The organism is Pseudomonas sp. CDFA 610 (assembly GCF_021147865.1).
GTDB classification, from domain to species: Bacteria; Pseudomonadota; Gammaproteobacteria; order Pseudomonadales; family Pseudomonadaceae; genus Aquipseudomonas; species Aquipseudomonas alliivorans.
Window position 1 is genome coordinate 403,699 of record NZ_JAGTPM010000002.1, and the last position, 57,671, is coordinate 461,369.

Consider the following 57,671-nt stretch of genomic DNA (forward strand, 5'->3'; position numbering starts at 1 on the left):
ACCGGAATCCGCCAGCGGCTTCGCAGGGCTGGGCGACACGGCGAATGCGTATACCCAAGTCACGCCGGGGCGCACCTTTTCGTTCCCGCAGGATCATGGGCAGCATCCCGGTTTCCGTATCGAGTGGTGGTACATCACCGCCACCCTCAAGGACGATAAAGGCGAGCAGTTCGGCGTGCAGTGGACGCTGTTTCGCAATGCCATACGACCAGGCACTCAGACCGGCAGCGGCTGGAACGATGGCACGATGTGGCTGGGACACGCCGCAGCCACATCAGCGACAGGGCATTACGTTGCAGAACGCTACGCCCGTGGCGGCGTCGGTCAGGCAAACGTCACGACAGCCCCGTTTTCTGCCTGGATCGACGACTGGTCAATGAGCAGCGACTCGCCTACCGACGACCCGCTGGCGAGCATTCAATTGAAGGCCGGCGGCAAGGATTTCCGCTATCACTTGAATCTCACGACTGCCCAGCCGGTGGTGCTGCAAGGTAATGAAGGCTACAGCCGAAAATCCAGTGCAGGACAAGCGTCGTATTACTACAGCCAACCGTTTTTCGATGCCAAAGGCAGCGTCGAGATGAACGGCAAAACTTACCAGGTTACCGGCCATGCCTGGCTGGACCGGGAATGGAGCAGCCAACTGCTCACTGCCGATCAAACCGGCTGGGACTGGTTCTCCCTGCAACTGGCAGATGGCGACCGGTTGATGCTCTACAGAATTCGCCACAAAAATGCTGCGCCCTATGTGACAGGCAACTGGATAAGCGTCGATGGCACTACCCGGCTACTGGGCGCTGACGAACTCAGCCTTGTCCCCCTCAAGACCACAACCATCGGCGACCGTCAGGTACCCACCGTCTGGTCGGTCAAGGTTCCCGGCAAGCATCTGGACATCACCACCGAAGCGCTCAACCCCAATGCCTGGATGGGCATGAGCATTCCCTACTGGGAGGGGCCGGTGAGGTTCAACGGCAGCCAGAACGGTGTGGGGTATCTGGAGATGACGGGGTATTGATCCCCGTCATCTGCATCGAAATCTATCGATCAGACAGTCGGGTAAATGCCTGATACCGAACGGCCTTTATCCTCACCCTGAGGCAGTAGAACTTCGATGGTTTTCAGTGCAGTACCCGACTCGTCGGCGCTGACCACGAACGACAGCTTTTCCAGCGTCTGCGTGGGGTCCGAACACGTCAGGTGAAGTTGCGTACCCACCGGTTCGCAAATAAAAGCACAGGGTTGTAACGGATAAAACGTTTGCTCTCCCTCACCGGCACTGCGGGGTATCGAGCGCATGCCAGCGCTATTGCTATTGCCATCCTCACCAAAATAGCTTCCGATCGTGACGTTTCCGTAGCCCCACACATGGTAATCGGGCCAAGGCGCTCTTGGAGCCACTAACGTTGCCACATCGGAAAGAGCCTCTGCTGGCGAGATCGTGTAAAGATAATGACCTTGCTCGCCATGTGCATGATTGATCCAAAGCGAAAACACCATCAGCGTCACGCTATCGTGCGAGCCGTTCACGTTGATGTCGGACCATGCACCGCTGCAGGCTTTAACCTCAAGCGTCACGCTTGGACGCAGGAAGTAACTTCCAAATTCGTAGACCAGCCCGTCGTGATAGACCTTGCGGACATCCGATACGTTGAAAGCTTGCCCCGCAGGCACAATGTGCTCCTCGCCATCAGCCTTGACGTAGCTGACAGGACCTTTCGCAATGCACTGATTGACACTGGTGAGGACCGAATGTGTCGCTGAAGGGCTATCGATCCGTGTTCCGATGCAAACGACGCGATCATCAAACGTCATGACTGTCTTACAGGCGTGGGTTACATTTCTTCGGGACAACACCATGGACAGCAGACTTACTGTCCCATCGCTCACACCTCCTGCGAAGGCATGACTGCCCCACATGTTGGCCCCCCAAGTGATGTCAGGCCATTTGAAATTCGGCACCTGTTCAACTGTGGTTCCGGGCAAACGCTGCCAGTCCCAGACGGGTTGAATGCCCTCGTACTCACCTCCATGACGGGTCAGAAAATAACTACCGGCCCCCATGTAATAGCCTTTGGGGTTTTCACCGTTGCCACTTTCCCCGCCCACTGTGCGAGTCGAAACGGCCTTGGCCCACAAACAGAAATCTCTGCCGATGTGAGCCAGGTAGTCATTGACCCAAAAGAGGCGGCCTCCTTGATAGTGCTCGTTACGCACCTCATCGCCATTGACACGACGGATCAGCTCGACGAGCGCCTTCCTGTCAGAATCGCCCACCAGGGGAATCAGAGCTTCTGCCCAGCCGGCAAAGCGCACGTTAGACGCAACACCTCGACTGATGGCGCGTCCGTTGATGTGAAAATCCAGACGCTGGGAATACCCCATCCATCCCAGACCATCGATCACAACACGCGCCAGATGGCCAAGCGCTGTGGATGCCAGCGCAAACGCTCCATTCAGAACGGCAAGATTGTCGAAAATACGACCCAGTAACTCGCCACCATAAGAACCGGAGTAGAGCTGAGAGTAGTAAGTGTCGCCCCGTTGAGGATTATGCTGACTGATGGAGTAATCCACCCTCACACCTTCCCCATATTCCTTGCCGTCGCGCTGAACCGGATAACACAGTTCTGAAAGCACATCTGCAGAAGCACGCAAGTACAAAAGGTACTCATCCTTCCCTGAATTTTTCCACGCGCAGACACTCCAGATAATCTGAACGGAGGCGAAATCAGCCAGGTTGGCACCCGTCTCAGTGTACGCATAGGTATTGGTGGTTTTCATCGCGTAGGGAATGAAGTGCTCCATCAGCTTCCCGGTGCGCAAGTGCCTGGCCAGTAATACAGCTGCGCGGCCAGCCTGCTTCGCCAGACCGATCTGCTCGCTCCACCAACTGGCGATGTTGTAATTCTGCGTCACATAGAAATTCAGCGCCTCCAGGGCACTGGCCAAATACGTAGCCGAAGGTTGAGCGGTCTGCGTAAAGGTGTAACTGGCAATCAGCCAAATGCGATCCAGATGCAATGTGAGCCCGCTCACGTCATTGACGGTTGACCCTGCCAACGGATAAGTAATGTCCAGAAACTTGCCATCGGAAAAACCAGTCAGCCAGCCATCTATCTCTTCCGGCTCAGGTATCGGCTTCAGTACCTGAGCACACAGGCGCTCAAATACCTCAGCGGCACTTGCCAGTGCATCTGCGCAAACACTCACCTGTAAATCGGCGATCAGGGGCATTCCCATCGGAGCCCAGAGGTGATTACGGTAGCTGCTGCCCAGAGGAGTAAAGACCTGTCGGGCTTCATCTTTCTCTCCGGCACGCAATAGCCCCCCTGCACCGTTGACCGCATGACTGACATAAGCAGGCCACGAATACCGACCTGTCTGTTCCTTGGGCGGCTCGCACCGGACAGTTTCATAAACACTATCAGGTGTCTTGCTGGCGAGACGGCATGTGATGGACGATCCTTCGGGCAGGGACCCTACTGCATTGATCGCATACAGATCCGACCAGTCGTTGAAATAACAGGCAGTGGTGAGCACAACCCGCCCCTTGACTGACGTTACCCACAGTTTGTTCAAATAACTGCTGTACTCAGTCTTGAACGTTCCATCGGTTTGTCTGATACCCGCCCGAAGCGAGACGGCATTGGCATTGATGTGGTCAGCGAAGAACTTGGGCCAGGTATATCGCCCCAGGCGTTCAGGAAGCGGCGCAAACGCTATGCGCTCCAACACCTCTCCGGTGACGGTATCAAGGAGTACGACGTTCGGCTTTTCTCCTTCGATCAGGTCTCGCTCTGAGTTGATTTCCCCGTGCTGGGTCCAGTCCGACGTGCCGTCCATGGCATTAATCCTTATCTGTGTGTATCAAGTGTGTCCTGCTGACTATGCAAAAGATTGAAGGTTAAAAGCACTATCAGTTCTGATAGCAATGGACGCACGATAGAAGCCCTTAGACCGTAAAAGCCCGGATCACTTATAACTTTTTGATCTAAAACTACCGCGATTCCCTCGGGTCAGTTTCTGGGTGGCTGGACTTTCTCAGCCCCCTCCCCAACGGAAACCCGGTAAGGACTTATGTGCGGATTAGCAGGTGAACTACGTTTCGACCATCAACCAGCGGACCTTGCCGCTGTTGAACGCATTACCCATGAGCTGGCGCCTCGCGGCCCGGATGCGTGGGGTTTTCACAGCCAGGGGCCGATTGCCCTTGGTCATCGCCGACTGAAAATCATGGACCTGTCCGATGGGTCGGCGCAGCCGATGATCGACAGCACCCTGGGCCTGTCCATGGCCTTCAACGGCGCGATTTACAACTTTCCGGAACTGCGTGCCGAGCTGGAAGCGCTGGGCTATCAGTTCCATTCCGGTGGCGACACCGAAGTGCTGCTCAAGGGCTACCACGCATGGGGCGCAGACATGCTGCCCAAGCTCAACGGGATGTTCGCATTCGCCATTTGGGAGCGGGACAGCAAGCGCCTGTTCATCGCCCGTGACCGTCTGGGCGTCAAGCCGCTGTACCTGTCGAAAACCGACAAGCGTCTGCGCTTCGCCTCGTCGCTGCCTGCGCTGCTCAAGGGCGGCGATATCAGCCCGATGCTCGACCCTGTAGCGCTCAACCATTACCTGAACTTCCACGCCGTGGTCCCTGCACCGCGCACCTTGCTCGCAGGCGTTGAAAAACTGCCGCCAGCCAGCTGGATGCGCGTCGATGCCAGCGGTCAGGTCGAGCAGAAAGTCTGGTGGACGCTGCCGTACGGTCCTCATGAGGATGAGAAAAACCTCACCCTGGAAGACTGGCGCGACCGCGTACTCGACAGTACCCGCGAAGCCGTGGCGATTCGTCAACGCGCTGCGGTGGATGTCGGTGTGCTGCTGTCGGGCGGTGTCGACTCCAGCATGCTGGTCGGTCTGTTGCGTGAAGTGGGCGTTGAAGACCTGTCGACCTTCTCGATCGGTTTCCAGGATGCGGGCGGCGAGCGCGGCGACGAGTTCCAGTATTCGGACCTGATCGCCAAGCATTACGGCACGCGCCACCACCAGTTGCGTATTCAGGAAAGCGAGATCATCGAGCAACTGCCCGCTGCCTTCCGGGCGATGAGCGAGCCGATGGTCAGCCATGACTGCATTGCCTTCTACCTGCTGTCCCGTGAAGTGGCCAAGCACTGCAAGGTTGTTCAGAGCGGCCAGGGTGCTGACGAGCTGTTCGCTGGTTACCACTGGTATCCGCAGGTCGATGGTACGAGCGACCCGGTCGCTGCCTATCGCGACGCCTTTGTCGACCGCAGCTACGCCGAATATGCTGAAACCGTGCAGCCAAAATGGCTGACTGCCAACGACGCAGCCGGTGATTTCGTCCGCGACCACTTCGCCCAGCCTGGCGCGAGTGCCGCTGTTGACAAAGCCCTGCGTCTGGACAGCACCGTGATGCTGGTCGATGACCCGGTCAAACGTGTCGATAACATGACCATGGCCTGGGGCCTGGAAGCGCGTACACCGTTTCTGGACTACCGTCTGGTCGAACTGTCTGCCCGTATCCCCGGCAAATTCAAGCTGCCGGACGGTGGCAAGCACGTGCTGAAAGAAGCCGCGCGCATGGTCATTCCATCTGAAGTGATTGATCGCAAGAAAGGCTATTTCCCGGTGCCCGGTCTCAAGCACTTGCAAGGCGATACCTTGAACTGGGTGCGCGAGTTGCTGACTGATTCCAGCCAGGACCGTGGTCTGTTCAATCCGGCCATGATCGACAAGTTGCTGACCAACCCGGAAAGTCAACTCACTCCGCTGCGTGGCTCGAAGCTGTGGCAGTTGGCAGCGCTGAACCTGTGGCTCAGCGAACAAGGACTGTGATCCCATGAAACAGAATGCGACGACTTACAGCCAACGCCTGTTGCGCCGACAGTCGCCCTCGTACGAACGTCTGCAGGCACGTTTTGCAGAAGACGGCAGTCTGCTGGAGGCCGAGCCTCTGGCGCTGCACTGCGGTTGGGGCCGTCTGCTGATCGGCCACACCTACCCTGATCCGGCCGCGCTGGCTCAGGACTTGTTGCACGAGAAGCCCGGCGAACGGGACATTGCGTTGTACGTGGCCGCACCTCAGCAGGTGCTGGCCCAGGCCCCGCAGCAATTGTTCCTCGACCCGTCGGACACCCTGCGTCTGTGGTTCAGTGACTATCGCCCGGCGCACCGGGTATTCCGTGGCTATCGTATTCGTCGCGCACAGAGCGAGTCGGACTGGCAGGCGATCAACAACCTGTATCTGGCACGCGGCATGTTGCCGATCGATCATTCGCTGCTGACGCCGCGTCATCAAGGCGGTCCTGTGTACTGGATCGCTGAAGATGAAAGCACCAATACCGTGATAGGCAGCGTGATGGGACTCAACCATCAGAAGGCCTTCAACGACCCGGAAAAAGGCAGCAGCCTGTGGTGTCTTGCGGTCGATCCACAGTGCACGCGTCCCGGGGTGGGTGAAGTGCTGGTCCGTCATTTGGTCGAGCACTTCATGAGCCGTGGCCTGAGCTACCTCGATCTGTCGGTTCTGCATGACAACGAACAAGCCAAGGCGCTGTATGCCAAGCTGAATTTTCGCAACCTGCAGACCTTTGCAATCAAGCGCAAGAATGGCATCAACGAGTCGCTGTTCCTCGGTCCCGGCCCGCAGGCGGAGTTCAATCCTTACGCACGCATCATTGTCGAAGAAGCCCACCGGCGAGGTATCGATGTTCAGGTGGATGATGCGGACACAGGACTGTTCACGCTGAGTTACGGCGGGCGTCGCATTCGCTGCCGCGAGTCACTGAGCGATCTGACCAGCGCCGTCAGCATGACCCTGTGCCAGGATAAAAGTCTGACGCACCGAGTCCTGAAAGCGGCGGGTCTGCGCCTTCCTGCCCAGCAGCGCGCTGGCAGCGAAGAACAGAACCGCGCCTTTCTCGAAGAGCACGGCCAGGTCGTGGTCAAGCCGCTGGACGGCGAGCAGGGTCAAGGCGTTGCCGTTGATCTGCGCACGCCGGAAGATATACAGAACGCCATCGAGCGTGCCAGGCAGTTCGATACCCGCGTGATTCTGGAAAGCTTCCACGAGGGCCTGGATCTGCGCATCGTGGTGATCGGTTTCGACGTGGTTGCCGCAGCGATACGCCGCCCGGCCGAGATCATTGGCGACGGTCGCCATACCATCAAGCAACTGATCGAAGCCCAGAGTCGGCGCCGTGAAGCGGCGACCGATGGCGAGAGCCGCATCCCCATGGATGGAGAGACAGAGCGCACTGTGCGTGAAGCTGGCCATGATTACTCCACAGTCCTGCCGATGGACGAGCGTCTGGCCGTGCGCCGCACCGCCAACCTGCACACCGGTGGCTGCCTGGAAGACGTCACGGCCATTCTGCACCCGGTCTTGGTCGATGCCGCCGTACGGGCTGCCCGCGCGCTGGACATTCCAGTGGTCGGACTGGACCTGATGGTCCCGGCTGCCGATCAGCCCGAGTATGTGTTCATCGAAGCCAACGAGCGTGTCGGGCTGGCCAATCACGAACCTCAACCGACTGCCGAACGTTTCGTCGACCTGCTGTTTCCGCACAGCCTGCCTGCGCATAACTAGACAGCTAAAAGCGCTGACCGGAGCGGCGATTCCATTGCCGCTTCGGCCCGTTGCTTTCCGATTTACCCAAGAGGAGCCTTCCATGACCCCTGCAAACATCCCCGATCCGGATCTGAAGTACCTGCAGAAAGTGCTGTTGGAAATGCTCGCGATCCCAAGCCCGACCGGCTTCACCGACACCATCGTGCGCTACGTCGCCGAACGTCTCGAAGAAATAGGCATCCCGTTCGAACTGACGCGCCGCGGCACTATTCGCGCGACGCTCAAGGGCAAACAGAATTCACCCGACCGCGCCGTCTCCGCGCACCTGGACACCATCGGTGCCAGTGTTCGCGAGGTCAAGGACAACGGCCGTCTGGCCCTTGCCGCTGTCGGCTGCTGGTCGAGCCGCTTTGCCGAAGGCAGCCGGGTAAGTGTCTTCACCGACACCGGCATCATTCGTGGCAGCGTGTTGCCGCTGATGGCCTCGGGACACGCGTTCAATACGGCGGTCGATGAAATGCCGATCAGTTGGGACCACGTCGAGCTGCGCCTTGACGCCTACTGCACCACCCGCGCCGACTGTGAGTCGCTGGGGATCGGCATCGGCGACTTCGTGGCTTTCGATCCGCTGCCGGAGTTCACCGAAAGCGGTCACATCAGTGCCCGTCACCTTGACGACAAGGCTGGTGTGGCTGCCTTGCTGGCGGCATTGAAATCCATCGTCGACAGTGGTGCAGAGCCGCTGATCGACTGTCATCCGCTGTTCACCATCACCGAAGAAACCGGCACAGGTGCGGCAGGCGTGTTGCCGTGGGACGTGAGTGAATTTGTCGGCATCGACATCGCGCCGGTGGCGCCGGGCCAGCACTCGAGCGAGCACGCGGTCAGCGTGGCGATGCAGGATTCGGGCGGGCCGTACGATTACCATCTGTCGCGCCACCTGCTGCGTCTGGGCGTGGACAACGAATTGCCGGTGCGTCGCGACCTGTTCCGTTACTACTACAGTGATGCGCATTCGGCCGTAACTTCGGGTCACGACATCCGCACTGCCCTGCTGGCGTTCGGCTGTGACGCGACCCACGGCTATGAGCGTACGCATATCGACAGCCTGGCGGCGCTGAGTAAACTGCTCGGTGCCTACATGCTCAGCCCGCCCGTGTTTGCCAGCGATGCCAAACCGGCGCAGGCTTCGCTGGATCAGTTCAGCCATCAGATCGAGCACGACGCGCAGATGGAGTCCGACACCCGAGTGCCGCCGGTGGACAGCTTGATCGGGCAGAATCGCGAGGAATAAAAGCCCTCAGGACCTGGCCAGGGTTTTCGCTGCACCCTGATCGCGATACACAAGCCATCTGGCTATCAGGTAAGGCGACCGTGCTGCCGTGCTTCTCGACGCGGCAGTGCGGACACCGCCGGTTGCGACGGCTGAAGGCTGAGCCCTGGTGCTGATTCGGATGCCAGCCGGCAGGGATGCCCACGCGGTGCGATGGGCACGATGAGTGTCGAAGCAGACCGCGCTGACAGCCTTATAATTGCGACACTCGCCATCACCGCACTATCATCGTCGGCCATCGACCCGAGAAGCGCCATGCTCATTCCTTACGACCAGCTTGAACCCGACACCCTCACCCGCCTGATCGAGGACTTCGTCACTCGCGAAGGCACTGACAATGGCGACGAAACGCCATTGCAGACCCGAGTGCTGCGGGTGCGACATGCGTTGACCAAGGGACAGGCGGTGATTTTCTTCGACCTGGAAAGCCAGCAGTGCCAACTGATGCTCAAGCACGACGTGCCCAAGGAATTTTTTGACTGAGTGTCAGGCAGCGGGAGAGCCTCGCTGCTGCTCTGCCAATTTATTGGCAATGCGCCGGAACACCTCGGCGCGGTGGATCTTGATGTCTTTGGGTGCGTCGATTCCCAGCCGGACCTGGTTGCCGTTCACACCCAGAATCTGCACGGTGATGTTGTCACCGATCGAAAAGGTCTCGCCTATTTCCCGCGTCAGTACCAGCATTTTTCGACTCTCTTGTTGTTACAAAAGAGTCAGGGTGCAGGGCAGAATGAAGGGCTTCAATACGGTGATGGCAAATCAGTAACGTCCTGCAAGCACGCCGGAGCTCGCTGACGGAAACGTCCTACCCGAAGACCAAAAAAGCTGAAAACTGCACGCTGAATCGACTGACACGATCAGTTTGTCTGCCGTGCCTTGGCGCGCATCTTGCCACACATGACCGTCATTTCCTCATACATGGCCTCGGGGTGTTTGCGCTTGAGATCCCACGCCAGGCGACCCTCATCGTGAGGCAGGATCATGAACTCGCCTTTGCCGACCTGTTCGAAAATATGATTGGCGATGTCGCTGGCGGTGATCGGGGATTTTTCCAGCAGCCTGCCGATCTGTGCCTTCATGGCCGGTGTAGGCCCGCGAAAGGAATCCAGCAGATTGGTCTGGAAGAACGACGGGCAGACGACATGCACACCGACTTCCTGATCACGCAGCTCGACCAGCAGACTTTCAGACAGGGCAACCACGCCCGCCTTGGCCACGTTGTAGTTGCTCATGGCCGGAGCCTGCATCAGCGCAGCCATCGAGGCGATGTTAATGATCTTGCCCTTGCTCGCCTGCAGCATCGGCAGGAACGCCTTGCATCCCTTGACCACACCCATGAGATTGATCGCTATCTGCCAGTCCCAGTCTTCCAGCGACAGCTCGTTGAAGAACCCACCGGAGGCGACACCTGCGTTATTGACGATGATGTCGATGCCACCGAAACGCTCTTCGCATGCCTGGGCGAAAGCGGTCAGTTGGCTGTAGTCGCGCACATCGCAGCGCTGAGCGAAACCGTCCCCGCCTACGTCGCGTACCAGACTCAGGGTTTCCTGCAAACCGGCGTCATTGACGTCCGACAGCGCCAGACGCCAGCCCTCGCGCGCCCAGCGCAGCGCAATTTCACGGCCCAGACCCGAACCGGCGCCAGTAATCATGATGCGGTTTTGCATAGCGGAATGCCTTGTGATGTGCAGGAATAGACGGAGTGTAATCACAGCCGGAGCAGGAAAACCCCAACATCAGAACGCTGAATACCCGGAGCAAACCTGCATGTTATCCGCGCCTGGGTGATCTATGCCTGAACCTGCGCACGCATCGGGCAAGCAAGATTCCGTAAACCGACGCATTGACCAATAGAACGAGGCCACCCAGCCAGAACTGAATCTGCGGCGTCAGCGCTGCGGGGTAAATCAGCGCAATGAGGTAATGCTCGATGAATCCGCCGTCGTAGCCCTGCTCGCCCGCCCTGCTGCGCAAGGCGTTTTCCAGCGGGGTCAATGGGCAGTACAAATGCAGAAACTCGACTGCCGCCCCCCAGGTCATGGCGGGAAGATGCGCCAGCGCTGCCCAGGGCCAGCGCAGGACCAGCAGGCCTCCCAGCAACACGAATATGATGAACAGCAGATGAAATATGACAACCGCGTCTGCAGCCAGCCGGAAGATCATCAGTACACCCTTGAAGTAGCCCATCCATCTGGCGGAGTTTTAAACCGCCCGTTAGTTCAATCCTTTAGCGCCCTTTATTGATCTATTAACAACGCGAAAAATAATTGACCTTCAACATAAATCATTGATATTAAACACATTTAAAAATTGTAAGATTTTATTCAATCTTCATAGAACCTTTCCTGAACGGCCAGAGTCGGATGATTCAAGCAGGTGAAACTCAAGGCCTTGGTGCCGACAGACTTTAACTGCAGGAACTCTAACCGGAATTACAAGAAGGAACTCTTATCATGGGCATCGGCACTATTCTTATCATCGTTCTGATTCTGCTGCTGATCGGCGGTCTGCCGGTCTTCCCGCACTCGCGCAGCTGGGGCTACGGTCCATCGGGCGTGATCGGTACGATCCTGATCATTCTGCTGATTCTGGTATTGCTTGGCAGAATATAACGTTCCCGCCAAAAGCCCCGCTCTCATCAGCGGGGCTTTTTATTGCGCAAAAAAAAGCAGCCCGAGGGCTGCTTTTCATGAGGCATACCGCTTAGTGTGACACCGCACCGCTGGCGCCCAGGCCAGTCTGCGAACGTACGAACTGCGGGAAGAACAAGGCGCGCTCGCCCTCTGCCGCTTTCGACTTGTCGGTGATGGAGAAGAACCAGATGCCCACGAATGCGATGGCGATGGAGAACAGCGCCGGGTATTCGTAAGGGAAAATGGCTTTCGGGTTGTGCAGGATCTGCACCCAGATGGTAGGACCCAGCACCATCAGCACGACCGCACTGACCAGCCCCATCCAGCCGCCGATCATGGCGCCGCGGGTGGTCAGATTTTTCCAATACATGGAAAGCAGCAGGATCGGGAAGTTGCAGCTCGCCGCTACCGAGAACGCCAGGCCAACCATGAACGCGATGTTCTGGCTTTCGAAGGCGATACCCAACAGGATGGCCACGACCGCCAAAGCGATGGTGGTGATCTTCGAGATGCGAATCTCGTCCTTCTCGTTGGCCTTGCCTGCCTTGATCACGCTGGCATACAAGTCATGAGACACCGCCGAGGCACCGGCAAGGGTCAGACCGGCAACCACTGCCAGAATGGTGGCAAACGCAACCGCCGAGATGAAGCCCAGGAACAGACTGCCGCCCACTGCGTCGGCGAGGTGAACCGCCGCCATGTTATTACCGCCCAACAACGCACCCGCCGCGTCCTTGAACATCGGGTTGGTGCTGACCAGCAGAATCGCGCCGAAACCGATGATGAAGGTCAGGATGTAGAAGTAGCCGATGAAACCGGTCGCGTAGAGCACTGACTTGCGGGCTTCCTTGGCATCGCTCACGGTGAAGAAGCGCATCAGGATGTGAGGCAGACCTGCGGTACCGAACATCAGGGCCAGACCCAGCGAGAACGCAGAGATCGGATCCTTCACCAGACCGCCAGGGCTCATGATTGCTTCACCTTTGGGGTGAACCTTGATGGCCTCGGAGAACAGCACGTTGAAGTCGAAATTGACGTGCTTCATCACCATCAGTGCCATGAACGAGGCACCGGACAGCAGCATCACCGCCTTGATGATCTGTACCCAAGTGGTGGCCAGCATGCCACCAAACAGTACGTAGAGGCACATCAGGATACCGACCAGCACCACGGCCACGGTGTAATCCAGACCGAACAGCAACTGGATCAGCTTGCCGGCACCGACCATCTGGGCAATCAGGTAGAACGCAACCACGACCAGCGAACCGCAGGCCGACAGGGTACGAATCTCTTTCTGCTTGAGGCGGTAGGAAGCAACGTCGGCAAAGGTGTATTTGCCCAGGTTACGCAGGCGCTCGGCGATCAGGAACAGAATGATCGGCCAGCCCACCAGGAACCCGATCGAGTAGATCAGGCCGTCGTAACCGGAGGTGTACACCAGTGCGGAAATACCCAGGAAGGACGCCGCCGACATGTAGTCGCCCGCGATGGCCAGACCGTTCTGAAAACCGGTGATCTTGCCGCCTGCCGAGTAGTAGTCCGACGCTGTCTTGTTTTTCTTCGAGGCCCAGTAGGTGATGTAGAGCGTAAAGCCCACGAACGCCAGAAACATCACGATCGCCGAGACGTTCAGGGGTTGTTTCTGTACCGCGCCGGTGAGGGCATCTGCCGCCATGAGGGCCGGCGCACAGATGGACAGGCCGATGGCCAGGGATAGACGACGAATCATTGCTGAGCCTCCTTGAGAATCGCATTGTTCAGGTCGTCGAACTCACCGTTGGCACGGCGCACGTAGATGGCTGTCAGGACGAATGCCGAGACAATCAGGCCAACCCCGATCGGCATTCCCCAGGTAATAGAAGAGGTCGCGCTCAGTTTGGCACCCAGGATATGTGGCCCGTACGCAATCATCAGGATGAATGCGGCATAGAGCCCAAGCATGATCGCCGAGAGAATCCAGGCGAAACGCTCCCTCTTGGAAACCAGCTCCTTGAATCGCGGGCTGTTTTGAATCGAGAGGTAAATGCTGTCGTTCATTGTTTTTGTCCTCGCAGCACAGATGAGATGTCACGTATTCCACTTTAGTCAGGTCCGGCGCGCACTCCAGACGACCTTAGTATTAGAACGACATTAGTCGTAGATTCGTGACGCTGCACCCAATCTGCAGGCAAACACGCTCAACTCGCTTGAAAACGTTATGGCGGGTAAACAAAAGGCCGTCTGACGAGAACGTCAGACGGCCTTGAAAGCATTGAAACAGAGGCTTTGCGGTTACTTGCCGGTCCAGGCAGCGACACGATCCGGGTGTTTGGCGACCCAATCCTTGGCAGCCGCTTCAGGCTTGGCGCCATCCTGAATGGCCAACATCACTTCGCCAATTTCGTCCTTGGACGCCCACTGGAATTTTTTCAGGAAAGCCACAACGTCCGGCGCTTTTTTCTCAAGGCCCAGGCTCGCCACGTTGTCGACGGTTTCAGCCGCACCGTAAACGCCCTTCGGGTCTTCGAGGAATCGCAGTTTCCACTTGGCGAACATCCAGTGTGGCACCCAGCCGGTCACGGCAATCGACTCCTTGCGCTCTTCGGCCCGAGTCAACGCGGAAATCATGCCCGCGCCGGAACTGGCCTGCAGCTTGTAACCGTCAAGCCCATAGTCCTTGATAGCCTGATCAGTCTTGATCATCACGCCCGAGCCCGCATCAATGCCGGTGATCTTCTTCTTGAAAGACTCATCGGTCTTGAGGTCTTCAATGCTCTTGGCCTTCACGTATTCCGGCACGATCAGACCGATCTTGGCGTCCTTGAAGTTGGGGCCGTAGTTGACGACCTGATCCTTGTACTTGGCGTAATACTCACCATGGGTGCTAGGCAGCCAGGCGGACAGGATCATGTCGAGCTTGTCGGTGGCCACCGCCTGCCACATGATCCCGGCCGCAACAGATTGCAGTTTCACATCATAACCGAGCTTCTGTTTGAGCACTTCGGATGCCACGAAGGTCGTGGCTACGCTATCGGACCAGCCCTCTACATAGCCAATGGTCAGCGTTTTGGTTTCAGCAAGGGCCAGCGTGGAGCTGACAGCAAGTACCAGTGCGGCACCCGCCCCCAGGATTTTTCGCATCTTCATCGTCACTTCCCCGGAAGTCCTGCACCGACGGTTGTCGAGCAGGGTTAACGTTGTTTTTCATGACCGCATGCCCACCCGAATTCGGAGCGAACTGCGACCTGCACGTCTTGACCGCTCCTGCGCGCAACGACACGCACCGTAACGCCCACTGATCATCGGCTTGCATCGCAATCCGGCATGCTCTGCCTGCGACACCGGGACAACGGGAAACGACATCACACAGCCATCAGCGACAACACGTTCCGAAAAACGCCCTGATGGGGCTCGCACCGGGGTAGAAACAAGATGTGTTACCGGAGACTCCTTTCTGGAACCCTTTTCGGGTAACACGGAAACATTACCGCAAAAAGACACTGACTCGATTTGAGGCGATTTTAGGCAAGTCATTGTTTTTAATACACTTTAAAAAGTTGGCACGGCACCTGCTATCTCTCTCGCACAACAAAAACAAAAAATGTGCAGCACACCAATAAAAACAAGACGTAACGGCTCTGACATAACAAGAACAACACGGACAGAGACGCAGCTAACAGATTTTTTTGGAGTGGATCAGCTTTACAGGGACTTCGCCTGGCGAGGCCCCGCAATCGGACAGAGAACAATAAAACTACCCTCAGGTAGCGCCAGAACCGGTTGGACCCCGATGTTGTGCAGACAGAAGGTTAAAGTGAGTCAGCGCTCAAAAAAATACGTTTGCTCTTGACCCCGGATGGGGGTCGCACTGAAACGCGGTAAAGGTCAGGTCACCAAAAACAACAACAGACCGCCTATAACAATAAGAAGAGCACGTGAAACACGTTAGAAGGAGAGCCCCGGCTCTCCTTTGTGCTTTCTGGTAGTCGGGATTTATTTTCCGGGTCGTCGAATCTTTGTCCGCCAAGGCCCTCAAACCCCTTCTGACAGGTCAGTCTGCCTCCTGAAACAGGGCGTCGGCACGCCGGACATGAATCAAATTCGACTTGATCGAAAAAAAAGCACAGATCTGCATTGCAAAATCCACAGACCGTGTATTGTTCCGTCAGGTTTACAAGGTTCGCACCCGCAATGCGGCACTTTGGCATTACGCCAGTTGTCATAGCCTGCGTACCTCATCAGCACTTCTTTCCCAAGGGATTTAGTCATGCTCCGTTTTCTGCGCTTCGCTACCGTTATTGGTGGCCTGTGTTTAAGTGCGTCCGCTCTGGCGACGAATGTCGACCCCGCCACTTATGGCTACCCGCTGACTAATCCGTTCGAAGCGACCATTGCTACAACACCGCCTGACTTGCGTCCCGACCTGCCCGATGACGAAGACATCGATCAGGATGTGTACACGCTCAATCTGCACCCTGAACGCGAGTTCACCCTGCCCGACAACTTCTGGGCCGTCAAAAAGCTTCACTATCGACTGGCCAAACAGGACCACGCTGCACCGCTGATCTTCCTGATCGCCGGCACTGGCGCGCCTTACAACAGTACGATCAATGAATTCCTGAAGAAACTGTATTACGGCGCGGGCTATCACGTCGTTCAGCTGTCGTCGCCCACGAGCTACGACTTCATGAGTTCGGCTTCACGTTTCGCAACGCCTGGTATCTCCAAGGATGACGCCGAGGACCTGTATCGCGTGATGCAGGCCATTCGAGCGCAACAGGCGCAACTTCCAGTGACAGACTATTACCTGACCGGCTACAGCCTCGGGGCGCTGAACGCCGCGTTCGTCAGCCAGCTGGATGAAACCCGTCGCAGCTTCAACTTCAAGAAAGTGCTGCTGCTCAATCCGCCGGTCAACCTGTACACCTCGATCAGCAACCTCGACAAACTGGTACAGACCAACGTCAAGGGCATCAATAACACCACCACGTTCTACGAACTGGTACTGGCCAAGTTGACGCGCTACTTCCGTCAGAAAGGTTACATCGACCTGAACGACGCGCTGCTGTTCGACTTCCAGCAATCCAAACAGCACCTGACCAACGAACAGATGGCAATGCTGATCGGCACCTCGTTCCGCTTCTCGTCGGCCGACATCGCGTTCACATCCGACCTGATCAACCGCCGCGGTCTGATCACGCCACCCAAATTCCCGATCACTGAAGGCACCAGCCTGACGCCGTTTCTCAAGCGCGCCCTGCAGTGCGATTTTGACTGCTACCTGACGGAACAGGTCATCCCGATGTGGCGTGCCCGCACCGATGGCGGCAGCCTGCTGCAACTGGTCGACCAGGTCAGCCTTTATGCGCTGAAGGATTACCTGCACGGCAGCAGCAAGATTTCGGTCATGCACAACGCGGACGACGTGATCCTGGGTTCAGGTGATCTGGGCTTCCTGCGCAAGACTTTTGGCGATCGCCTGACCGTTTATCCGTACGGCGGCCATTGCGGCAACATCAATTACCGCGTCAACAGCGACGCCATGCTGGAGTTCTTCCGTGGCTAAACGTCTTTTACTCCTTGCCGCCCTGCTCTGCGCCGGTACGGTTCAGGCCGCTGACGCGGTCACCAGCAACAAGGCCGAACACCCGGCCACCGTTCTTCGCCAGGTCGATGCGGATGGCTTCACTCAGCCGCTCAAGTCCCTGCAGTTCAACCCGGGCCTTGATCAGCGCGAGTTCGAGCGCGCTTCCATCAACGCACTGGAAGTCTACGACCCGCTGGAGTCCTGGAACCGCCGGGTCTATCACTTCAACTATCGTTTCGACGAGTGGGTGTTTCTGCCGGTCGTGAACGGCTATCGCTATATCACGCCTGGTTTCGTGCGCAGTGGTGTGAGCAACTTCTTCAGCAACCTGGGCGACGTGCCCAACCTGCTGAACAGCCTGTTCCAGTTCAAGGGCCAGCGTTCGCTGGAAACCACCGGACGCCTGCTGCTCAACACCACCATCGGTATCGCCGGCCTGTGGGATCCGGCCACCATGATGGGTCTGCCACGCCAGAGCGAAGACTTCGGTCAGACGCTGGGCTTCTACGGCGTGCCGGCAGGCCCGTACCTGGTGCTTCCACTGTTGGGCCCGTCCAACCTGCGTGACACTGGCGGCCTGGTATTCGACTTTGCCGCCGAGATGCAGATCAACTTCCTCAACGTGGCCGATGTCAGCAGCGACCACCCGGAAATCATGCTGTTGCGGGCCATCGACAGGCGTTATGTGACCAGCTTCCGGTACGGCCAGCTGAACTCGCCGTTCGAGTACGAGAAGGTGCGTTACGTCTACACCGAGTCGCGCAAACTGCAGATCGCCGAATAAGCGAAGCCTGTGGAAAAACGGCCAGTCCGAGTGATCGGGCTGGCCGTTTTTGTTTGAGCGCTCGCCACACGCGGCCGTGCCACCCTTAATCGTTGATGACTCAAACACGTCGTTAACATCGAATAATCCGATCAATCCACCCCATTATTCAAAACCATTTATCGATAGAACAGGCATACCATGGGTTCATTGTTACCTGACAGGAGTGCCTTTTTTCATGACTCAGTTTCGTAAAGTACTGGCGATCCAGGCGGGCCAACCCACGTCGGATGGTGCCGGTGTGCGCCTGACCCGGGTATTTGGTGGCCAGGGTGTGGAGCAGTTCGATCCTTTTCTGATGCTCGACGAGTTTGGTTCGGACAAGCCCGACGATTACATCGCAGGCTTCCCGCCACACCCGCATCGCGGCTTTGAGACCGTGACCTACATGCTCGAAGGACGCATGCGTCACGAAGACCACATGGGTAACGTCGGCCTGTTGCAAGGCGGTGGCGTGCAGTGGATGACCGCTGCGCGCGGGATCATTCACAGTGAGATGCCAGAGCAGGAAGAAGGCGTGATGCGTGGTTTTCAGCTGTGGCTGAACCTGCCCGGCAAGACAAAGCTGGCCGATGCCAGTTATCAGGACATCCAGCCGGAAAACATTCCGCGCCTGACCACGCAGGAAGGCGTCGACGTGGTACTGATCGCCGGTCAGTTCGACGACGGCCGGATTCGACAGGTCGGTGCCGTACAGCGTCCTGATACCGAGCCGTTGTACTTCGATTTCCACATGCCGGCAGACAGCCGTATCAGCCCGCGCATCCCGCAAGGCCATCGTGCGCTGCTGTATGTGTACGAAGGCAGCCTCGAGGTCGAAGGTTGCGCACAGTCCATCAGCGCCAGCCGCATGGTGCGTCTGGGCGATGAAGGTGAGTTGCGGATCAAGAGCGCCAACGGCGCACGGGTCTTGCTGATTGCCGGTAAACCCTTGCGCGAGCCGATCGTGCAATACGGACCGTTCGTGATGAACACTCGTGAGGAAATCGAACAGGCACTGCGCGACTTCCGGGATGACCGTCTGACCGCGTGATGCATGGTGCGTCCTTGTGTACAGCGAAGCGTGGCTGCGCTGTATACGAAAACGGGATAACACCAGAACCGGGTTTTGCCTGTTTCCACGGCAGGCGCCCGACTCGCCATGGAACTCCTCACGGCAATCGCAGAAACCGCTTCAATTCCGCCCCTTGGGCCATCGCATCATGCCGCCCCAGTTCGATCAGTTCGCTGCAATAACCCGATTCGAACAGCAGATAACTCAAGACGCTGGCGCCACTGGTTTTGGTCGCTCCAGGGCCGCGCAGGAAGGTTCTCAAGGCAGGCGGCAGCTCGCGGCGGTGACGGGCGGCGATTTCGTCCAGGGGCTGGCTTGGAGAAATCACCAGCACTTCCACCGGCGCCAGTCCCGGCTGACTCCGGGCCTGTTCGTCGTTTATCAGCGAGCTGGCCATGTTCAACCGCTCAAGCAGTTCGATGTCGCTTTCCAGGTTGTCGATGAAGGTGCTGTTGAGCATGTGGCCGCTGATCTGCGCCATGCTGGGTTGTGCGCCACTGGTGGGGCGCGGAGCCAGCTTTTTGGCATGCAGGCCATGCGGGTTGCCGCTGACACCGACCACCAGTACGCGATTGGCCCCCAGATGAAGCGCCGGACTGATGGGTGCCGACTGACGCACGGCACCATCGCCGAAGTATTCATCTTCCAGCTTGATCGGCGCAAACAGCAGCGGTATGGCCGAGCTGGCAAGCAGGTGCTCGACCGTCAACCGAGTGGGCTTGCCAATCCGACGGTGACGCAGCCAGGGCTCGATAGTGCCACGCCCCTGATAGAACGTGACGGCCTGCCCGGACTCGTAACCAAATGCGGTGACCGCCACCGCACGCAAGTGATGCGCCTCAATGGCAGCGTCGATACCGTCCAGGTCCAGCCGTTCGGTGAGCAGATCACGCAAGGGCGAGCTGTTGAGCAGCGCAACCGGAATATTACGGCCCAGGCCGGTCATGCTGCGCCCGAGGAATCGCGCTGCCTGACGAATCACTCCCGGCCAGTCGCTGCGCAGCACCTGATGGCTGCGAAACGACTGCCAGAACTCGGTCAGTTGATGGATAGCGATGCGAAAGTGCAACGCGCCGCTGGCCAGCTTCACGGCATTGATCGCGCCGGCCGATGTGCCGACGATGACGGGAAAGGGATTGGGTGAACCGGGAGGCAGCAGGTCGGCAATGCCTGCCAGAACGCCGACCTGATAGGCGGCTCGTGCGCCGCCGCCTGAAAGAATGAGCCCGGTGACAGGCTCGACATCGTGTGCAGCAGGTGTGGCTACGGCGGATTCTGGCATCTACAACTGACCTCGGTGATCAACGACGCTTTTTATTTATGCTTCTTGTATAGCTTCGGTTCACCGGCGGGTCGACTTTTGAAACGTCGATGGGCCCAAAGATATTGCGATGGACATTCAGTGATAGCACCTTCTACCCACTGATTGATCCGCAGGCAATCGGCTTCGTCGCTTTCGCCCGGAAAATCCTGCATCGGGGGATGGATCACCAACCGATAGCCGCTGCCGTCCGCCAGACGTTGTTGAGTGAACGGCACGACCCGAGCGCGGCCCAGCCTGGCGAACTTGCTGGTCGCCGTCACAGTCGCGGCCTGGATGCCGAACAGCGGCACGAATACGCTCTGCTTGGCGCCGTAATCCTGATCCGGCGCGTACCAGATCGCCCGGCCCGCGCGCAGCAGTTTGAGCATGCCACGCACGTCTTCACGCTCGACCGCCAGCGAATCCAGATTGTGACGCTCACGCCCGCGACGCTGGACGAAGTCAAACAAGGGGTTGCGGTGTTCGCGGTACATGCCGTCGATGGTGTGCTGCTGACCGAGCAGTGCAGCGCCGATCTCCAGCGTCGTGAAATGCAGGGCCATCAGAATCACGCCCTCACCTTTCTGTTGCGCATTCTGCAGATGCTCCAGCCCTTCGATATGGGCAAGCCTGGCCAGTCTCTGTCTGGACCACCACCAGCTCATGGCCATTTCGAAGAAGGCGATGCCGGTGGAAGCGAAGTTTTCCTTGAGCAATCGCTTGCGTTCGGCGGCGGACAGTTGAGGAAAACAAAGCTCCAGATTACGCGAGGCAATATATTTTCGATCAGTGGCAACCCGGTACATGACCGCGCCCAGCAGCCGGCCGATGACCAGCAGCACACGAAACGGCAGTTGCACGATCAGCCAGAGAAGCCCCAGCCCCAGCCATAGCAGCCAGAAACGAGGGTGAAGGAAACGGGCATTAAAGCGCGGGCGATCCATTTGGGCTTCCGTCAGAACAAAGGCCGCGCATTCTACATCGGTTCGACCGGCTTGCGGCCTGCGGGCGTTCTCGTTATAAGTCTCGGCACTTTTAGCGACAAGCTGTTGTGTAAGCCAACCATGAGCCAGATTGAATCGCAAAACCCGGAACCTGTATTTCAGCTCAAGGGCAGCATGCTTGCCATCACAGTGATGGAGCTGACCCGAACCAATCTTGAAGCACTTGACCGGCAACTGGCGGCCAAGGTCGCGCAGGCACCCAACTTCTTCAGCAACACACCGCTGATCCTGGCTCTGGACAAGCTGGCGCCCAACGAGGGCTCGGTGGACCTGCCAGGCCTGGTGCGCATCTGCCGCCAGCACGGTTTGCGGACCCTGGCGATCCGTGCCAACCGCATCGAAGACATTGCCGCCGCCATCGCGGTCGACCTGCCGGTGCTGCCGCCGTCCGGCGCGCGTGAGCGCGTGCTCGATCCTGTCGAAGTCGAAGCGCCGAAAAAAATTCCGGAAAAACCGCCCGAGCCGACCATCAAGCCAACCCGCATAATCACCGCGCCGGTGCGTGGTGGTCAGCAGATTTATGCCCAGGGTGGCGATCTGGTGGTAGTGGCGCCGGTCAGTCCCGGTGCGGAACTTCTGGCCGATGGAAACATCCATGTGTACGGCCCAATGCGCGGTAGAGCACTGGCGGGTATCAAGGGTGATACCAAGGCCCGGATTTTCTGCCAGCAGTTGAGCGCCGAGCTTATTTCAATCGCCGGGCAGTACAAGGTGTCCGAGGACCTGCGCAGGGACCCGCTTTGGGGCTCGCCGGTCCAGGTCAGCCTGTCTGGTGACGTGTTGAACATCATTCGGCTTTAACGGATACTGCCGCAATTTTCAAAGTGTCCCTGATTCGTCGCGAAAACGTAGTAAAGGTTGTAGGAAATCCTGGAGAGCACCGCTCTTCAGCCGGTAAATGGGTCGAAAGTAGTCGCGTCTAGCTCTCTTTCCAGGACCAGGCCACAAGATTTCCTTGATTCTTCGACTAACGCCGCTTCAAGGGATGCTCTTCAGGGACCTAAAGTCCTTTTCCTCTAGGGGTGATTCACCTTGGCCAAGATTCTCGTTGTTACATCCGGCAAGGGTGGTGTGGGCAAGACCACCACCAGCGCCGCTATCGGTACAGGCCTCGCAATGCGTGGCCACAAGACTGTCATTGTCGACTTCGACGTCGGCCTGCGTAACCTCGACCTGATCATGGGCTGCGAACGTCGCGTCGTTTACGACTTCGTCAACGTGGTCAATGGCGAGGCCAATCTGCAGCAGGCGCTGATCAAGGACAAGAAGATCGAAGGTCTGTTCGTACTTGCAGCCAGCCAGACACGTGACAAGGAAGCATTGACCAAGGAAGGCGTCGAACGAGTCCTGATGGAACTCAAGGAGTCGTTCGAATACATCGTCTGCGATTCGCCTGCCGGTATTGAAACAGGTGCACACCTGGCGATGTACTTCGCCGACGAAGCGATCGTCGTGACCAACCCTGAAGTGTCGTCGGTGCGCGACTCCGATCGCATGCTGGGCCTGCTGGCCAGCAAGTCCCGTCGCGCCGAAAACGGCGAAGACCCGATCAAGGAGCACCTGCTGCTGACGCGCTACAACCCTGAACGTGTCAGCAAGGGCGAGATGCTCGGCGTTGAAGACGTCAAGGAGATCCTCGCGGTTACTCTCTTGGGCGTCATTCCCGAGTCTCAGGCTGTGCTCAAGGCTTCCAACCAGGGCGTACCCGTGATTCTCGACGACCAGAGCGATGCGGGCCAGGCGTACAGCGACGCCGTTGACCGCCTGCTGGGTAAAACGGTGGAACACCGGTTCCTGGATCTGAAGAAGAAAGGATTGTTTGAACGCCTGTTCGGGAGCAATTAATGAACATTTTTGACTTCTTTCGTGACCGCAAAAAAGAAACCACGGCCTCGGTAGCGAAAGAGCGTCTGCAGATCATCGTTGCGCACGAGCGTGGCCAACGCAGTACACCTGACTACCTTCCTGCGCTGCAGAAAGAGCTGGTGGAAGTGATCCGCAAATACGTCAATATCGAGTCCGATCAGGTACAGGTTGCCCTGGAAAACCAGGGCAGTTGTTCGATTCTGGAACTCAATATCACTCTGCCCGATCGCTGATCAGGCAGCCGCTTGCGGCGGTATCGGCGTCCTCATCAAGAGGTAGCGCCTTTACCGCCGTTGGCGTTTCTCGCGTTTCGAGGCCGTTGCATGCCGTTGTCGAACATCCGCATCATTCATCAGGACGCAGCCGTTCTGGTGATCGATAAGCCTACCCTGCTGCTTTCCGTTCCTGGTCGTGCCGACGACAACAAGGATTGCCTGATTACCCGCCTGCAGGAAAACGGCTATCCCGAAGCCCGCATTGTCCATCGACTGGACTGGGAAACCTCGGGAATCATCCTGTTGGCACGCGATGCCGACACCCATCGCGAGCTGTCGCGTCAGTTTCACGATCGCGAAACCGAAAAGGCCTACACCGCACTGTGCTGGGGCCAGCCTGCGCTGGACAGCGGCAGTATCGATCTGCCTTTACGCTACGATCCGCCTACCAAACCGCGTCACGTGGTGGACCACGAGGCGGGCAAGCACGCACTGACGTTCTGGAAGATCATCGAGCGCTACGACACGCACTGCCGTGTCGAGCTGACCCCGATCACCGGTCGCTCGCACCAGTTGCGTGTGCACATGCTGTCCATCGGGCATCCGCTGCTGGGCGACGGCCTGTATGCACATGCCGAGGCCCTGGCGGCCTATCCGCGTCTTTGCCTGCATGCCAGCATGCTGAGTTTCACCCACCCGGCAAGCGGTGAGCGGCTGAAGTTCGAGTGCCCGGCGCCGTTTTGACGAAAGCGACCATAGATACGCGCTTGCCTTTCACTCGGCTTCCCGAATCAATACGGCCTTTACGGGAGGCCTCCCCCCCCCTTCTACGCAGCGCTGTCGCGCAGTAACCACCTGACTGTGGGAGGCGCTTGCCATAATCTCGTGAAGATGCGAGCGATAGCGGCGTTTCCCACGTACAGAGTTCATGACCAATGCGGTAAACTCGCGCCATTGCTGTCTGGAGCTAGTTATGCGCGAAGAGTTGAATAAAAGCCTGATCGATTTCCTCAAGGCCTCTCCTACACCGTTCCATGCCACCGCCACCCTCGTAAAACACCTTGAAGCTGCCGGTTTTCAGCGTCTTGACGAGCGCGATACCTGGTCCATCGAGACCGGCGGGCGTTATTACGTTACGCGCAATGACTCCTCCATCGTCGCCTTTCGCATGGGCCGCCAGTCGCCACTGATCGGCGGTATCCGCATGGTCGGCGCACACACCGACAGCCCGTGCCTGAGGGTCAAGCCGCAGCCCGAACTGCAACGTCAGGGTTTCTGGCAACTGGGTGTCGAGGTCTACGGCGGCGCACTGCTGGCCCCTTGGTTCGACCGCGACCTGTCGCTGGCCGGCCGCGTCACGTTCCGTCGTGACGGCAAGGTCGAAAGCCAACTGATCGACTTCAAGCTGCCGATTGCGATCATTCCTAATCTGGCGATCCACTTGAACCGGACCGCCAACGAAGGCTGGGCAATCAATCCGCAGAACGAGCTGCCACCGATTCTGGCGCAAGTGGCCGGTGACGAACGTGCGGACTTCCGCGCCTTGCTGACCGACCAACTGGCGCGCGAACACGGCCTGAACGCCGACGTCGTGCTGGATTACGAGTTGAGCTTTTACGACACCCAAAGCGCTGCCGTGGTCGGCCTGAACGGCGACTTCCTGGCCGGTGCGCGTCTGGACAACCTGTTGTCCTGTTTCGCCGGGCTGCACGCACTACTCAATAGCGACAGCGACGAAACCGCCCTGCTGGTGTGTACCGACCATGAAGAGGTCGGCTCGTCTTCCGCCTGCGGTGCGGACGGCGCGATGCTGGAACAGATCGTCCAGCGCCTGCTGCCGAGCAGCGAAGACTATGTGCGTACCATCCAGAAATCGCTTCTGATCTCGGCTGACAACGCCCACGGCATCCACCCCAACTATGCCGACAAGCACGACGCCAACCACGGTCCGAAGCTCAACGCCGGCCCAGTGATAAAGGTCAACAGCAACCAGCGTTATGCAACCAACAGCGAAACTGCCGGTTTCTTCCGCCACCTGTGCATGGCCGAAGAAGTGCCGGTGCAGAGCTTCGTGGTTCGTAGCGACATGGCCTGCGGTTCGACCATCGGGCCGATCACCGCCAGCCATCTGGGTATCCGCACCGTCGACATTGGCCTGCCGACGTTCGCCATGCACTCGATTCGGGAGCTGGCGGGCAGCCACGACCTGGCGCATCTGGTCAAGGTACTCACTGCCTTCTACGCCAGCCACGAGCTGCCGTAACACTGCGCCTGACGTTCGCGGGCTTCGGCGGCCCGCGAACGACAGGCTTCACGCCCTCAGATATCCCGCACCATCGCGCTCACGTGAATGGCATCGTGACGCCAGTACTCCAGATCGCAATCGATCAGACGGGCCTGCTGGTCGTAATTGATCCGCGCAATGCGCAAACCCGGACTGCCGACCGACACTTTCAAGGCCGCTGCGGCTTCGACGTGCAACGCGGTAGGCACCATTTCGAAACGCACCTGACCATAACGCAGGTCGTACTGACGGGCGTACAGCTCGGTCAGTGATTGCTCCATGTCGAACTCCAGAATCCCCGGAAAGAACTCCGGCTTGAGGTAATGCTCGACGTAAAGTACCAGCCGCTGATCGATGCGCCTTGCGCGGCAGATCTGAATGACGCTGGACAACGCAGGCAACTCCAGCATGGCGCAGATCATTGCCGAGGCCGGTTGAAGACGTGCTGACAGAACCTGAGTCTGCGCCACTCGCCCCTGCGCCGAGACCATCGCGTGAAAGTGACTGCGACGAATCAGGTCGTAGGCCAGACGCGGTGGCGAGATGAACCAGCCACGACGTTCCTCGCGATACACCAGCCCAAGGGCCTCCAGCTGGACAAGCGCCTCACGCAAGGTAATTCGCGTGGTGTCGAACACTTCACTGAGCTTGCGCTCGGCCGGCAGCTTGCTGCCGGGCGGCAACAGGCCGTGCTCGATCTGCTCCTGCAGGGCATTGCAAATGGTTGTTACCGCTCGTGGCACATCTTCGCGCATTCAACTACCTGTCTGGACTAGACCAGCCCTGTCATGGGGCACGCTTCTACCCCTGCCGTTGTCATCAGCCGTGTTGCAGCAAGCCTAGGCCGGGTCTGTGACCGTCCTGTGACACGCTGCTACAGGATCCATGCCAATCCACGCCCAGACAGCACTCAAGCCCTTGCGCAACAGGCACTTGAGTCTGGTCTACGCTTAGCGCCAGGCACTGCCCGAATGCAGGCGATATGGAATCAACCATGCGGCCCGACACGAAAATGTCATGCAACAGGCCTAACTTGGCTCAGGTATTGCTGATCTAGACCAAACTATCCGCAACGAACACTTCCGGTAAAGAAGTGCACTAGGAGCTTCGAATGAAACATCTTTTGTTGGCATCACTCCTCGGCTCGGCCATCGCCATGAGCGCATCAGTCATGGCTGCGGACACAGACCTCAAGACCCTGGAAGCCGCAGCCAAGGCTGAAGGCGCCATCAACAGCCTCGGCATGCCGGATGACTGGGCGAACTGGGGCGGCATCTGGACCGATCTGGAAGCCAAGTACGGTCTCAAGCACACTGACACCGACATGAGTTCGGCGCAGGAAGTGGCCAAGTTCGATGCGGAAAAAGACAATGCCAGCGGCGATATCGGTGACGTGGGCGCAGCCTTCGGCCCCATCGCGGTTGCCAAGGGCGTCACCCAGCCTTACAAGCCAAGCACCTGGAACCAGATTCCGGACTGGGCCAAGGACAAGGAAGGTCACTGGGCATTGGCCTACACCGGCACCATTGCGTTCATCGTCAACAAGAACCTGCTGCACGGATCCGAAATCCCGAAAACCTGGGCTGACCTGAAAACCGGCAAATACAAGGTGTCCATCGGTGACGTGAGTTCCGCTGCTCAGGCGTCCAACGGCGTACTGGCTGCGGCCTTCGCCATGAAAGGCGACGAGACCAACATCGAACCGGGCCTGCAACTGTTCACCGAGCTGGCAAAACAGAAGCGCCTGTCGCTGGCCAACCCGACCATCCAGACCATCGAAAAGGGTGAAGTCGAAGTGGGCGTCGTCTGGGACTTCAACGGCCTGAACTACCGCGCCAAAATGACCAAACCTGATGATTACGTGGTGTTGATCCCATCGGACGGCTCGGTGATCTCCGGCTACACCACCATCATCAACAAGTACGCCAAACACCCGAACGCCGCCAAACTGGCGCGTGAGTACGTGTTCAGCGACGCGGGCCAGATCCAGCTGGCCAAGGGCAACGCACGCCCGATTCGTGCCGAGCACATCACCCTGCCTGAAGACGTGAAAGCCAAGCTGCTGCCAAACGAGCAGTACAAGAACGTCACGCCGATCAAGAACGCAGAAGCCTGGGAAAACACCTCCAAGTCACTGCCTCAGAAGTGGAACGAGCAAGTCATCATCGAGATGAACTGACGCTCTGCGCGACTCAAGGATGATGTCGTATTTCATGCACGGGCGAGCCCTCCTCGCCCGTGCCGGGTCATGCCATATCCGCACCCAAGCGAGTTGCCCATGAAACACAAGGTCATCCTCATCGTGCTCGACGGCCTCAATTACGAAGTGGCACGGCATGCAATGGGCCATCTTCAGGCCTGGCACGCCGCAGGACGCGCGGCGCTGTACAGGCTGGAATGCGAACTGCCCGCGCTGTCACGTCCACTCTACGAATGCATTCTGACCGGTGTCGTGCCCATCGAAAGCGGCATCGTGCACAACAACGTGTCGCGCCTGTCCCGTGAACGCAGCGTGTTTCACTATGCCTGCGACGCCGGACTGAGCACGGCGGCTGCGGCCTACCACTGGTTCAGCGAACTGTACAACCGCACGCCGTTCGACGCCTCACGCGACCGCCACACCGATACGCCGGAATTGCCGATTCAGCACGGGCTGTTCTACTGGGCCGACCATTATCCGGATTCGCATCTGTTCGCCGATGCCGAAAGCCTGCGCCTGAAACATGAACCGGACTTTCTGTTGATCCATCCGATGAACATTGACGACGCCGGTCACAAGCACGGCCTCGACACCCCGCAGTACCGCAACAGCGCGCGCAGCGCCGACATCATTCTGGCCGACTACCTGCAAGGCTGGCTGGACGCGGGCTATCAGGTACTCATCACCGCTGACCACGGCATGAACAACGACCGCTCGCACAACGGTCTGCTGCCCGAGGAACGCGAAGTGCCTTTGTTTGTGCTGGGCGAGGCATTCAGCCTCGACCCGGACGCCAGGCCGCGCCAGACCGACCTGTGCGGCACGATCTGCGAACTGCTCGGCGTACCCCACGACAAAACCGTGTGCCGGGAGATCCTCAATTGACCACCTTTACCCGAGGCAAATGGCTGGCGCTGTTGTGCCTGGTGCCGTTTGCACTGTTCTTCATTGTGTTCCAGATCGCCCCGCTGTTCTGGGTGGCGATCCACAGTGTGCAGAGCGACAGCGGCTGGGGCCTGGAAAACTTCAGCAAGGCGTTCAATTCGCGCTTCTATCGCCAGGCCATGCAGTTCAGCCTGGAGATCAGTTTCTGGTCGAGCCTGGCCGGCATTCTGATTTCGATTCTCGGTGCCTATTCACTGCGCAAGGTCGACTCGCGACTGCGGGACTTCGTCAATTCGTTCGCCAACATGACCAGCAACTTCGCCGGCGTTCCGCTAGCATTCGCCTTCATCATCCTGCTGGGCTTCAACGGCGCACTGACCCTGATCCTCAAGGACGCCGGGATCATCGATGACTTCAACCTGTACTCCAAGACCGGGTTGATCATTCTCTATACCTACTTCCAGATTCCGCTCGGCGTCCTGCTGCTGTACCCGGCATTCGATGCCGTGCGCGAGGACTGGAACGAGTCCGCCGCCCTGCTGGGCGCCAGCAGCTTCCAGTTCTGGCGCTACATCGGCCTGCCGGTGCTGACACCTGCCCTGCTCGGCACCTTCGTCATCCTGCTGGCCAATGCGCTGGGCGCTTATGCCACGGTCTACGCACTGACCACCGGCAACTTCAACGTATTGCCGATCCGCATCGCCGCCATGGTGGCAGGCGACATCACGCTCGACCCGAACATGGCCAGTGCACTGGCGATGATTCTGGTAGGCCTCATGACCCTGGTGACGGTGATCCATCAGTGGCTGTTGAAAAGGAGCTACCATGTCGCGCGTTGAAAAAGGGCCTGCCGGCGTCTACCACAAAACCGTGGTGTGCCTGCTGTTCCTGACTCTGCTGCTGCCCCTGGCGGGCACCTTTCTGTATTCGATATCGACCAGTTGGTCGGCGACCATTCTGCCCAGCGGACTGACCTTCAAATGGTACCTGGCGCTGTGGAGCGACCCGCGTTTCCTGGCTGCTTTTGGCCAGTCGCTGCTGGTCTGCATCGGTGCGCTGGTTCTGTCGGTGGTGCTGATTCTGCCGCTGCTGTTCGTGGTGCATTACCACTTTCCGCGCCTGGACGGGCTGATGAACATCCTGATCCTGCTGCCCTTCGCGGTGCCGCCCGTGGTGTCGTCGGTAGGCCTGTTGCAGTTGTATGGTTCAGGCCCGATGGCGATGGTCGGTACGCCGTGGATTCTGATCGGCTGCTACTTCACCGTCGCCTTGCCGTTCATGTACCGCGCCATCACCAACAACCTGCAGGCCATCAACCTGACCGATCTGATGGACAGTGCGCAACTGCTGGGCGCCAGCACCTGGCAGGCGGCGTTCATCGTGGTGCTGCCGAACCTGCGCAAGGGCCTGATGATCGCCCTGCTGCTGTCGTTTTCCTTCCTGTTCGGTGAGTTCGTGTTCGCCAACCTGCTGGTTGGCACGCGTTACGAAACCCTGCAGGTCTACCTGAACAACATGCGCAACAGCAGTGGCCACTTCAACAGCGCGCTGGTGATCTCCTACTTCCTCTTCGTGCTGGTGCTGACCTGGGCCGCCAATCGACTGAACAAGGACAAAGACTGAAATGAGTTTTGTCAGCATTGAAAACCTGCAGAAGAGCTACGCCAGCACGGCGGTGTTCAGCGACATCAACTGCGCCATCGAAAAGGGCGAGTTCGTCACCCTGCTCGGCCCTTCCGGCTGTGGCAAGTCCACCTTGCTGCGCTGCATCGCGGGCCTGACATCCGTCAACAGTGGCAGCATCCTGCTCGACGGCCAGGATCTGGTGCCGCTGACCCCGCAGAAGCGCAACATCGGCATGGTGTTTCAGAGCTACGCGCTGTTTCCCAATATGACCGTGGAGCAAAACGTTGCCTTCGGCCTGCGCATGCAAAAGGTCAGCCCCGACGAAAGCCAGAAGCGGGTCGCCGAGATTCTCAAGCTGGTTGAACTGCAGGATTACGCCAAGCGCTATCCGCATCAGATGTCCGGCGGCCAGTGCCAGCGTGTGGCCCTGGCCCGCTCGCTGGTAACGCGCCCGCGCCTGCTGTTGCTGGACGAACCGCTGTCGGCGCTGGATGCGCGAATTCGCAAGCACCTGCGTGAACAGATCCGCGCGATCCAGCGCGAACTCGGCCTGACCACTATTTTCGTGACACACGATCAGGAAGAAGCGCTGACCATGTCGGACCGCATTTTCCTGATGAACCAGGGCCGCATCGTGCAGAGCGGCGATGCTGAAACCCTTTACACCGCGCCGGTCGACGTGTTTGCCGCAGGCTTTATCGGCAACTACAACCTGCTGGAAGCCGACGACGCCAGCCGTCTGATGCAGCGCCCGATCAATAGCCGCATCGCAATTCGCCCTGAATCCATTCAACTGAGCCTCACCGGCGAACTGGAAGGCGAGGTACGCAGTCACAGCCTGCTGGGCAACGTCATTCGCTACCGCGTGCAGGCGCGCGGAGTGGAATTGGTGGTCGACGTACTCAACCGCAGCGCGGATGATCTGCACCCTGACGGCCGTCGAGTGACGTTGAATATCGAGCCTTCGGCGCTGTGCCCGGTGGCTTGACCGACGAATGATTTAAGGATGTACGCAATGGCTTTAGCAATTTTCGACCTGGACGAAACCCTGATCGGCGGCGACTGCGCCACCCTGTGGAGCGAGCAGATGGGCCGCCTCGGCTGGGTCGATCCGGTTTCCTTCATGCAGCGCAACGACGAGCTGATGGCCGCCTACAGCGCCGGGGAGCTGGCGATGGAAGACTACATGGCATTCAGCCTTGAACCGATGGCAGGTCGCACGCCGGAAGAAATCGATCATCTGGTCGGTCCGTGGGTGGAAGACGTGATCGAACCGATCATCTACAGCGACGCCTGCAAGTGCATCGCCCGGCATCGCGCCAGGGGTGACCGGATTCTGGTGATCTCTGCGTCCGGCGTGCATCTGGTCAGGCCGATTGCCGAACGCCTGGGCATCGACGAAGTGCTGAGTATCGACCTGGAGGTGCAACACGGCGTTTACAGCGGTGGCACGGTCGGTGTAATGACCTACCGCGAAGGCAAGATCACCCGCCTGATGGAATGGCTGGATGCCGAAGGGGAAAATCTGGAAGGCGCGAGTTTCTATTCGGATTCGCGCAACGATCTGCCGTTGCTGCTCAAGGTTGACCACCCTAATGTGGTCAATCCTGATCCCGTGCTGCTTGAACATGCGCAGAAGGCTGGGTGGCCCGTGCACAGTTGGACCTGAAGCATTTCAAGCCCGCTGAAAAAGCCCCCCCCCGCGGGGGGGGGCGGCTGGCCGCAAAGCCGCCCCCCGCCGTCAGGTGTTTCCCGACTCGCGTCCCCCAAGGGCCGCGGTCATCACTTCAGACTTTCGTCGATCACCAGCACGATCTTGCCGGACACCTGATTGGTCGCCAACTCTTCGAACGCGGCCTCTGCGTCGTTGATCGCAAAGGTCTTGGCCAGTTGCGGCTTCAGGCGACCTTCCGTGAACAACGGCCAGACGAACTGCCCCAGATCACGCAGCAGATCGGCCTTGAAGGTGTCATCACGGCTGCGCAGGGTCGAACCCATCAAGTGGATACGCTTGCCCAGCACATGCGCCAGATCCACCTGCGCTTCACGCCCGCCCATCGTGCCGATCAGCACCCAGCGGCTGTCCAGCCCGAGCAGCTTGACGTTCAGTTCGGCGTAATTGCCGCCAACCGGATCGAGAATGACATCGAAAGGTGCAAAGTCGCTCAGACCCTCCAGGCTTTCGCTGCGTACCACGCCGCCCTGCGCACCCAGTTCGACGCAATACGCCAACCGCTCGGCCGAGCCGACGCTGACCCAGACCGGGCTGCCGAACGCCTTGCAAAGCTGAATACCGGCTGAACCAACGCCACTTGCGCCCGCGTGCAGCAGCACTTTTTCGCCAGGCTTGAGACCCGCGAGCTGAAACAGGTTCAGCCAGGCTGTGGCGTAAACCTCGGGGATTGCGGCGGCTTCGTGCAGCGACAGACCTTCGGGTACCGGCAGCACATGACGCGCATCGACCACCACTTCCTCGGCCATCGCCCCGCCTGCCAACAGCGCGCAGACGCGGTCTCCCACCAGCCAGGATGTACCCGGACCGACCTCGGCAACGACCCCGGAGCACTCCAGCCCCAGGACCGTGGTGACACCCGGCGGCGGCGGATACTTGCCCGCGCGCTGCAACAGATCGGCCCGATTCAAACCCGCCGCAGCGACTTTGATGCGAACCTGCCCCACATCGAGAGCCGGACTTGGCTCTTCGACCCATTCCACATGTCCTTCCACGCCTTGCAATGCCTTCACAGTGCCTCCATAGTGAGTCCAGACTGAGCCCGTGGCTGTTTGCCCGGGCTTTTGCATTATGCGGCCGGGTTCAAAGGAACCGGCGACCTCAAAGACGGCCTAATATGCGTTATCAATTGTCCTCGCGTCGAATCAGCATGAAGCAACTATTCCCTAGCACCGCCCTTGCCCTGTTTGTCGGCCTCAGCGTATTGCCGATGTCCGCCAGCACTTTTGCCGCCAACAGCTGGGATAATCTTCAGCCGGACCGCGACGAAGTGGTTGCCAGCCTCAACGTGGTTGAGCTGCTCAAGCGACATCATTACAGCAAGCCGCCACTGGACGACAAACGTTCAGCAATCATCTATCAGAGCTACATCAAGCAGCTGGATCCGTCGCGCAGCTATTTCCTGGCCAGCGACATTGCCGAATTCGACAAATGGCAGTTCCAGTTCGACGACTTCCTTAAGAGTGGCGACCTGAACCCGGGGTTCACTATTTACAAGCGCTACCTGGACCGCATCAAGGCGCGTCTGGACTTTGCGCTTGCAGAACTGGCCAAGGGTGTCGACAAGATCGACCTCAATACCAAGGAAACCCTGCTGGTGGACCGCAAGGACGCCGCATGGCCCAAGGACACCGCCGAACTCGACGACCTGTGGCGCAAACGCGTCAAAGATGAGGTTCTGCGTCTGAAGATTGCAGGCAAGGATCCGGCGAAAATCCAGGAAACCCTGACCAAGCGCTACAAGAACCAACTGGCGCGTCTGGGTCAGACCCGCGCCGAAGACATCTTCCAGGCGTACATCAACACCTTCGCCATGTCCTACGATCCGCACACCAACTACCTGTCGCCAGACAGCGCGGAGAACTTCGACATCAACATGAGCCTGTCGCTGGAAGGCATCGGTGCCGTGCTGCAGAGCGACAACGACAACGTGAAGATCGTGCGTCTGGTACCGGCAGGCCCTGCGGCCAAGACCAAACAGGTCGCGCCGGCCGACAAGATCGTTTCGGTCGCTCAGGGCGACAAGGAAATGGTCGACGTCATTGGCTGGCGTCTGGATGAAGTGGTCAAGCTGATCCGCGGTCCGAAAGGCTCCGTGGTTCGCCTGGAAATCATTCCGGCGAGCAACGCGCCGAACGACCAGACCACCAAGATCGTGGCCATCACCCGTGAAGCGGTGAAGCTTGAAGAACAGGCGGCGAAGAAGTCGATCCTGAACATCAAGCAGGATGGCAAGGACTACAAACTGGGTGTCATCGACATTCCTGCCTTCTATCTGGATTTCAAGGCCTACCGTGCCGGTGATCCGGAATACAAGAGCACCACCCGTGACGTGAAGAAACTGCTGACCGAACTGCAGGCCGAGAAGGTCGATGGCGTGGTGCTGGATCTGCGCAACAACGGTGGTGGCTCGCTGCAGGAAGCCACTGAGCTGACCAGCCTGTTCATCGACCGTGGCCCGACTGTGCTGGTGCGTAACGCCGACGGCAAGGTCGATGTTCTGGAAGACGAAGCCAAGGGCGCGTTCTACAAAGGCCCAATGGCGCTGCTGGTCAACCGCCTGTCTGCGTCGGCGTCGGAAATTTTCGCGGGCGCCATGCAGGACTACCATCGTGCGCTGGTGATTGGCGGACAGACCTTCGGCAAAGGCACCGTGCAAACCATTCAACCGCTCAACCATGGCGAGTTGAAACTGACACTGGCCAAGTTCTACCGGGTTTCCGGGCAGAGTACCCAGCATCAGGGCGTCGTGCCGGACATCACCTACCCGTCACTGATCGACACCAAGGAAATCGGCGAGAGCGCATTGCCTGAAGCCATGCCTTGGGACAGCATCAAACCGGCGATCAAGCCTGCCGTCGATCCGTTCAAGCCGTTCCTGGCGCAACTTCAGGCACGTCATGAGTCCCGCTCCGCCAAGGATGCCGAATTCGTGTTCATCGAGGACCGTCTGGCCCTGGCCAAGAAGCTCATGAACGAGAAGACCGTCAGTCTCAACGAAGCCGACCGTCGCGCCGAGCATGCGTCCATCGAGAGCAAGCAGCTTGCGCTGGAAAACACCCGTCGCAAGGCCAAGGGCGAAGAGCCGCTCAAGGAACTGAAGAAAGAAGATGAAGACGCATTGCCGGTGGAAGACGAGAAGACCAAACCGGAAGACGACGCGTACCTGTCCGAGACCGGTCGCATTCTGATCGATTACCTCGGCCTGAGCGCTTCGGTTGCCAAGAAATAAGCCGTAGATGAAGGTTGATGGCCAATTAGCAGCAGTGGTCATCAAACAGTCATGAAGCTGTCGTGAAATGACGGGCTGAGCGCTAACGTGCTCAGCCCTTTTTATTGCCATCGAGATCATCATGACCGTCACTGAACAGCTGGGCGCACTGAGTTCCATTCTGGCTCGCGGCGACTTGCACAGCCTGTTTCAGCCAATTATCTCGCTGTCGGAGCGCAGCATTCTGGGCTACGAGGCATTGACCCGCGGCCCGTCGAACAGCCCGCTGCATTCGCCTCTGAATCTGTTCGCCGTCGCGCGACAGGCCGGCCGTCTCAGTGAGCTGGAACTGACCTGCCGGGAAAGCGCCTGTCGCCGGTTCAGCCAGCAGAAGTTGCCCGGCAAGCTGTTTCTCAACGTGTCACCGGAATCCCTGCTCGAAGTCTCGCATCCGCCGGGCCGCACGCTTGAAATGCTGCGTCGCTACAACATCGCACCCAAGAACGTGGTGATCGAGCTGACCGAGCAGATGCCAACCGATGATTTCGATCTGCTCTATAACGCGCTGCATCACTATCGGGACATGGGCTTTTCCATTGCGCTGGACGATCTGGGGGCGGGCTACTCCAGTCTGCGACTGTGGTCAGAGCTGCGACCGGATTACGTGAAGATCGACCGGCATTTTATCGACGGCATTCACCAGGACGCCGTAAAGCGCGAGTTCGTCGGCTCCATGCTGCAAATGGCCAGAGCTTCCAGAGCCACCGTGATCGCCGAGGGCATCGAACTGCCCGAAGAACTCGCCGCCCTGACCGACATGGGTGTGGATCTGGTGCAGGGTTACTTGCTGGCACGCCCGCAGGAACGCCCGTCACGCGACACCCGGGCCATGCTACCCAAAGCCGAGGCACCGGCCCCGGCATTGAACGAAGACGCCGCCGACCTCTCTGCCCTGCTCAGCCCCCAGCCTTCCGTGAGTCAGTCCACCGCGACAGCGGACGTGTTGGAAGCCTTTCGCAAGCAGGCCAACCTCAACTCACTGGCCGTGCTGGACGACGGTGCCCGGCCTTGCGGCATCGTCCATCGCCATTCGCTCTCCGAAGCCCTGCTCAAGCCGTTTGGCACTGAGTTATTCGCCCGCAAGCCGATCAGCCGTTTGATGAGCGATGACTTTCTGGCCGTGGAAGTCAGCCAGTCACTGCAGCAGGTCAGCCGGCTGCTCACCAGTCGGGCGCGGCAGCGCATCGAGGAGGATTTCATCATCACCCTCAATGGGGCTTATCTGGGACTGGGACGGGTGATCGACGTGCTCAAGCTGATCACCGAGATGAAGATCCAGCAGGCGCGCTATGCCAATCCGCTGACCCTGCTACCGGGTAATGTGCCGATCCAGCAGTGCCTGACGCGCCTGCTGCAGCAAGGTCGCGAGTCGATGATCTGTTACGTGGATATCGACAGCTTCAAGCCTTTCAACGACATCTATGGTTATGCGCGCGGCGATGAAGTGCTGCTGTGTCTGGCGCAATGCCTTAACGACCGGATCGATCCGAGCAGAGATTTCGTCGGCCATATCGGCGGGGATGATTTTCTGATGGTGCTGGGGTTCGAGGACTGGGAGAGGCGCCTGCACAACCTGCTGGAAGACTTCCAGAACCAGTGCCGTCGCTTCTACCGGGCCGAACATCTGGAGGCTGGCTGCTTCGTGGCACTCAATCGCCAGGGGCAACGCCAGGAGTTCGCGCTGCTGTCACTGTCGATCGGCGTAGTGCACTTGCGCGAGGAAAGCTGCGCTCAGATCAACGCCAGCCAACTGGCCGACCTGGCCTCGCAGGCCAAGCACTTCGCCAAGGACGTGGCAGGGGCCAGCATCCATGTCATCGACTCGTCGCGGCTGGATCTGCTGGTGGATGCTTGAGGGATTGGCAGGCACATGGGTGACGCGCTGCGCCACACCCGATAGCGAACGCGGAGCGTCACATTTGACACAGGCGACGAGTCCGGTAAGCCATCGCTTGAACGCTGCCAATCAGACGCTACCCACCTGCACTTCCACTTCCGGATAGCTGTACTCGAACACGCGTACCACTTCGGCTGCGTGCCATGACGCGGCGGCCACTCCGTCGGACGGACCGGAAAAACGACCCAGTCGTTCCACACATTCGAAGAACCCGGGACGTGGCAGGCGGCTTGCACCCTGGCTGATCACCAGTGAGCTGCGCAGCGGTTGCTCGGCACGGGCATCCATCGCGGCCAGATGCTCCAGCGCTGCCGTCAGTGTCTGCATGGCCGGGCTCGGTAACTGCAAGCGCTCCAGCAAGGCACGGTAAGTCACCAAGTGCCGGTGTCGGCGAGCATGATTCAGCTCATTCAACAATCCGTCCCAGTGCTGACGACTGATGCGAACGCTCATGACTCACCCCTCCAGCCCGGAACGCCCAGTTCCCACGCAAGACTGCGCTTGATGGCCGCATCTGGCTCACGCGTGCCGTTTTCGATCAACTCCAGATAGGAAGGGCTGATGCCGACAGCACGTGCCAGCGTAGCGACTTCCAGCCCCTTGGCATTGCGCAACGCACCCAATTGGTCGAAAGCAGGATGTTCAGCAATTTCAGGTACTGGCTGAGCGGTTTCCGGGCGGGGCTTTTCAGCAAAGCCGGCGGCTTTGAGCAGCGCCTGATATTGAGCCCAGGGGAGGACTGCGTACTCCGGCTCACCATCACGAGATATCACTTGAAGATCCATAGACTCCCCTTGCAGGAAAACGCCACATAGTGGAAAGGCTTGCTCCATAAGGTGGCATCTTAACAGCGGAACGCTACGGCTTGCTCAAACGCTTCACTCGATGCGTTTCTCTTTCTCCAGCAACGCCTGTGTTTCGGGCAATCTCTCGACCACCACCAGCTTTTCAGGTGGCTGTTGATCGCGCCAGGCGCGAAACGCGTCGAGCTCATCGGTGAGGTGCTTCATCACCCACGCCAGAACTGCAATGTCGTCGAACATGCCCAGGCCGGGAATCCAGTCCGGTATCGCATCCAGCGGACTGAGGAAGTACATGAGGCCTGCAACGATGGACAGAATGGCCTTGGGGCTGATGTCACGGTACTCACCGCGCCAGTAAGCCAGGCACAGGCTCTGGAGAAGGCGCAGATCATCTTTCAGTTTGCCAAGGCGACTGCCTTCACTGTTGCCTTTGCGCGCTACGGCAAACAACAGCCCTGGCAGGCGTCCCGCCGCCAGAAGCCGGCGCGCTCCCGGGAGGTAACGGATCAGGTTCCACGGTGCTTTCATGTTCACTCCCGCTCGGAAAAGGTGATGGTGCACATCGGTTCGATAAGCTGCCGGGGTCATGCCGCAAGGTTATCCACATTTGTTGTGGATAACCTTGTGAACAGCCGCCCTTTTTGACCGTGAAGTCCCCGCTTTCAGGGGCTTCAGGTTAAATCGGGCGTTTTTTACTCACATAAAAAAACCCACGAATTCGTTGACTTGGGAGTACTGTTGAGGCTAGCCCATTGCGCAAAACGGACTGTCAGACAATATTCCTCTCAAGCTCATGATAGTGGGACTGTAAGCACCGCCAAGCGTTCGGGAAATAACCCAAACACAAAAACGCCCTGTCGAGACAGGGCGTTTTCAGTAGCCAGGTGTTGCGTTACTTCTTGGCGGGAGCAGCCGGTTTGGCCGGAGCCGCCTCTTCTTCGTCTGCATCAGGAGCCTGTGCAGCTGCCGGATCCTTGATACCAAGCAGTTCCAGGTCGAAGACCAGAACCGAGTTGGCAGGGATCAGCGGGCTCGGGCTCTGGGCACCGTAAGCCAGGTCGCTAGGAATGAAGAGTTTGATTTTCTCGCCAACGTGCATCAGTTGCAGGCCTTCGACCCAACCCGGGATCACGCCGCTGACCGGCAGATCGATCGGGCTGCCACGCTCGACGGAGCTGTCGAACACCTTGCCGTCAGTCAGCTTGCCTTCGTAATGAACGGTCACTACGTCAGTCGGCTTTGGCTGAGCGCCGTCACCCTTCTTGACGATCTGATACTGCAGACCGGAAGCGGTGGTAACAACACCTTCTTTCTTGCCATTTTCTTCGAGGAACTTCTTGCCGGCAGCTGCCGACTCTTCGCTCATCTTGGCCATGCGCTCTTCGGCACGCTTCTGCAGCGCAGCAAAGGCTTCAACCAGTTCTTCATCTTTCAGTTTCTGATCTTTCTTGCCGACAGCGTCTTCGATACCCAGGGCCACTGCCTTGGAATCCAGATCGTCCATGCCTTCCTGAGCCAGGCTTTTGCCCATGTTCAGACCGATGCCGTAAGACGCTTTTTGTGCCGGGGTTTTCAGCTCGACAGTGCTGGCTTGCTTGTCACAACCTGCGAGTACCAGACCGACCAGGGCAATCGCCGCTGCCAACCGATGCTGTTTCATGCTAATTCCTTGTTCATGCGCCAAAAGGGCAAACGAGTAAAGCCGCGAGCTTATCAGGCCGCCGCGATCAATGGCTACCGGCATGAGAGAGGCAAAAGGTCGATAAGTTCAGGTATCCAAAGGTTTTACCGGTTTGAAACCTGAGCGTTCAGTTGCAGTTCAGCTCTGGAAAGTCATCCATACCCGCCGGGGTCGATGCAGATGGCGACAGGCTCGATGCGCGACGCTGGAACACAGTGCTGATCGACAGGGCGCGCAGCCGCTTCCAATCGGCACCTCGATACGCGCTTCATATGAAGAGCGACATGAAATTAAAGATAATTTTTAAGTGATACGCGATGTGGTTCGATTCTCCGCTCAGGGCATCACGTCCCTGAACTGCCACGGCCATCGTTCGACGCCCGAGGCTCCATGCAGTTTCCATTTCTCAGGTATGTCCTATGCAACAATCCCCATGCACGACTTCCAGGCACCCGGTCCGCTTATCGCGCAAATGCTCGCGCCGGTGGGCCGCGCTCGCTGCGGCAATCATCCTGCCCCTGAGCAGCGGAGCGTTTGCCACTGCTTCACCCGCCCCACCGGCGCAAGGCATCAAGGCCTTCAGGTTATGCACCGGCCCGGACAACCTGTCGCACGTTATTCAGGGCACGATCGATCAGAGCGCCGTGGCTGACGTGAGCTCACTCAACTTCAAGGAAACGCCAGCGCATGCGACATACAACTGGCATCCGGCGCCGCAGGAGCAGTACGTCATCACGTTGTCAGGCACGCTGGAGTTTTCCACTACAGGCGGTGAAAACTTCGTATTGCATCCCGGCGAAGTCTTGCTGGCACAAGACACCACCGGACCTGGGCATCGCTGGAAGCTCATCGACGATCAGCCATGGCGCCGCGCTTACATACTGACAAAAACGAATGCCGCGAAAGCGTTCACGCCAAAAGAAGGCAGCTATGACAAGGGCGGGTGTCAGGCCTGAGTTGATCGTTGCGCAGTCGGCACGGGCTCGGGTATCTCGATTAGATTCAGATCAGGATCACGCACGTAGACCGAACGGATTGGCCCTGTGGCCCCGGTGCGTCCGACCGGGCCTTAGGCTCTGTACGAAAAGTGGCTGCGCTCGGTGATGCTGCGTTAAAAACAGGCTCGGAATGCTCATTTACAACACGTAGACTCCGCTTCCTCGCCTGTTTTTGCCTTGCCTGACCTTCGCTCGCCGACTTTTCGTACAAAACCTAGACAATGGGCCATGCCTGCTCTTCCAGATGAGCAATGACCTCATCCAGAGCAAAGCTGGCGATGAAGCACTCAGATAATCCCGAGCTTGCGCCACTGCGCTCGAGTATCGGCGTCAATGCCGTGCGCTTCCAGCACCTCATCCGTATGCTCGCCGAGGGCGGGAGCAGCCGAGCGTACCTGGCCAGGGGTGTCCTGCAGTTTGGGCAAAATGCCCGGCAGTGTTACAGGCGTGCCGTCATCCAGCGTGCTTTGCAACAGCATGTCACGCGCAAGGTAGTGCGGATCGCTGGCAATGTCGGCGGCGTCGTAGATCTTGCCCGCCGGAATGCGTGCTTCATTCAACGCATTGAGCACTTCGTCCAGCGAACGCTCGGCGGTCCATGTCGAGATCGCTGCATCAATCCGGGCCACGTGCCGGACCCGACCGTCGTTGTGGGCAAGGTCAGGATCATTGGCAAGGTCCATACGACCGATCTTTTCCATCAGCCTTCTATAGATGCTGTCGCCATTGCCCGCCACGAGTGCGTACTTGCCGTCATTGCAGCGGTAGGCGTTGGTGGGGGCAATGCCCGGCATGCTGCTGCCAGCCGGTTCGCGAACGACATTGAAGACCGAATATTCGGGAATCAGGCTTTCCATCATGTTGAACACCGACTCGTACAGCGCAACGTCGATCTGCTGCCCCGCACCGCCGTTCTGATCTCGATGACGCAAAGCGAGCAGAATACCGATCACGCCGTGCAGCGCCGACAGCGAATCGCCTATCGACACTCCGACCCGAACCGGCGTACGCCCTGCTTCGCCCGACAGATGCCTCAGACCGCCCATGGCTTCGCCGATCACACCGAATCCCGGTCGGTCGCGGTAGGGGCCGGTCTGCCCGTAACCGGAAACCCGCAGCATGATCAATCGTGGATTGAGCGCGTGCAGCTCTTCCCAGCTCAGTCCCCAGCCTTCCAGAGTGCCGGGGCGGAAGTTTTCGATGAGCACGTCCGCATCGCGAATCAGGCGACGAACCGCCTCCTGCGCCTGAGGCTGACGCAGATCGAGAGTGACCGACTTCTTGTTGCGTGACTGCACCGCCCACCACACTGAAGTGCCGTTGTGCAGCAGACGCCATTTGCGCAGCGGATCGCCCGTCAGCGGCGGCTCGACCTTGATGACCTCCGCGCCGAACTCGCCGAGAATTTTTGCGGCAAACGGCCCGGCAATCAGTTGCCCCAGCTCTACGACCTTTATGCCCTGAAGAGGTAAGTCCATAACGCTTCCACTCTGGTTCGAGAACACCGGATGATCCGCGCAAATGCACAGAATGAAAAGTCGCTGATCAAAAGCAAACAAAAAACCCCGCACGGACGGGGCTCCTGTTGCAGAGAGGGGTCAGTGAGTGCAGGCCAGTTGAAAACTCATTGCCGAATCACCGGCAGGCTCGTTCTTGCCCACCATCAGGCCTAATACGTTGACCTTTTCGGTTGTCGCTGCGCCGCCCAACTTGGCATGACCGTAAAGCAGACGATCATAGTCGGACGTATCGATAGAGGACACCGAACAGAAACCAGGCGCCTGCTTGAACAGCCCGTCCATGAACATGACTTCATAAGTTGCAAAGTAATCTTTCTGATTGGTCAAGTTGACCGACTTGACCCATGCAGAAGACTGCGCAACGACACGACCCTGTTGATCAATGGTCGCTGTATGCAGCGCTGGAGAGGCCATTGCACCAGTGGAGACCGCCATGGCGCAGGAGACCAACAGTACTTTTATACAGTTATTCATATAAGTCCTTTTATATTATTCAACGACGTGAAATATATTTTAACGGAACGATTATTTTCTTCAGACAACCGCCCCATGCTCAATGCCAGCCTTTGAAAGCGCCAGCCAACGCATTGCAGCTAATACCAGAGAAACGAGAAAATCAAGCTCAATATAACGCCTTCAACTTATAACCAGAAAATTACAAAACACCCAGACAATTCTTACAGCACCCAGAATCGATAACTGACAGGATTGATAAACTTTAACTTTTTCGAAAGGGAAGCGTATTGATGAGATCAGTGGGTATCATGAACTTCAGCAAAGTATGTCTATCTGCCATCGATATACCTGCTATCTTCTTCTCGGCGCGAATAACGGTTCCTGTCATTTCCTGGTCATTAACCGTCGGTAGGGTCAGCGCGAAATTGAAATCTTCCCATTCCAGCCTTTACCGAACGCACTGATGGAAATGCCTACGTGACAAACATCAAGCTGCTACGCCGCGCGTTTCTGTTTCAAGCCTGTGCCATGACCACCGGTGCTGCACTTGCTGCGTCGCCCCTGCTCACCATGCCGCAGCACAAGGGCACCAGACCCTCTGACGTCAATCGCAAATTCTTCGAGAACGGCAAGGCGCGGCCGTTTGCCGGCAATACGATCATCAGCCAGATTCCGCTGCGCACACCGCTGAGCGATGCGCTCACCACGGTCAGGAACACGCTGGCCGCCCACGCGTTCAGTCAGTGCCTGAGCCTGCTACCGCCCTCCAGCTATCACATGACGGTTTTCGAGGGTGTGATCGACGAGCTGCGCAGACCGCCGTTCTGGCCTGAACAAGTCGCCAAAAACGCCAGTGTCCAGGCCTGCACGGATTATTTCACTGAACGCTTGAGCGACTTTGATCTCGACGACGACTTTCAGTTGCGCATGCAGGTGGACGACTTCAACGTGCACAGGGACAGTGGCGCCACGATCCGGCTGGTTCCGGCCAGCGTGCAGGAAAACAGGAAACTCCGTGACATGCGTGATCGCCTGGCTCAACGCCTTGGCATCCGCGCACCGGATCATGATCAGTACGGGTTTCACATCTCACTGGGCTATCTGGTGAAGTGGATGACGGAAGAACAAACCCTGGAGTATGCGACCGTTCAGCAGAACTGCCTGACGTTCCTGCGCGAGACCCTCGACGTGTTCGCGCTGGATGCACCCAGATTCTGCACCTTCAACGACATGCTGACGTTCGATGACAAGTTCGCGATTGGCAAGCAACCTGAAACAATTTGAACAGGCTCACCGCACCTTCTTCAGCAAATGACCTCATCCACAGCAGCACCGTGCGTTGATTCATCGCAGTTCTGAAGAAAAAGGGTGTGAATAAATAAGTAGAAAGACAGAAAGCAGAAAGCCCGCACTAGGCGGGCTTTCTGCTTGCTTCAAGGAGTTCAAGGGCCTTGAAGCTGAATATGGCGCAGCGGACGGGACTCGAACCCGCGACCCCCGGCGTGACAGGCCGGTATTCTAACCGACTGAACTACCGCTGCGCGTAACACTAAGAGAGAGTTTGGTGGGTGATGACGGGATCGAACCGCCGACCCGCTGCTTGTAAGGCAGCTGCTCTCCCAGCTGAGCTAATCACCCTTCACTCTCGGTGTGGCGCGCATTCTACGGAGCGACCTTTACTCTGGCAAGTAATTTTTTAAATAATTTTTATAATCCTTCCAAAGGCTTACAAAGGCTCCGTGCAGGCTTGGCCCCGGAAGCAGAGCAGCGAATAATGCCCCCCTTTGTATGGAAGGAGAGATTCACCTCATGTGGTTCAAAAACCTGCTTGTCTATCGCCTGACCCAGGATCTGCCTTTTGACGCCGAGGCGCTGGAGACGGCACTGGCGACCAAACCGGCTCGCGCCTGTGCCAGCCAGGAGTTGACCACTTACGGTTTCGTCGCGCCATTTGGCAAAGGCGAAGAGGCTCCATTGGTACACGTCAGCCAGGACTTCCTGCTGATCGCCGCACGCAAGGAAGAACGTATTCTGCCGGGCAGCGTCGTACGTGACGCGCTCAAGGAAAAGGTCGAAGAGATCGAAGCCGAGCAGATGCGCAAGGTCTACAAGAAGGAACGTGATCAGCTCAAGGATGAAATCATCCAGGCGTTCCTGCCGCGCGCTTTTATTCGTCGTTCGGCAACCTTCGCTGCCATCGCGCCCAAGCAAGGCCTGATTCTGGTCAACGCGTCCAGCCCGAAACGCGCCGAGGACCTGCTGTCCACGTTGCGTGAAGTCATCGGCTCGCTGCCGGTTCGTCCGCTGACCGTCAAGGTATCGCCAAGCGCGACCATGACCGACTGGGTCAAGACCCAGAAAGCGGCCGACAACTTCTTCGTGCTGGACGAGTGCGAATTGCGCGACACCCACGAAGACGGTGGCATCGTGCGCTGCAAGCGTCAGGACCTGACCGGCGACGAAATCCAGCTGCACCTGAGCACTGGCAAAGTCGTGACCCAACTGTCGCTGGCCTGGCAGGACAAACTGTCGTTCGTACTGGACGACAAAATGGTCGTCAAGCGTCTGAAGTTCGAAGATCTGTTGCAGGATCAGGCTGAACAGGACGGCGGCGACGAGGCACTGGGACAACTGGATGCCAGCTTCACCCTGATGATGCTGACCTTCGGCGAATTCCTGCCCGAATTGTTCGAAGCGCTGGGCGGCGAAGAAATACCTCAGGGTATCTGACATCCCCCGTTGATGAACCGAAGCACGGCGCCGTCTTATAGACGGCGCATTCATTTGGCACTTATAAAAAGAAGGAGCAGACCATGCGCGCCCTCGCCGCCCTGAGTCGTTTCGTCGGCAACACCTTTGCGTATTGGGTGCTGCTGTTCGCCATTCTGGCGTTTGTGTTTCCCCAGGTATTCATCGGCCTGAAAGGCTGGATCGTTCCGTTACTGGGCCTGGTCATGTTCGGCATGGGCCTGACCCTGAAACTCGAGGATTTCTCTGAAGTGGCGCGCAACCCCTGGCGCGTGGCGCTGGGCGTGGTCGCACACTTTGTCATCATGCCCGGCGTGGCATGGCTGTTGTGTCAGGTATTCCAGCTGCCGCCCGAAATTGCTGTCGGCGTGATTCTGGTGGGCTGCTGCCCGAGCGGAACGTCGTCCAATGTCATGGCCTGGCTGGCCAAGGGCGATCTGGCGCTGGCTGTGGCCATTGCTGCCGTCACCACCCTGCTTGCTCCACTGCTGACCCCGACCCTGATCTGGTTCCTGGCCTCGGCCTGGTTGCCGGTATCCTTCATGGATATGTTCTGGTCGATCCTGCAGTTGGTGATGCTGCCGATCGTACTGGGTGTTCTCGCACAGCGTCTGCTGGGCGCGCGAGTCAGCTATGCGGTGGATGTGCTGCCGCTGGTGTCTGTGGTGAGCATCGTGATGATCGTCTGCGCCGTGGTCGCCGCCAGTCAGGCGAAGATCGCCGAGTCAGGCCTGCTGATCATGGCGGTGGTGATTCTGCACAATACGTTCGGTTTTCTGTTGGGCTACTTCACCGGCAAGGTGTTCAAACTGCCGTTGCCACAGCGCAAGTCGCTGGCACTGGAAGTCGGCATGCAGAACTCGGGGCTCGGCGCCGCCCTGGCCAGCGCCCACTTCTCCCCACTGGCGGCCGTGCCGAGCGCGTTGTTCAGCGTCTGGCACAACATTTCCGGTGCGTTGCTCTCGACGTACTTCAGGAAAATGCCGGAGGAAGAAAGCGAGGTGGCGCTGCGTAAGTCGGCGGTGGATTGATACAACTTCTGCACTGACCTGATCGCGCCCCTGCGGGCATGGTCGCGATCAGGTTCAGAGGTATGGCAGTCGGCGCCAGGCCCAAGCTGCCCCCCCTAACGCCCCGCCCCTCTCAACACTTTCACCTGCTCGCGCACATCCACCGGCGAGGCGGCGTCTGCCGCAATGGGCGCACCGGCCACCAACACGACGCGTGACCACAGACGGCGAAACAGTCCCTTGTCCGGGTCGCGACTGAAGAAGCTGCCCCACAGTCCTTGTAGCGCCATCGGGATCACCGGCACTGACGTTTCTTGCAGAATGCGCGTCATGCCGCTCTTGAAGCCGCTGATCTCGCCATCGGTGGTGAGCTTGCCTTCCGGAAAGATGCACACCAACTCGCCGTCGGCCAGATAACGGGCGATGCGTTTGAACGACTGCTCGTAAATCTCCATGTCCTCGTTACGCCCGGCAATCGGGATGGTACCGGCAGTGCGGAAGATGAAGTTGAGCACTGGCAATTGATAGATCTTGTAGTACATGACGAAACGGATCGGCCGCCTGACCGAACCGGCAATCAGCAGTGCATCGACAAACGAAACGTGGTTGCAGACCAGCAGCGCCGCACCTTCGTCGGGAATCAGATTCAGGTTGCGGTGCTCGACCCGATACATCGAATGACCCAGCAGCCAGATCAGGAAGCGCATGGTGAACTCAGGCACGATCCTGAAGATGTAAATGTTGACCGCCACGTTCAGCAAGGACACCACCAGAAACAGATGCGGAATCGTCAGCTTGGCGAAGCTGAGCAACAGAATCGAGACAATCGCCGATACCACCATGAACAGCGCGTTGAGAATATTGTTGGCCGCAATGACCCGCGAACGCTCCTTCTCCGGCGTGCGCGACTGAATCAGGGCATACAGCGGCACGATATAGAAACCGCCGAAAATGCCGATGCCGAGGATGTCGAACAGCACCCACCAGCCTTGACCGTAACTCAGGACCGCGAGCCAGTCGTTGGCCTGTACGTTTTGCGGGAAGCCGCCCGAATGCCACCATAGCAACAGACCAAAAATCGTGATCCCCATGGAGCCGAACGGCACCAGACCGATCTCGACCTTGTGCCCGGACAAACGCTCGCAGAGCAACGAACCCAGCGCGATGCCGACCGAGAAGACGGTCAGGATCAGCGTGACAACAGTTTCATCACCGAACATCCATTCCTGGGCATACGCCGGGATCTGCGTCAGGTAAATCGCCCCGACGAACCAGAACCATGAATTGCCGACAATCGAGCGCGACACTGCCGGCGTCTGCCCCAACCCCATACGCAGCGTGGCCCAGGACTGGGTGAAGATATTCCAGTTGAGCGTCATCTCCGGCGAGGCAGCCGCCGCCCGCGGGATACCGAAACTGGCCAGGAAGCCCAGGCAGGCGATCAGCACGATGGCCGCCGAAACGATCCAGGCGTAGTGCGTGGAGGACATCATCACCCCGGCACTGATGGTGCCTGCGAGAATCGCCAGGAAGGTGCCCATCTCGACCAACGCGTTGCCGCCGACCAACTCGGTCTCACGCAGGTGCTGCGGCAATATCGAATACTTCACCGGGCCGAACAGCGCCGAATGCGTGCCCATCGCAAACAACGCCGCCAGCATCATCCAAAGGTGATTGAACAGAAAGCCTGCGGCACCCACCGCCATGATCATAATTTCACCGAACTTGATGATCCGGATCAGAGTGTCCTTCGGGTACTTTTCGCCGAACTGCCCGGCCAGCGCCGAGAACAGAAAGAACGGCAGAATGAACAGCAAGGCGCACAGATTGACGTAGATCGAACGATCCCCGTCGATGGCCAGCTTGTAGAGAATGGCGAGGATCAATGACTGTTTGAACACGTTGTCATTGAACGCCCCGAGGGACTGGGTAACGAAAAACGGCAGGAAGCGCCGTTTCCCTAAAAGGCTGAATTGTGACTGCTGGCTCATCGTCCGTGGTCCTGAGAGGCTTGGGCACACTGGCGTCGCCGCCAATCCGAGGCACATTGAAGACGCAACGCAGCGTAATGTCGATAGGATATTTACAGTTGCCAGCCATGCCGAGCGCGTCAGGCAGTATGCGACACCCCGCCACGCTCGACCTTGGTCGAGAAAGACGAAGTCCAGCCGTCGTGCGAGACTGCGTGCTGTCGATACATTCTGGAATCCGATATGTCGCTGTCCAGCGGGCTGATCGCCGCCGTTGCTCTGTCCTATATGGCAATCATGTTTGCCATTGCCTTCTATGGCGACCGCTACAGCGCATCGCTGCGCCCGACCATGCGCGCCTGGGTCTACAGCCTGTCGCTGGCGGTCTACTGCACCAGCTGGACATTCTTCGGCGCAGTAGGCCAGGCGGCCGAGCAACTGTGGTCGTTCCTGCCGATTTACCTGGGTCCGATCGTGCTGATGGTGCTGGCGCCGTGGGTGCTGCAGAAGATGGTGCTGATCAGCAAACAGGAAAACATCACCTCGATTGCCGACTTCATCGCAGCGCGCTATGGCAAGTCCCAATCGCTGGCGGTCATGGTCGCGCTGATCTGCCTGATCGGCATGCTGCCGTACATTGCGCTGCAGCTCAAAGGCATCGTGCTGGGGGTGAACATTTTGATCGGCGCTGTAGCCGACTCCACCGGCACCCGCGCGCAGGACACGGCGCTGGTGGTCTCGCTGATTCTGGCGCTGTTCACCATCGTGTTCGGCGCGCGGAATCTGGACGTGACCGAACACCATCGCGGCATGGTGCTGGCGATTGCCTTCGAGGCGCTGGTGAAGCTGTTCGCGTTCATGGCCGTCGGGGTGTTCGTGACGTTCGGTCTGTATGACGGCTTCGACGACCTGTTCAATCAGGCCAAGCTGGCACCGCGCCTTGAGGAGTACTGGCAAGACACGATCAACTGGCCGTCGATGTTCGTCCAGACCGGCGTGGCGATGATGGCGATTGTCTGCCTGCCCCGGCAGTTTCACGTCACGGTTGTGGAGAACATCGAGCCTCAGGATCTGAATCTGGCCAAGTGGGTGTTTCCGGCCTATCTTGCGCTGGCCGCGCTGTTCGTGGTGCCTATTGCACTGGCCGGACAAATGCTGTTGCCCGACTCGATGCTGCCGGATTCGTTCGTGATCAGCCTGCCACTGGCCCATGCGCATCCATCACTGGCGCTGCTGGCATTCATCGGCGGTGCATCGGCCGCAACCGGCATGGTGATCGTGGCCTGCGTTGCGCTATCGACCATGATTTCCAACGACATGCTGTTGCCGTGGCTGCTGCGCAGAAAGAACACCGAACGGCCGTTCGAGGCGTTTCGGCACTGGATGCTCTCGGTGCGTCGTATCAGCATCGTGATGATTCTGTTGCTCGCCTACGTCAGCTACCGAATGCTCGGCTCGACCGCCAGCCTGGCGACCATCGGCCAGATCGCCTTCGCCGCCATCACTCAACTCGCGCCCGCGATGTTCGGCGCGCTGTACTGGAAGCAGGCCAACCGGCGTGGCGTATTCGCAGGACTGGCCGCCGGAATTTTCATCTGGTTCTACACGCTGGTCCTGCCGGTCGCCGCCCACGGCATGGGCTGGTCGCTGAACGCTTTTCCACTGCTGGCCTGGCTGCACAGCAACCCGTTCGACTTGCCGATCACGCCGATGACCCAAGGCGTGCTGCTGTCGATGGCTGGCAACTGCACGCTGTTCGCCTGGGTGTCGATGCTGTCGCGCACACGGGTGACCGAACACTGGCAGGCAGGTCGCTTCATCGGTCAGGAAACTCAGGGCCGCGCTTACACGCGGCCCTTGCTGGCGGTGCAGATCGAAGACCTGCTCAGTCTGTCGGCGCGATTTGTCGGCGAAGAACGCGCCAGACAGAGCTTCACCCGTTTTGCCTACCGTCAGGGCAAGAGCTTCAACCCCAATCAGAACGCCACTGGTGACTGGATTGCCCACACCGAACGACTGCTGGCCGGTGTGCTCGGCACCTCTTCGACCCGCGCGGTGGTCAAAGCCGCCATCGAAGGCCGGGATATGCAGCTCGAAGACGTGGTGCGCATCGCCGACGAAGCCTCCGAGGTGCTGCAGTTCAACCGCGCCCTGCTGCAAGGCGCGATCGAGAACATCACCCAGGGCATCAGCGTGGTCGATCAGTCGCTGCGGCTGGTGGCCTGGAATCATCGCTATCTGGAGCTGTTCAATTACCCGGAAGGCCTGATCGGCGTGGGTCGACCGATTGCCGACATCATCCGCTACAACGCCGAACGCGGGCTGTGCGGTCCGGGTGAAGCCGAAGTGCATGTGGCGCGGCGTCTGCACTGGATGCGTCAGGGTCGGGCGCACACTTCAGAGCGACTATTCCCCAACGGCCAGGTCATCGAGCTGATCGGCAATCCGATGCCGGGTGGCGGCTTTGTCATGAGTTTTACCGATATTACTGCGTTCCGAGCGGCCGAACAGGCGCTCAAGGGCGTCAATGAACGCCTTGAGCAGAGGGTGACCGAACGTACCCAAGAGCTCTCGCAACTGAACCAGGCACTGACCGACGCCAAGGGCACGGCCGAAGCGGCCAACGAATCGAAAACCCGCTTTCTGGCAGCGGTCAGCCATGACCTGATGCAACCGCTGAACGCCGCCCGCCTGTTCTCCGCCGCGCTCTCGCATCAGGAAGACGGTATTTCCAGTGATGCCCAGCAATTGATCCAGCATCTGGACAGCTCGTTGCGTTCGGCCGAAGACCTGATCAGCGACCTGCTGGATATCTCGCGTATCGAGAATGGCAAGATTGCCCCGGACCGCCAGCCCTTCCCGCTCAACGCGCTGTTCGACACACTGGGCGCGGAATTCAAGGCGTTGGCGCAGGAACAGGGTCTGAAGTTTCGGGTCAAGGGCAGTGCGCTGCGGGTGGACAGTGATATCAAGCTGCTGCGCCGTGTGCTGCAAAACTTCCTGACCAATGCATTTCGTTATGCCAGCGGGCCGATCCTTCTGGGCGTCCGTCGTCGTGGCGACAGCCTGAGTCTTGAAGTCTGGGATCGGGGGCCGGGCATTCCCGAAGACAAGCGCCAGGTGATTTTCGAGGAATTCAAACGCCTGGACAGCCATCAGACTCACGCGGCCAAAGGCCTGGGGTTGGGTCTGGCGATTGCCGATGGCCTGTGTCGTATTCTTGAACACCCTTTGCAGGTTCGCTCCTGGCCCGGCAAGGGCAGTGTGTTCAGCGTGCAGGTGCCACTCGCGTCGGCGCAGACACCGCTGCCTGCCAAGCTGGTCGAGATCAATCGTCCGGCCTTGAATGGCACACAGGTGCTGTGCGTCGATAACGAAGACAGCATCCTGATTGGCATGAACAGCCTGCTTTCACGCTGGGGCTGTCAGGTGTGGACGGCGCGCAATCGTCAGGAATGCGAGGTCTTGCTGAACAATGGAGTCCGCCCGCAAATCGCGCTGGTGGACTATCACCTGGACGATGGAGAAACCGGCACCGAATTGATGGCCTGGCTGAGAACACGCCTCGGCCAGCCGGTACCAGGTGTGTTGATCAGCGCCGATGGACGCCCCGAATTGATCGCCCAGGTGCATGCTGCCGGGCTTGATTACCTGCCCAAACCGGTCAAGCCCGCGGCATTGCGTGCATTGCTGAGCCGGCATGTGAGTTTGAGTTGAGATCAAAAAGGTGACTTGAGCCCTCCGCTCGGCTCACTGAGTCCGTCACCTGTGCCATTTGTGACGGGCATGATCAGCGTCGAGACGCGCTGGTCATGCCGCTCAACTGCCGCGGCGCCGATACGGAAAGACATCAATCACCTTGCCACTGCGAATCGCGGCCTGCAGACCTTGCCAGTATTCGACGTCGTACAGCTCGCCATGAAGGCTTTCAAAGAGGCGACGCAGGGTGATGTCAGCGAACAGGAACGGTGCAAACTCTTCGGGAAATACGTCCATTGGCCCCACGGAATACCAAGGCTCGCAAGCCATCTCATCCTCCGGGGTGCGGGGCTTCGGGATGCGCCGGAAGTGGACGTCGGTCAGCGCGCAGATCTCGTCGTAATCGTAGAACACCACCCGGCCATGACGCGTCACGCCAAAATTCTTGAGCAGCATGTCGCCGGGGAAAATATTGGCCGCCGCCAACTGCCTGATCGCCCATCCGTAATCATCCAGCGCCTCACGCACCTGCGCGGGACTGGCCGTTTCAAGATAGAGGTTCAACGGCGTCATACGTCGCTCGGTCCAGCAATGCCTGACCAGCACCGTGTCCCCAGCCTCGAGTTCAATGGTGGAAGGCGCGACATGCAGCAGCTCGTCCAGGCAGTCAGGGTCGAACTTGCCCATCGGAAAACGAAAGTCCGAGAACTCTTGGGTATCGGCCATGCGCCCTACCCGATCAACCTGTTTCACCAACCGGTATTTATCGATGACGGTTTGGCGATCGACATTCTTGGACGGCGAAAAGCGATCCTTGATGACCTTGAACACGGTGTTGAAACCCGGCAGCGTGAACACGCTCATGACCATGCCGCGCACACCCGGCGCCATGATGAAACGATCATCGGTGGTCGCCAGATGCTGAATCAGAGCACGGTAAAACTCCGACTTTCCGTGCCTGTAGAAACCAATCGAGGTGTAAAGCTCGGCAATGTGCTTGCCCGGCAGAATACGCTTCAGTAACCCCACGAAGTCAGCCGGAACCGGCACATCTACCATGAAATACGAACGCGTGAACGAGAAGATAATCGACACATCAGCCTCGTCGGTGATCAGCATATCAATCGCGATGCCACGCCCCTCGACATTCAGCAGCGGTATCACCAAGGGCCATTGCTCGTCACGAGTGAAGATCCGCCCCACCAGATACGCACCCTTGTTGCGATAAAACACCGATGAGAACAGTTCGACGGTCAGCGCCGGATCCTTGCACACCCCGTCAGGCAGATTGGCATGCAGATGCGCATCGAGTCGCGACAGATCGTTCGCCAGGTCGGCATAAGGGATGTTGAAAGGGTAATCGGCAAACACCTGCGACAACGCCCTGCCCGGATCACCTCGCGGCAGATACCGACGAGTCTGCGCCACGTATTGATGGTCACGCCTTACGGGCCGCGTGCTGTGAATGAACATGCAACGGTCACTGATCAGGTCATGCCGAAACAAGCCACAGAAGATCGAGTTGAACCAGGTTTCCGACAGTTCATCGTCGGGCCGGGAATCGATCAGGTCGATGTAGGCAACCTTGATGCCAGACCAGCGATCGACGTCCAGTAACTGCCCGACCTGGACGTCGCGCTGCAGGCGCAGAAGGAGTTCACTGACTTTCTGTTCGTAGAGATTGATGCGGGCGGCGGCAGCGGCCTGAGCCTGCGGCCAGAGCGCCTGTTCGAAACGGGCCTGGGCGCCGTCGGTGATGGAGCGGAAGTGCGCCCGGTAATCATCGAACCCTTCGAGGACAAGACGCGCGATGTCGATATGGATCTGAGGCTGCGACATGGATTGGACTCCACATGAGCATCAATCTGTAACCCGTACCGACATCTGACTGAACAGGCGTTTTATCAACCAAACAACCAGTAGCCCAGCAACGTCAGAACCAGCACTGCCAACACAGGACGCAGCACACGGTAAGCCTTGGGGTTGCTGCGCTTGAACTGCTTGACCTTGCCACTGAAGCCATCGCTGAAACGCTTGCTGAACGCATAAGCCTGATTGATACCACCGACGCGCTCATCGTCCAGATTCTGGGGTGCGGTCGCACGACCCAGGAAGGCGCTGACGCTGCGGTTCAGTCGGGTCATCAGACGACTGGTCAGCGGACGCTCGACGTCACAGAACAGAATCACGCGGGTCTGGGTGGTTTCGTTCTTGACCCAGTGCACGTAAGTCTCGTCGAACATGACGTCTTCGCCATCGCGCCAAGAGTATTCCTTGCCATCGACGAAAATCCGGCAATCATCGGAATTGGGCGTGGAAAGACCCAGATGATAGCGAAGAGAACCGGCAAACGGATCGCGGTGCGGATTAAGGTGGCTGTCGCCCGGCAACAGCGCAAACATCGCGCCCTTGACGTTGGGAATGCTGTTGACCAGCGCAACGGTCTTCGGGCACAGCGCTTCAGCCGAAGGCAGGGCCTTGTCGTACCATTTCAGGTAAAAGCGCTTCCAGCCTTTTTTGAAGAACGAACCGAAGCCGGCATCGTTGTTCTTCTCGGCAGCACGGATATAGCCTTCGTCGAACAGGTGCATCGCTTCGTCGCGAATGGTTTCCCAGTTGTCCTTGAGCACATCCAGCTCGGGGAACTTGCTGCGGTCCAGGTACGGCTTGGACGGCACGCGGGAAAACAGATACATCAGCGCGTTATAGGGCGCGAACAGCGCCGAATGGTTCACGAACTGACGCAGCAACGGCAACCGGGCCTGCCCGCGCAGATGCACGTACAGCGTGCTGCCCAGAAAAAGCATCAGGATCAATGCCTTGGCAGCAAATGAAAGGGTCATGAAACTCTCCTTGGAGCGGGCAGACAACGCTGAACGTAACGCCGACAGTCGGTCAATGCGAAGGACCAGAAACGCCGGACGATCAGTGAAGATCGTGCGGCGCTGGAAAGGTGGCCATCATAAACCCTTGGACCGCTCGCATGAAGTACGCACGGCCCAAGATGTGTTACTGCGACAGCTCCTGATCAGTGAACAAGTCGCTGAACAGCATGCTCGACAGGTAGCGTTCTCCGGAATCCGGCAGGATCACGACGATGGTCTTGCCATGCATTTCCGGTTTCTCTGCCAGCCGCACGGCCGCTGCCATCGCCGCGCCGCAGGAAATACCGCACAGGATGCCTTCTTCCTGCATCAATCGACGTGCCATGGCCTTGGACTCCTCATCGGTCACCCGTTCAACCCGGTCGACCAGTGAAAGGTCGAGGTTTTTCGGGATGAAACCAGCACCTATGCCCTGAATCTTGTGCGGACTGGGCGTGATCTCTTCACCGGCCATGGCCTGGGTGATGATCGGCGAGCCGTCCGGTTCGACAGCCACCGACAGAATCGGCTTGCCTGCGGTGTGTTTGATATAGCGCGACACGCCGGTGATCGTACCGCCAGTGCCAACGCCCGCAACCAGCACGTCGATTGCGCCGTCGGTGTCATTCCAGATTTCAGGGCCGGTGGTCTTTTCATGAATGGCCGGGTTGGCCGGGTTCTCGAACTGAGCGGGCATGAAATATTGCTCAGGGTTGCCCGCAAGCAATTCTTCGGCCTTGGCGATGGCGCCTTTCATACCCTTGGCCGGCTCGGTCAGGACCAGTTCGGCACCCAGCGCCTTGAGCACCTTGCGACGCTCTATGCTCATGGACGCCGGCATGGTCAGCATCAGTTTGTAGCCTCGCGCGGCAGCGACGAACGCCAGGCCGATACCCGTGTTGCCCGACGTGGGTTCGACGATGGTCATGCCCGGCTTGAGTTTGCCGCGGCTTTCAGCGTCCCAGATCATGTTGGCGCCGATCCGGCACTTTACCGAGTAGCCCGGATTACGCCCTTCAATCTTGGCCAGAATCGTGACACCACGCGGTGCGATACGGTTGATCTGCACCAATGGCGTGTTGCCGATGGAATGGGCGTTATCAGCGTAAATACGGCTCATGAAGATGTCCTTATGCACATCGATTAAATAAATAAAGCCTATGCCGCCAGCGGTTGGGCGTCCAGTATCACCGAACCGACGCTGCCGAACGCAGTCAACCCTTCACTGCAACCGGAGACTCGTGTCATGAAACGTCGCTACAGTTGGCCGCTATGGACGCTGGCCGGTCTGGTCATTCTGCTGATCGGAATCAACATTGCCCTGCCCTTTCTGGTGCGTGACTACCTGAATGACAAACTCGCCGACATGGGTGATTACCGCGGTCAAGTCACTGACGTGGACCTGGCCCTGTGGCGTGGCGCGTATCGGATCAAAGGGCTGAATATCGTCAAGGTCGACGGCAAAGTACCCGTGCCGTTCGTTAAAGCACCGATCATCGAGCTGGCGGTCAGCTGGCATTCACTCTGGTACGACCACGCCGTTGTCGCCGAGGTTTTATTTATCGACCCGGAAATCAACTTCGTCGATGGCGGTAACAATAAACAGGCTTCCCAGACCGGTCAGGGCACGGACTGGCGCACCCAGTTGAACAAGCTTCTGCCTGTGACACTCAACGAAGTGCGCATCGGCAACGGACGTATCACCTTCAACAACTTCAACTCGACGCCCAAGGTGAAAATCGAGGCGGATCGGGTCAATGCCAGCTTCTACAACCTGACCAATGTGGTGGACGTCGAAGGCAATCGCGACGCCAGCTTCGAAGGCAAGGCGCGCCTGCTGGGAAGTGCCAACATGGAAAGTACAGCCCGCTTCGATCCGTTCAACAACTTTCAGGATTTCGACTTTCGCCTCAGAGCGACGGGTATTCAGTTGAAAAAGCTCAACGACTTCTCATCGGCCTATGGCAAGTTCGACTTCAATGCGGGCAACGGCGACATCGTGATCGAGGCTCAGGCAGACAAAGGCCAACTGAGTGGCTACATCAAACCGCTGCTGCGCAACGTCGAAGTCTTCAACTGGCATCAGGACGTCGAAGACAAGGACAAGGGCGTGTTTCGCTCGATCTGGGAAGCACTGGTCGGCACCAGCGAAACCGTGCTGAAAAACCAGCGCCAGAACCAGTTCGCCACGCGTGTGGACCTGAGCGGCAGCGTCAACCAGCAGAACATCAGCGGCTTTCAGGCGTTCTTGCAGATTCTGCGTAACGCATTCGTACAGGCGTTCAATGCGCGCTATGAGAGCAACAAGGATTCCTGACCCCTGGGTCGCCCCGGTCAAACCGTGACGCCCCATTCAAGAACTGAATGGGGCGTCTGCGTTCACAGGGGTCCGGTACGCACGTTATAGTCCAGGCATTATTTGCCACTATTACAGCGTGCGGGCTCTGCGTCGCGCATGTGCTGCGAGAGGATTCATCGATGAAGTTTGAAGGCACCCCGGCATACGTCGCCACCGACGATCTGAAGCTTGCGGTCAACGCGGCCATCACTCTGGAGCGTCCACTGCTGGTCAAGGGTGAGCCCGGCACCGGCAAGACCATGCTCGCCGAGCAACTGGCCGAGTCATTCGGTGCGCGGTT

50 protein-coding genes, 2 tRNA genes and 1 pseudogene (2 of these 53 only partly in view) are annotated in these 57,671 nt (G+C 58.5%); 29 read left to right on the forward strand and 24 right to left on the reverse strand.

Going from position 1 to position 57,671, the window contains the following annotated elements:
- Positions 1 to 1,018: the 3' portion of a lipocalin-like domain-containing protein gene (locus KDX39_RS04800; protein ID WP_231659568.1), read on the forward strand. The gene continues 59 nt to the left of window position 1, outside the view; only the last 1,018 of its 1,077 coding nucleotides appear in the window; its start codon lies beyond the left edge, outside the window; the stop codon is at positions 1,016 to 1,018.
- 29 nt (positions 1,019 to 1,047) lie between these two features.
- Here the strand turns inward: KDX39_RS04800 and KDX39_RS04805 are convergent, their stop codons facing one another.
- On the reverse strand, positions 1,048 to 3,846 hold the full coding sequence (locus KDX39_RS04805) for a polysaccharide lyase family 8 super-sandwich domain-containing protein (protein WP_231659569.1): 2,799 nt from the start codon (positions 3,844 to 3,846) through the stop codon (positions 1,048 to 1,050).
- A gap of 234 nt (positions 3,847 to 4,080) precedes the next feature.
- On the opposite strand from KDX39_RS04805, the gene KDX39_RS04810 reads away from it, so the two are divergent.
- The 4 genes from KDX39_RS04810 to KDX39_RS04825 all read left to right on the forward strand — a co-directional run bounded on the left by KDX39_RS04810 (position 4,081) and on the right by KDX39_RS04825 (position 9,404).
- A complete protein-coding gene (locus tag KDX39_RS04810; protein WP_231659570.1) occupies positions 4,081 to 5,853 on the forward strand; it encodes an N-acetylglutaminylglutamine amidotransferase in 1,773 nt (590 codons plus the stop codon).
- A 4-nt stretch (positions 5,854 to 5,857) separates the two neighbouring features.
- Complete coding sequence (gene ngg, locus KDX39_RS04815; RefSeq protein WP_231659571.1) at positions 5,858 to 7,606, forward strand: N-acetylglutaminylglutamine synthetase; 1,749 nt, start codon at positions 5,858 to 5,860, stop codon at positions 7,604 to 7,606.
- Between the two features lie 82 nt (positions 7,607 to 7,688).
- Positions 7,689 to 8,882 carry an osmoprotectant NAGGN system M42 family peptidase gene (locus tag KDX39_RS04820; protein ID WP_057407747.1) on the forward strand — a complete coding sequence of 398 codons (1,194 nt, stop codon included), beginning with the start codon at positions 7,689 to 7,691 and terminating at the stop codon, positions 8,880 to 8,882.
- A 294-nt stretch (positions 8,883 to 9,176) separates the two neighbouring features.
- Positions 9,177 to 9,404 (forward strand): YheU family protein, encoded by a 228-nt coding sequence (locus tag KDX39_RS04825; RefSeq protein ID WP_004879420.1) that lies wholly within the window; start codon positions 9,177 to 9,179, stop codon positions 9,402 to 9,404.
- Positions 9,405 to 9,407: 3 nt separating this feature from the next.
- Here KDX39_RS04825 and csrA read toward each other — a convergent pair whose 3' ends face one another.
- The 3 genes from csrA to KDX39_RS04840 form a co-directional block, all read right to left on the reverse strand.
- Complete coding sequence (gene csrA, locus KDX39_RS04830) at positions 9,408 to 9,605, reverse strand: carbon storage regulator CsrA (protein ID WP_231659572.1); 198 nt, start codon at positions 9,603 to 9,605, stop codon at positions 9,408 to 9,410.
- 173 nt (positions 9,606 to 9,778) lie between these two features.
- Positions 9,779 to 10,591 carry an SDR family oxidoreductase gene (locus tag KDX39_RS04835; RefSeq protein WP_231659573.1) on the reverse strand — a complete coding sequence of 271 codons (813 nt, stop codon included), beginning with the start codon at positions 10,589 to 10,591 and terminating at the stop codon, positions 9,779 to 9,781.
- Between the two features lie 103 nt (positions 10,592 to 10,694).
- Complete coding sequence (locus tag KDX39_RS04840) at positions 10,695 to 11,087, reverse strand: DUF2784 domain-containing protein (RefSeq protein ID WP_231659574.1); 393 nt, start codon at positions 11,085 to 11,087, stop codon at positions 10,695 to 10,697.
- A gap of 290 nt (positions 11,088 to 11,377) precedes the next feature.
- Here KDX39_RS04840 and KDX39_RS04845 point away from each other — a divergent pair, with 290 nt between their 5' ends.
- A complete protein-coding gene (locus tag KDX39_RS04845) occupies positions 11,378 to 11,536 on the forward strand; it encodes a DUF3309 family protein (protein WP_083184513.1) in 159 nt (52 codons plus the stop codon).
- Between the two features lie 91 nt (positions 11,537 to 11,627).
- On the opposite strand, the gene KDX39_RS04850 is transcribed toward KDX39_RS04845, so the two are convergent.
- The 3 genes from KDX39_RS04850 to KDX39_RS04860 all read right to left on the reverse strand — a co-directional run bounded on the left by KDX39_RS04850 (position 11,628) and on the right by KDX39_RS04860 (position 14,683).
- Complete coding sequence (locus tag KDX39_RS04850; protein WP_099229941.1) at positions 11,628 to 13,286, reverse strand: cation acetate symporter; 1,659 nt, start codon at positions 13,284 to 13,286, stop codon at positions 11,628 to 11,630.
- Positions 13,283 to 13,594, reverse strand: coding sequence for a DUF485 domain-containing protein (locus KDX39_RS04855; RefSeq protein WP_004879410.1), 312 nt, complete (start codon positions 13,592 to 13,594; stop codon positions 13,283 to 13,285). Before KDX39_RS04855 ends, KDX39_RS04850 begins: the two co-directional genes overlap by 4 nt.
- Before the next feature lie 234 nt (positions 13,595 to 13,828).
- A complete protein-coding gene (locus KDX39_RS04860) occupies positions 13,829 to 14,683 on the reverse strand; it encodes a glycine betaine ABC transporter substrate-binding protein (protein ID WP_122585612.1) in 855 nt (284 codons plus the stop codon).
- 1,120 nt (positions 14,684 to 15,803) lie between these two features.
- Between KDX39_RS04860 and KDX39_RS04865 the strand changes: the two genes are divergently transcribed.
- The 3 genes from KDX39_RS04865 to KDX39_RS04875 all read left to right on the forward strand — a co-directional run bounded on the left by KDX39_RS04865 (position 15,804) and on the right by KDX39_RS04875 (position 18,979).
- A complete protein-coding gene (locus KDX39_RS04865; RefSeq protein ID WP_099229938.1) occupies positions 15,804 to 17,102 on the forward strand; it encodes a serine/threonine protein kinase in 1,299 nt (432 codons plus the stop codon).
- A complete protein-coding gene (locus KDX39_RS04870) occupies positions 17,095 to 17,907 on the forward strand; it encodes an MlaA family lipoprotein (protein WP_231659575.1) in 813 nt (270 codons plus the stop codon). Before KDX39_RS04865 ends, KDX39_RS04870 begins: the two co-directional genes overlap by 8 nt.
- Positions 17,908 to 18,124: 217 nt before the next feature.
- On the forward strand, positions 18,125 to 18,979 hold the full coding sequence (locus tag KDX39_RS04875) for a pirin family protein (protein WP_231659576.1): 855 nt from the start codon (positions 18,125 to 18,127) through the stop codon (positions 18,977 to 18,979).
- A gap of 118 nt (positions 18,980 to 19,097) precedes the next feature.
- Here the strand turns inward: KDX39_RS04875 and KDX39_RS04880 are convergent, their stop codons facing one another.
- Complete coding sequence (locus KDX39_RS04880) at positions 19,098 to 20,282, reverse strand: patatin-like phospholipase family protein (RefSeq protein WP_231659577.1); 1,185 nt, start codon at positions 20,280 to 20,282, stop codon at positions 19,098 to 19,100.
- A 32-nt stretch (positions 20,283 to 20,314) separates the two neighbouring features.
- Complete coding sequence (locus KDX39_RS04885; RefSeq protein WP_231659578.1) at positions 20,315 to 21,247, reverse strand: lipid A biosynthesis lauroyl acyltransferase; 933 nt, start codon at positions 21,245 to 21,247, stop codon at positions 20,315 to 20,317.
- A gap of 120 nt (positions 21,248 to 21,367) precedes the next feature.
- Here KDX39_RS04885 and minC point away from each other — a divergent pair, with 120 nt between their 5' ends.
- The 5 genes from minC (at position 21,368) to KDX39_RS04910 (ending at position 25,651) form a co-directional block, all read left to right on the forward strand.
- Positions 21,368 to 22,108 carry a septum site-determining protein MinC gene (gene minC, locus KDX39_RS04890; protein WP_099230083.1) on the forward strand — a complete coding sequence of 247 codons (741 nt, stop codon included), beginning with the start codon at positions 21,368 to 21,370 and terminating at the stop codon, positions 22,106 to 22,108.
- A 231-nt stretch (positions 22,109 to 22,339) separates the two neighbouring features.
- Entirely contained in the window at positions 22,340 to 23,152 is an 813-nt protein-coding gene (gene minD / locus KDX39_RS04895; RefSeq protein WP_099229929.1) for a septum site-determining protein MinD, read from the forward strand.
- Entirely contained in the window at positions 23,152 to 23,406 is a 255-nt protein-coding gene (gene minE / locus KDX39_RS04900; RefSeq protein ID WP_099229927.1) for a cell division topological specificity factor MinE, read from the forward strand. Before minD ends, minE begins: the two co-directional genes overlap by 1 nt.
- Positions 23,407 to 23,496: 90 nt before the next feature.
- A complete protein-coding gene (locus KDX39_RS04905; protein WP_231659579.1) occupies positions 23,497 to 24,132 on the forward strand; it encodes an RluA family pseudouridine synthase in 636 nt (211 codons plus the stop codon).
- A gap of 229 nt (positions 24,133 to 24,361) precedes the next feature.
- Positions 24,362 to 25,651, forward strand: a complete 1,290-nt coding sequence (locus KDX39_RS04910) for a M18 family aminopeptidase (RefSeq protein WP_231659580.1) — start codon at positions 24,362 to 24,364, stop codon at positions 25,649 to 25,651.
- A 56-nt stretch (positions 25,652 to 25,707) separates the two neighbouring features.
- Here the strand turns inward: KDX39_RS04910 and KDX39_RS04915 are convergent, their stop codons facing one another.
- Positions 25,708 to 26,427, reverse strand: coding sequence for a UTRA domain-containing protein (locus KDX39_RS04915; protein WP_099229921.1), 720 nt, complete (start codon positions 26,425 to 26,427; stop codon positions 25,708 to 25,710).
- A gap of 356 nt (positions 26,428 to 26,783) precedes the next feature.
- Between KDX39_RS04915 and KDX39_RS04920 the strand changes: the two genes are divergently transcribed.
- From KDX39_RS04920 to KDX39_RS04945, 6 genes are all read left to right on the forward strand, one after another.
- Complete coding sequence (locus tag KDX39_RS04920; protein WP_099229919.1) at positions 26,784 to 27,851, forward strand: ABC transporter substrate-binding protein; 1,068 nt, start codon at positions 26,784 to 26,786, stop codon at positions 27,849 to 27,851.
- Positions 27,852 to 27,950: 99 nt separating this feature from the next.
- Entirely contained in the window at positions 27,951 to 28,757 is an 807-nt protein-coding gene (locus KDX39_RS04925; protein WP_231659581.1) for an alkaline phosphatase family protein, read from the forward strand.
- Complete coding sequence (locus KDX39_RS04930; RefSeq protein WP_231659582.1) at positions 28,754 to 29,596, forward strand: ABC transporter permease; 843 nt, start codon at positions 28,754 to 28,756, stop codon at positions 29,594 to 29,596. Before KDX39_RS04925 ends, KDX39_RS04930 begins: the two co-directional genes overlap by 4 nt.
- Positions 29,583 to 30,380: an ABC transporter permease gene (locus tag KDX39_RS04935; protein WP_231659583.1), complete on the forward strand. Its 798-nt coding sequence runs from the start codon at positions 29,583 to 29,585 to the stop codon at positions 30,378 to 30,380. Before KDX39_RS04930 ends, KDX39_RS04935 begins: the two co-directional genes overlap by 14 nt.
- Before the next feature lies 1 nt (position 30,381).
- Positions 30,382 to 31,371: an ABC transporter ATP-binding protein gene (locus tag KDX39_RS04940; RefSeq protein WP_184319135.1), complete on the forward strand. Its 990-nt coding sequence runs from the start codon at positions 30,382 to 30,384 to the stop codon at positions 31,369 to 31,371.
- 27 nt (positions 31,372 to 31,398) lie between these two features.
- Entirely contained in the window at positions 31,399 to 32,052 is a 654-nt protein-coding gene (locus KDX39_RS04945) for an HAD family hydrolase (RefSeq protein ID WP_231659584.1), read from the forward strand.
- A gap of 113 nt (positions 32,053 to 32,165) precedes the next feature.
- Here the strand turns inward: KDX39_RS04945 and KDX39_RS04950 are convergent, their stop codons facing one another.
- Positions 32,166 to 33,128 (reverse strand): NAD(P)H-quinone oxidoreductase, encoded by a 963-nt coding sequence (locus tag KDX39_RS04950; protein WP_231659585.1) that lies wholly within the window; start codon positions 33,126 to 33,128, stop codon positions 32,166 to 32,168.
- 137 nt (positions 33,129 to 33,265) lie between these two features.
- Here KDX39_RS04950 and KDX39_RS04955 point away from each other — a divergent pair, with 137 nt between their 5' ends.
- Both KDX39_RS04955 and KDX39_RS04960 read left to right on the forward strand, forming a co-directional pair.
- A complete protein-coding gene (locus KDX39_RS04955; RefSeq protein ID WP_231659586.1) occupies positions 33,266 to 35,347 on the forward strand; it encodes a carboxy terminal-processing peptidase in 2,082 nt (693 codons plus the stop codon).
- Positions 35,348 to 35,468: 121 nt separating this feature from the next.
- Entirely contained in the window at positions 35,469 to 37,241 is a 1,773-nt protein-coding gene (locus KDX39_RS04960; RefSeq protein WP_231659587.1) for a bifunctional diguanylate cyclase/phosphodiesterase, read from the forward strand.
- A 111-nt stretch (positions 37,242 to 37,352) separates the two neighbouring features.
- On the opposite strand, the gene KDX39_RS04965 is transcribed toward KDX39_RS04960, so the two are convergent.
- The 4 genes from KDX39_RS04965 to KDX39_RS04980 all read right to left on the reverse strand — a co-directional run bounded on the left by KDX39_RS04965 (position 37,353) and on the right by KDX39_RS04980 (position 39,746).
- Positions 37,353 to 37,736 (reverse strand): hypothetical protein, encoded by a 384-nt coding sequence (locus tag KDX39_RS04965; protein WP_231659588.1) that lies wholly within the window; start codon positions 37,734 to 37,736, stop codon positions 37,353 to 37,355.
- On the reverse strand, positions 37,733 to 38,068 hold the full coding sequence (locus KDX39_RS04970) for a helix-turn-helix domain-containing protein (protein ID WP_231659589.1): 336 nt from the start codon (positions 38,066 to 38,068) through the stop codon (positions 37,733 to 37,735). The genes KDX39_RS04965 and KDX39_RS04970 overlap by 4 nt, the downstream gene beginning before the upstream one ends.
- Before the next feature lie 93 nt (positions 38,069 to 38,161).
- The gene (locus KDX39_RS04975) at positions 38,162 to 38,614 is read right to left on the reverse strand and encodes a YkvA family protein (RefSeq protein ID WP_004879364.1); all 453 of its coding nucleotides are present in this window, start codon (positions 38,612 to 38,614) and stop codon (positions 38,162 to 38,164) included.
- Positions 38,615 to 38,978: 364 nt separating this feature from the next.
- Positions 38,979 to 39,746 (reverse strand): FKBP-type peptidyl-prolyl cis-trans isomerase, encoded by a 768-nt coding sequence (locus KDX39_RS04980; protein WP_099229901.1) that lies wholly within the window; start codon positions 39,744 to 39,746, stop codon positions 38,979 to 38,981.
- A gap of 440 nt (positions 39,747 to 40,186) precedes the next feature.
- On the opposite strand from KDX39_RS04980, the gene KDX39_RS04985 reads away from it, so the two are divergent.
- Positions 40,187 to 40,723 carry a hypothetical protein gene (locus tag KDX39_RS04985; protein ID WP_231659590.1) on the forward strand — a complete coding sequence of 179 codons (537 nt, stop codon included), beginning with the start codon at positions 40,187 to 40,189 and terminating at the stop codon, positions 40,721 to 40,723.
- Here the strand turns inward: KDX39_RS04985 and KDX39_RS26530 are convergent.
- From KDX39_RS26530 to KDX39_RS04995, 3 genes and pseudogenes are all read right to left on the reverse strand, one after another.
- Positions 40,714 to 40,836: pseudogene (locus tag KDX39_RS26530) on the reverse strand (hypothetical protein); the annotation flags it as partial. The gene KDX39_RS04985 and the pseudogene KDX39_RS26530 overlap by 10 nt on opposite strands.
- 216 nt (positions 40,837 to 41,052) lie before the next feature.
- Positions 41,053 to 42,243 carry a CaiB/BaiF CoA transferase family protein gene (locus KDX39_RS04990; RefSeq protein WP_231659591.1) on the reverse strand — a complete coding sequence of 397 codons (1,191 nt, stop codon included), beginning with the start codon at positions 42,241 to 42,243 and terminating at the stop codon, positions 41,053 to 41,055.
- A 120-nt stretch (positions 42,244 to 42,363) separates the two neighbouring features.
- Positions 42,364 to 42,759, reverse strand: a complete 396-nt coding sequence (locus tag KDX39_RS04995; RefSeq protein WP_231659592.1) for a hypothetical protein — start codon at positions 42,757 to 42,759, stop codon at positions 42,364 to 42,366.
- Positions 42,760 to 43,218: 459 nt separating this feature from the next.
- Between KDX39_RS04995 and KDX39_RS05000 the strand changes: the two genes are divergently transcribed.
- Complete coding sequence (locus KDX39_RS05000) at positions 43,219 to 44,025, forward strand: DUF1868 domain-containing protein (protein WP_231659593.1); 807 nt, start codon at positions 43,219 to 43,221, stop codon at positions 44,023 to 44,025.
- Between the two features lie 180 nt (positions 44,026 to 44,205).
- On the opposite strand, the gene KDX39_RS05005 is transcribed toward KDX39_RS05000, so the two are convergent.
- Positions 44,206 to 44,282 (reverse strand) — tRNA-Asp (locus KDX39_RS05005).
- A gap of 21 nt (positions 44,283 to 44,303) precedes the next feature.
- Positions 44,304 to 44,379: transfer RNA gene (locus tag KDX39_RS05010), tRNA-Val, on the reverse strand.
- Between the two features lie 171 nt (positions 44,380 to 44,550).
- On the opposite strand from KDX39_RS05010, the gene rdgC reads away from it, so the two are divergent.
- Positions 44,551 to 45,471, forward strand: coding sequence for a recombination-associated protein RdgC (gene rdgC, locus KDX39_RS05015; RefSeq protein ID WP_004879325.1), 921 nt, complete (start codon positions 44,551 to 44,553; stop codon positions 45,469 to 45,471).
- A gap of 83 nt (positions 45,472 to 45,554) precedes the next feature.
- Positions 45,555 to 46,520, forward strand: a complete 966-nt coding sequence (locus tag KDX39_RS05020; RefSeq protein WP_231659594.1) for a bile acid:sodium symporter family protein — start codon at positions 45,555 to 45,557, stop codon at positions 46,518 to 46,520.
- Between the two features lie 95 nt (positions 46,521 to 46,615).
- Here the strand turns inward: KDX39_RS05020 and KDX39_RS05025 are convergent, their stop codons facing one another.
- The gene (locus KDX39_RS05025) at positions 46,616 to 48,490 is read right to left on the reverse strand and encodes an MFS transporter (protein ID WP_231659595.1); all 1,875 of its coding nucleotides are present in this window, start codon (positions 48,488 to 48,490) and stop codon (positions 46,616 to 46,618) included.
- Between the two features lie 222 nt (positions 48,491 to 48,712).
- On the opposite strand from KDX39_RS05025, the gene KDX39_RS05030 reads away from it, so the two are divergent.
- A complete protein-coding gene (locus KDX39_RS05030) occupies positions 48,713 to 52,186 on the forward strand; it encodes a hybrid sensor histidine kinase/response regulator (RefSeq protein ID WP_231659596.1) in 3,474 nt (1,157 codons plus the stop codon).
- 102 nt (positions 52,187 to 52,288) lie between these two features.
- On the opposite strand, the gene aceK is transcribed toward KDX39_RS05030, so the two are convergent.
- The 3 genes from aceK to cysK all read right to left on the reverse strand — a co-directional run bounded on the left by aceK (position 52,289) and on the right by cysK (position 56,152).
- Positions 52,289 to 54,007: a bifunctional isocitrate dehydrogenase kinase/phosphatase gene (gene aceK, locus KDX39_RS05035; protein WP_231659597.1), complete on the reverse strand. Its 1,719-nt coding sequence runs from the start codon at positions 54,005 to 54,007 to the stop codon at positions 52,289 to 52,291.
- A 65-nt stretch (positions 54,008 to 54,072) separates the two neighbouring features.
- On the reverse strand, positions 54,073 to 55,011 hold the full coding sequence (locus KDX39_RS05040; RefSeq protein WP_231659598.1) for an aspartyl/asparaginyl beta-hydroxylase domain-containing protein: 939 nt from the start codon (positions 55,009 to 55,011) through the stop codon (positions 54,073 to 54,075).
- A 166-nt stretch (positions 55,012 to 55,177) separates the two neighbouring features.
- A complete protein-coding gene (gene cysK / locus KDX39_RS05045) occupies positions 55,178 to 56,152 on the reverse strand; it encodes a cysteine synthase A (RefSeq protein WP_231659599.1) in 975 nt (324 codons plus the stop codon).
- A gap of 126 nt (positions 56,153 to 56,278) precedes the next feature.
- Here cysK and KDX39_RS05050 point away from each other — a divergent pair, with 126 nt between their 5' ends.
- Complete coding sequence (locus KDX39_RS05050) at positions 56,279 to 57,349, forward strand: DUF748 domain-containing protein (protein WP_231659600.1); 1,071 nt, start codon at positions 56,279 to 56,281, stop codon at positions 57,347 to 57,349.
- A gap of 161 nt (positions 57,350 to 57,510) precedes the next feature.
- Positions 57,511 to 57,671 carry the 5' end (the start) of an AAA family ATPase gene (locus KDX39_RS05055; RefSeq protein ID WP_025994938.1) on the forward strand. 685 nt of this gene lie beyond the right edge of the window, so the window shows 161 of its 846 coding nt (coding positions 1-161); the start codon lies at positions 57,511 to 57,513; its stop codon lies off the right edge, out of view.

Bases quoted from the DNA above. Each gene is read 5' to 3' on its own strand.
- KDX39_RS04970 (WP_231659589.1), bottom strand. From the start codon at position 38,068: ATGGATCTTCAAGTGATATCTCGTGATGGTGAGCCGGAGTACGCAGTC.
- KDX39_RS04850 (WP_099229941.1), bottom strand. From the start codon at position 13,286: ATGATTCGTCGTCTATCCCTGGCCATCGGCCTGTCCATCTGTGCGCCG.
- minE (WP_099229927.1), top strand. From the start codon at position 23,152: ATGAACATTTTTGACTTCTTTCGTGACCGCAAAAAAGAAACCACGGCC.
- KDX39_RS04880 (WP_231659577.1), bottom strand. From the start codon at position 20,282: ATGCCAGAATCCGCCGTAGCCACACCTGCTGCACACGATGTCGAGCCT.
- KDX39_RS04885 (WP_231659578.1), bottom strand. From the start codon at position 21,247: ATGGATCGCCCGCGCTTTAATGCCCGTTTCCTTCACCCTCGTTTCTGG.
- KDX39_RS04940 (WP_184319135.1), top strand. From the start codon at position 30,382: ATGAGTTTTGTCAGCATTGAAAACCTGCAGAAGAGCTACGCCAGCACG.
- KDX39_RS04955 (WP_231659586.1), top strand. From the start codon at position 33,266: ATGAAGCAACTATTCCCTAGCACCGCCCTTGCCCTGTTTGTCGGCCTC.
- KDX39_RS04920 (WP_099229919.1), top strand. From the start codon at position 26,784: ATGAAACATCTTTTGTTGGCATCACTCCTCGGCTCGGCCATCGCCATG.
- KDX39_RS05040 (WP_231659598.1), bottom strand. From the start codon at position 55,011: ATGACCCTTTCATTTGCTGCCAAGGCATTGATCCTGATGCTTTTTCTG.
- KDX39_RS04865 (WP_099229938.1), top strand. From the start codon at position 15,804: ATGCTCCGTTTTCTGCGCTTCGCTACCGTTATTGGTGGCCTGTGTTTA.
- KDX39_RS05025 (WP_231659595.1), bottom strand. From the start codon at position 48,490: ATGAGCCAGCAGTCACAATTCAGCCTTTTAGGGAAACGGCGCTTCCTG.
- rdgC (WP_004879325.1), top strand. From the start codon at position 44,551: ATGTGGTTCAAAAACCTGCTTGTCTATCGCCTGACCCAGGATCTGCCT.
- KDX39_RS04945 (WP_231659584.1), top strand. From the start codon at position 31,399: ATGGCTTTAGCAATTTTCGACCTGGACGAAACCCTGATCGGCGGCGAC.
- csrA (WP_231659572.1), bottom strand. From the start codon at position 9,605: ATGCTGGTACTGACGCGGGAAATAGGCGAGACCTTTTCGATCGGTGAC.
- KDX39_RS04825 (WP_004879420.1), top strand. From the start codon at position 9,177: ATGCTCATTCCTTACGACCAGCTTGAACCCGACACCCTCACCCGCCTG.
- KDX39_RS04845 (WP_083184513.1), top strand. From the start codon at position 11,378: ATGGGCATCGGCACTATTCTTATCATCGTTCTGATTCTGCTGCTGATC.
- KDX39_RS04860 (WP_122585612.1), bottom strand. From the start codon at position 14,683: ATGAAGATGCGAAAAATCCTGGGGGCGGGTGCCGCACTGGTACTTGCT.
- KDX39_RS05050 (WP_231659600.1), top strand. From the start codon at position 56,279: ATGAAACGTCGCTACAGTTGGCCGCTATGGACGCTGGCCGGTCTGGTC.
- KDX39_RS04805 (WP_231659569.1), bottom strand. From the start codon at position 3,846: ATGGACGGCACGTCGGACTGGACCCAGCACGGGGAAATCAACTCAGAG.
- KDX39_RS05020 (WP_231659594.1), top strand. From the start codon at position 45,555: ATGCGCGCCCTCGCCGCCCTGAGTCGTTTCGTCGGCAACACCTTTGCG.
- KDX39_RS04935 (WP_231659583.1), top strand. From the start codon at position 29,583: ATGTCGCGCGTTGAAAAAGGGCCTGCCGGCGTCTACCACAAAACCGTG.
- KDX39_RS04995 (WP_231659592.1), bottom strand. From the start codon at position 42,759: ATGAATAACTGTATAAAAGTACTGTTGGTCTCCTGCGCCATGGCGGTC.
- KDX39_RS04985 (WP_231659590.1), top strand. From the start codon at position 40,187: ATGCAACAATCCCCATGCACGACTTCCAGGCACCCGGTCCGCTTATCG.
- KDX39_RS04810 (WP_231659570.1), top strand. From the start codon at position 4,081: ATGTGCGGATTAGCAGGTGAACTACGTTTCGACCATCAACCAGCGGAC.
- KDX39_RS04835 (WP_231659573.1), bottom strand. From the start codon at position 10,591: ATGCAAAACCGCATCATGATTACTGGCGCCGGTTCGGGTCTGGGCCGT.
- ngg (WP_231659571.1), top strand. From the start codon at position 5,858: ATGAAACAGAATGCGACGACTTACAGCCAACGCCTGTTGCGCCGACAG.
- KDX39_RS05030 (WP_231659596.1), top strand. From the start codon at position 48,713: ATGTCGCTGTCCAGCGGGCTGATCGCCGCCGTTGCTCTGTCCTATATG.
- KDX39_RS04840 (WP_231659574.1), bottom strand. From the start codon at position 11,087: ATGATCTTCCGGCTGGCTGCAGACGCGGTTGTCATATTTCATCTGCTG.
- KDX39_RS04855 (WP_004879410.1), bottom strand. From the start codon at position 13,594: ATGAACGACAGCATTTACCTCTCGATTCAAAACAGCCCGCGATTCAAG.
- minC (WP_099230083.1), top strand. From the start codon at position 21,368: ATGAGCCAGATTGAATCGCAAAACCCGGAACCTGTATTTCAGCTCAAG.
- KDX39_RS04875 (WP_231659576.1), top strand. From the start codon at position 18,125: ATGACTCAGTTTCGTAAAGTACTGGCGATCCAGGCGGGCCAACCCACG.
- KDX39_RS04915 (WP_099229921.1), bottom strand. From the start codon at position 26,427: ATGCGCGAAGATGTGCCACGAGCGGTAACAACCATTTGCAATGCCCTG.
- KDX39_RS04820 (WP_057407747.1), top strand. From the start codon at position 7,689: ATGACCCCTGCAAACATCCCCGATCCGGATCTGAAGTACCTGCAGAAA.
- aceK (WP_231659597.1), bottom strand. From the start codon at position 54,007: ATGTCGCAGCCTCAGATCCATATCGACATCGCGCGTCTTGTCCTCGAA.
- KDX39_RS04975 (WP_004879364.1), bottom strand. From the start codon at position 38,614: ATGAAAGCACCGTGGAACCTGATCCGTTACCTCCCGGGAGCGCGCCGG.
- KDX39_RS04965 (WP_231659588.1), bottom strand. From the start codon at position 37,736: ATGAGCGTTCGCATCAGTCGTCAGCACTGGGACGGATTGTTGAATGAG.
- KDX39_RS04980 (WP_099229901.1), bottom strand. From the start codon at position 39,746: ATGAAACAGCATCGGTTGGCAGCGGCGATTGCCCTGGTCGGTCTGGTA.
- KDX39_RS04905 (WP_231659579.1), top strand. From the start codon at position 23,497: ATGCCGTTGTCGAACATCCGCATCATTCATCAGGACGCAGCCGTTCTG.
- KDX39_RS04925 (WP_231659581.1), top strand. From the start codon at position 27,951: ATGAAACACAAGGTCATCCTCATCGTGCTCGACGGCCTCAATTACGAA.
- KDX39_RS04960 (WP_231659587.1), top strand. From the start codon at position 35,469: ATGACCGTCACTGAACAGCTGGGCGCACTGAGTTCCATTCTGGCTCGC.
- KDX39_RS04990 (WP_231659591.1), bottom strand. From the start codon at position 42,243: ATGGACTTACCTCTTCAGGGCATAAAGGTCGTAGAGCTGGGGCAACTG.
- KDX39_RS04910 (WP_231659580.1), top strand. From the start codon at position 24,362: ATGCGCGAAGAGTTGAATAAAAGCCTGATCGATTTCCTCAAGGCCTCT.
- cysK (WP_231659599.1), bottom strand. From the start codon at position 56,152: ATGAGCCGTATTTACGCTGATAACGCCCATTCCATCGGCAACACGCCA.